Below are 57,671 nucleotides of genomic sequence, written 5' to 3'. Positions count from 1 at the left end.
GGTCGTAGGGGTCCTCGGCGGGGCCGGTGGCCGGCGCGCCGCTGGGGGTGTCGCTGAGGAAGTATGGCTGGAGGTAGCCGTCGTAGATCCCGCATCGGATGTTGGAGTACTCGGCGTTGTAGGTCTTGAGGAAGAGCTTGCCCTGGGTGGCGGACCACCTGCGCGGGTCGGCCAGGACCATGGTCACCTCGCGGCGGACGATGGTGCGCTCCACGTGGTCGCCGGCACCGTGGGCCTGCACCAGCGGGTAGACGAAGGTGTAGTCCGCGTGCACCTGCACCTCACCGGGCCGCCCGGCGGTGAACGTCATGCGGCCGCGCACCTTGATCACCTTGCCGGTCAGGCGCACCTCGTCCGGGTTGAAACGGGTGACGACGTCCACGGGGTCGTGCTCGCGGTCCGGATCGCGCAGCGACCGCCGCAGCCGCGCCGACACGTCCGGCCCCTTCGGGTCGAGGACGGCCAGCGCCCGGGTGGGCTGCCCGCCGCGCAGGACGGCCGGGTCCAGGTTGGTGGCGACCAGGTACTCCTTGGTGCGGCGCAGCGCGAGCGCCACGTCGTCCTTGCTCATCCCGCCGATGGCCTTGGCGTGCGGCAGTTCGATGGCGTCCGCGCCCTCGGCCCACGCCTGGGCCGGTGATCCGAGGAACGGGTGGTCGCGCGTCGGTGCCGCGGCCTGGGCGACATCGCCGGGGGCGCCGGAGGGCGAAGCCGTCTCGGCGGGCAGCGGTGACGGGGAGGCCGCGGGACCGGAGGCCGCCGAGTCGTGGCCGGGGAGGCGGTCCAGCAGCAGCGAGGGACGTACGGCGACCACGGCGACCGCCACGGCCAGCACCACACCGAGGGCCGACCACACCCGGCGTCGGCGGCGTGCGCTGCCGTTGATCTCCCGCCACGCGGGTCCGGTGTGCCAGCCGGCCGGGGTCCAGGGCTGCGGGGCCGGCGCCTCCTTGCGCCGCCGGACACGCGGTCGCCACCGGCGGCGGTCACGGCCGTTGGACTCCGCCGCGTCCGCCTCCCGCAGCCGCCGGGTCACCATCCGGGCCCGCGCCGATGGCTCCTTCGGTGCGGGAGCACCGCCGCCCTCCGCGGTCTCACGGAGGAACGTCTCCCACTGATCGTCGGATATGGAGGACGTCTCGTCGGGCTGTTCGGGAGGCGGGACGGTGCTCACGGGCTCACTCTCGTCGGACGGTGCAGGACACGGCGCCCGCGCCCGGCCACGGTCCTCCCCCGGGTCGGCGAGCTCCGGTGGACACGGCCCGGACGCCCGCGCGTGATCATTCCTAGACGGTGTGTCCACTGTGCACAAGCGCTGCACAAGGGCGGTGCGAATGCCGTGATCGAACCGGTACCGGTCCGAGTCGCCTTCGCGGCGAGACGCGTGCCCAGGTGTCACATCGACGGCGTACCAGCCGGTTCTTTGTCCACTTGTACGAGAACCGGGCCGACCGCCACCCCCTACGGTTTGCCGAAACCCAATGGGTTTTCGCAAACGGGTTCCCGGCAGCACAGTCCCCCAGTTCGGGCCCGGTCGGCACCGGTGCGTCGCCAGGTCGGCGGGTCGGCGGAAAGGATCACCCCATGGCGCAGGTTCAAGCGCTGCAGTCTGTCCTCAGCAGCGTCCGCTTCCAGGCGCAGGGCGCGGAAGAGGGCGTCCTCGGGCAGACGGAAGACAAGATCAATTCTCTGTTCGAGCCGCTCGCCAAGGGGCTCGGCAACTTCGTGTTCGCCGACGTCACCGTCTTCGGGATCACCTTCCCGTGGATCGTCGCCTGGCTGGTGGTCGCCGGTGCGGTCTTCACCCTCTATTTCGGGTTCATTCAGTTCCGCAGCATCAAGCTGTCCCTGAACCTGCTGCGCGGCCGCTACAGCAGGGACGACGACCCGGGCGAGATCACCCACTTCCAGGCGCTGTCCTCGGCGCTGTCGGGCACGGTCGGCCTCGGCAACATCGCGGGCGTCGGCGTGGCGATCACCATCGGCGGGGCCGGTGCCACGTTCTGGATGGTGCTGTGCGGGCTGCTCGGCATGGCGTCGAAGTTCGTGGAGTGCACGCTCGGTGTGCGCTACCGCGACCAGCACGCGGACGGGTCCTTCTCCGGCGGTCCCATGAAGTACCTGAGCAAGGGGCTCGCGGAGCGGCTGCCCGGTTCGGGCGGCCGGATCCTCGGCAAGGTCATGGCCGCGCTCGCCGCTGTCATGATCCTGCTGTTCGGCATCGGCGGCGGCAACATGTTCCAGGCCAACCAGACCGTCACCCAGATCCGCAACATCACCGGCGGCGACGACGGCGCGCTCGGCGGCAGCGGATCCGCCCTGATCATGGGGATCATCCTGGCGGTCGTCGTCGGCGCCGTGATCCTCGGAGGCATCAAGTCGATCGGCAAGGTGGCCGGCCGTCTGGTGCCGGCCATGGCCATCATCTACGTCGGCGCCTGCCTGATCGTCATCCTGGCCAACGCCACGGCGGTTCCGGCGGCGTTCGGCTCGATCTTCCACGAGGCGTTCACCGGTGAGGGAGTCGTCGGCGGTGTCGTCGGCGCGCTGATCGTCGGTTTCACCCGCGCCGCCTTCTCCAACGAGGCCGGCCTGGGCTCCGCGCCCATCGCGCACTCCGCGGTGAAGACCCGGTACCCGGTGACCGAGGGCCTGGTCGCGCTGATCGGGCCGTTCATCGACACCGTCGTCATCTGCACCATGACCGCGCTGACGATCGTCATCGCCGACAGCGGGTTCTGGAACGACGCCAAGGCGCAGTACGCGGCGGACGGCACCAAGGCGGACGGCGTCACGGTCACCTCCTCGGCCTTCGAGACCGTGCTCCCGTGGTTCCCGAAGGTGCTCACCGTGGCCGTCGTGCTCTTCGCCGTCTCGACCATGATCACCTGGTCGTACTACGGCCAGAAGGCGTGGACCCACCTGTTCGGCAAGACCCGCACCAGTGAGCGCGTCTACCAGCTGATCTTCTGCCTGTTCATCGTGATCGGCGCGGTGCTCACCTTCGGCAGCGTGCTCGACTTCACCGACGCGGTGCTGTTCCTGCTGGCGCTGGTCAACATCGTGGGCCTCTACCTGCTCGCCCCGTTCGTCAAGCAGGAGCTGGCCCGCTTCCACGCGGCGCTGCGCTCCGGCGACGTGGGGTCGAAGCGGGAGCAGCCGGTGGCGGCCGTGGAGGAGGTCGGGTAACGCGCCCGTACAGGCCGTACGGCTTGGCTCAGGCGCAGGCTCTCAATGCCCGTGCTGCACGTGCGACGCGTGCGGCACGGGCATCGCGCCTGTCTCCAGCAGCAGCTGGAGATGCGAGAACAGGCACTGGTGCGGATCGGTGAGGTCGATCCCGCTGATCGTCTCCGCCCGCCTCAGCCGGTAACGGAGGGTGTTCGTGTGCACGTGCAGCAGCCGGGCCGCCGCCCGCATGTTGCACTGCTCGGCGAAGTACGCGAGCACGGACGGCACGAGAGGGGTGTCGTGCTCCGCGTCGTAGGCGAGGAGCGCGGTGATCCGGGGGTCCCGCAGGCGCGGATGCTGCTCCAGCAGGGCGAGGGTGTCGCCGAGGAGCACCTCCGAGCGGACGTCGTCGATGGTGGCGACGCGCCGCTCCGCCCGGTCCGCGATGATGTCGAGCACCCGGTCGGCCTCGGCCTTCGACTCGGCGATCGAGTCCAGCCCGTCGACCACCGAGCCGACGGCCGCGCACACGTCGAGTCGCAGGCGCTGGCCGGCCGCCCGCACGATGTCGTGCGCCAGTCCGGCGACGAGGCTCTCGCCGGACCGCTCCGGCAGTCCTGGCAGCCCTGGCAGCAGCATGTACACCCGGGCACCGGTGCCGGCCACCAGGGCGCGGCGCCGGAACGCGGCCGCGTGCACGGAGACCAGGCTGGTCATGGCCGCCCGGCGCAGTTCGAAGACGGGGCGGTCGGCGTCAGCGCCGGTCGTGGCGTCGCGCAGCGCGAACCCCACCACCGCCGCCGGTTTGGTCAGGTCGGCCCCGATGCGGGCGGCGAGCGTGCGCGGGTCGATGTGCCCTTCGAGCATCCGGCTGAGCAGCGCGTCCTCCAGCCGAAGGTCCGAGGACACGCCTGTGCGGTGCCGTACGAGCAGCAGGGCCGCGGTCCGGGCCGCGCCGATCAGCGCGCTCTCCGCGGTGTCGGACAGCTCGTCCCGGCCTTCCTGGACCCAGATCGAGCCGAGCATCTGCTCGTCGACACGGATGCCGATCGCCAGCCGTCGTCTGATGCCGCGCTCCGGCCGCTCCTCGACGTGCACCACCTCGTCACCGGCCCGCAGCCGCTCGTACACACCCCACTGGCGCAGCAGCGCGAGGTAGTGGGCGGGGCCCTCCCGGCCCAGGATCGAACGCCGCCGCAGCTCGTCGACCTCGTCGTCGGAGCGGGAGTAGGCCAGGACGCGGTTGGCGCTGTCCTCGATGCTGACGATGCCGCCGGTGAGGGCGGCGACGGTCTCCGCGAGGGCGAACAGGTCGGCCGGCTGACCGGCCTCCGGAGCCGCCCCGGCCACGCGGGCGTCCGCGACCACCTCCCTGACCAGGGAGTCCAGGCGCGCCCAGCGGATCTCGGGGCGGATACCGAGGACGACGACGCCCGCGTCCTCGGCAAGATTCTTCAGGGCCTGGCGGTCGTCGCCGGGATCCACCTTGACCGCCACCGCGGCCGCGCCCCGGTGAGCCGCGGCCCGGGCCAGGCGCAGCGCCCGGCGGCCCCGTGCGCCGATGAGCAGGACCAGGTCCGCGTGGTACGTCTCCGGCTCCTCGTCGGCGTCCAGGATCGCCACGTCACTGATCTCGACGTCGCTGATCCCGTCGTCCAGTCCGGCGGGCGCGGCGACCAGGTCGATGACCGGCTCGCCGAGTGCCAGCAGCAGCTGTCGTACACCCGCACCGGCGGGCGCCGCGTCGTTCACGATGAACACCCGTCCTGCCCCGCGGCCTTTTCCCTACGGCCTGCCGTGAATGCCCCTGAACACCTGGGCGCCCAGGCGAGCCCTGACGCACGGTCGTACCCATTTGTTGACAGGACGAACATACGAAACCCGACCGGCGCTGGCCAGTCCCCGCCGTGCTGTCTTCAGTCGAATTCGAGCGTCGGCGAAGCCCGGGGGAAGTCCGGGGGGGGAGGCCGTCCGGGGGAACCGTTCCGGTCAGGAGACCGGAGAGGTACTCGGTGAGTGTGCCCCGGTACTCGCACCAGTCGTCGTTGTGCCCGCTGACGAGGATCGTCCAGGAGTTCGGATGGCTCCCAGCCGTGCGCCAGTAGAACGTGTCGCCGTCGCACGAGTCGCCCCAGGGGATCAGCCCGCCCGGTTCCGGATACGGCACATGGCCGTGGGACATTCCCGAGTCCCGCAGGTCCGACAATTCCCCGAGCGTCTCCCGGACACCCCTTCCGAAATAGCGCTCCTCGCCCGGTTCCGGAATGTGCAGCGACAGGAAGTCGTCGAGGACGAAGGGCGGGTACGCCTCGGCCAGTTCGACGAAATCGGCCGGCAGTGCGGTACCCCGCTCCGCCGCCACGTACGCCCAGTCGATGCCACGTCCCCCCTGGACACGGTGGTCGCGCAGGGGCGGCAGCGCCTGTTCCAGTCGTTCGAGCCTCAGCACGTCACCTGGCTTCCGGGACGTTCTCCGCGAGGACCCCACTGCCTGCGGACCGCTCGGGGCGGGACAGTGCCGGAGGGCTCGTTCGTGGGATCGTAACGTGCCAAGCGCATGCCCTCATCGCATCCGACGGAGGCGGTACCCTCGTGCCCGATTCCAGCCTCGGCGCATCCGTCCCAGGTGACGAGGAACGGCAGCCAGCCGCCCGGCCCGGGGAACAACGGCACAGTCGCAGGTGGCCGCTGGTCCCCGGCATTCCAGGAACGATAATCCTCCCCCTCCGTGCGCATATTGGCCACGAACTCGATGTTCGAGTTCTCGACGCCGGGGACACTCACGAAGAAGTAGTCACCGAAGCGCCCCGGGCCGAACCAGTAGACGTGCTCCTTGAAGTCCGCCGGCAGGCGCGTACCGACGGCGGCCTCAGCGCGGTCCCAGTCCACCTGGTAGCGACGAGGGACCGTCAGCCCCGCGTCACGGGCCAACTGCTCGATGCTCATGGTGTGCCTCCAAGTGCGGGATGCCGCGTCCGGGTGAGCCGTGGTGGACGGCTCCACCACCGACTGGTCCCCAACCCCGCCTGAACGCACGAGGCAGCCGGAGCCCGTAACCAGCACCGCGAGCACGGAGCAGACCGCCGCCTGCCCTCAACTACCGGGATTTTCCGGCCAGGTGCCTTGCTGGTTGGGCCTGTTGGAAGCGTGAGAACTCCCATCATCCCAGGTCAGCAGGCACCTCTTCTCGTCTCCCTCTTCAAAGGGCAACCGTCACGCGGTGGATCGAGGCTGAAGCAACGACGCCAAAAGACTCAGTCCCTCGGGAACGATCGCAAGGCAACCAGCATCTCACCACTGAAGTCGTCACAAATGTCCACCAGCTCACGCCCCGGCACGGAGGTGAACAGATCACCAGCATGAGAAGCAGCCAAAATTGCTTCATGACACGCGCGGGCCTGAAGCGGTGCGCACGCGGGAGGCGTCCTCGGCGTAGAGCGTGTCCCGTAGGAAGTGCAGCACCTCCAGCTGCCACTGGCCCGAGCACAAGCGCGCGAGTTCGCCGGCCCCGGCCCGCTCGGCACTGGCGCTGGTGACGCCCAGGACCGCTACCGCGCTCACCAGCTTCCCGTCCAGGTCACTCACGTAGCGTTCACACAGGAAGACCTGGCTGACGTGCGGGAACGGCAGACCGTCCGGGGCTGATCTGCACCTGCCCGGGCACCAGTTGACGGTCGTGCTCCATGAACGCCAACAGCCGCACGGCCTTCCCGTCCTGGTCCTTCGCGCCCCGAAGCGCCTTGCCGTCCGCCGCCCACGCCGTCAGCCCGGGCCCATCGCCCTTCTGGGCGACCTGCACCGCCACGACTCCCGCCTGCTGCTCGCCGAGCGCGACGTGCGCCGTCTGGCCCCGGCCGTCGCCACCTGGCTGGAGCGCGGCGCCGACCCCGAAGCCGTACAGCGCACGCTGACCGCGTGCCTCCCCCATGAGCCGCTCCGCCACCCGGCCGCGCTCCTGGCCCACCGCCTGACAGAGCTACTCCCGCCCCCCTGCCGTCCAGCCCCAGCCCGCCCGCACCCCTTCCAGACCTGCGACACCTGCGACCGCGCTTTCAGATCCCCTGAACCGGGCCACTGCCGCGACTGCCGCACCGACCCCGACGTCATGGAGGCCGCCTAGCATGAACGTGACGACCCTTGCCCCTGGGCAGAGACGACGAGGAGCGCACGCCATGAGCATCGCCCCGGACGACGCGCGGCGGGACACCCACCACCTGTACCGGACGATGCGGGAGTTCGTTCAGTCGATGGACGACACCCTTCCCGGCAAGTTCGAGATCACCAAGGAAGGGATCGTCCACGACATGATGTCGCCCGTGAAGCAGCACGAACTCACCGCGCTGCGCCTCCGGAAACGCCTCGAGAAGGTCATGCCGGAGGACCTCGTGGCTCACACGGGCACCCCGGACGTGGAGAACGTACCCGAGGGCATCATGCGTCACCCCGATGTGATGCTGATCGCCGAGGCCGACATGGAGGGGGACGGCTCCTTCGACCCGCGCACGCTCATCGCCGCCGTCGAAGTCGTCTCCCGGTCCAATCCGGACAACGACTGGGTGAGCAAAGTACGGGACTACCCGCTGCTGGGTATCCCGCTGTACGTGATCTTCGATCCACGCACGGGCTCGGGCGCAGTGCTGTCGGACATCCACGAGACACCGACCGGCCCGCGCTACGCGACCCGCAAGGACTTCGTGTACGGCGAGGACGTCACCATCGCCGACTGGACCATCTCGACCACGGACCTGCCGCGCTACCCGGAGGGCTGAGACCCAGCGAAAAGATCCGTCTGGAGCACTCCCCCGCGACACCGAACCGGGAGCGCCCGAAGGTGGACCCATGGCAGAAGACACCACCACTCTCGCCGAGCAGACCCCTCCCCCCGTACGGGACTGGCCCGACGCAGGAGTGCAGGGGACCGAGTTCGACCCGGTGCTCGCGGAGCTGATGGAGGAAGGGCCGCTGACGCGGATCCGGCTGCCGCACGGGGAGGAGGAGTGGGCGTGGCTGGCGACGCGCTACGACGACGTGAAGATGATCACGAACGATCCGCGGTTCAGCCGCAGGGAGGCGTCCGTGCGGCAGTTCACGCGGCTGGCGCCGCACTTCGCGCCCAGGCCCGGGGCGCTGGCCTGGGCCGACCAGCCCGACCACAACCGGCTGCGCCGGGCCGCCTCGACCGCGTACACGGTGGGCGCGGTGAAGCGGTTGCGCCCCCGCGTCCAGGAGATGCTCGACGAACTGGTCGACGCCATGGTGCAGGACGGGCCGCCCGCCGATCTGGTGGAGCGGGTCCTCGAACCCCTCCCCATCTCCGTCGTCTGCGAGGTCATGGGCGTTCCCGCGGACGAGCGGCAGAAGGTGCACGACTGGACGCGGGAGATCATCTCCACGGCGGGCGGCGCCGAGGCCTCCGAGCGCGCCAAGAAAGGCCTGTTCGGATGGATCGCGCAGGCCATCCGGGACCGGCAGGACAGCGACGGCGACGACGTCCTGTCGTTGCTCGGCGGTGCGGTGCGCAGCGGTGAGCTCAAGGAGGAGGAGGCGATCAGCGTCGCCGGCCCGCTCCAGATCGGCGGCGAGGCGCTCACCAACAACAGCGGCCAGATGTTCTACCTCCTGATGACCCGGCCCGAGCTGATGGACCGCATGCGCAACGACCCCGCATGCCGCCCCGCCGCCATCGACGAACTGCTCCGCTACATCCCGCACCGCGCCGCCGTCGGCCTCCCCCGCGTCGCCCTGGAGGACGTCGTCATCCAGGGCGTCCGCATCCGGGCGGGCGACCCCGTCTACGTCTCCTACCTGGCCGCCAACCGCGACCCCGACGTCTTCCCCGACCCCGACCGGATCGACGTCGACCGGGACGCCGGAGCGCACATGGCGTTCGGCAACGGACCGCACTACTGCACCGGCGCCGTCCTCTGCCGTATGCAGATCGAGCTGCTGATCGACACCCTGCTGGAGCGCTGCCCGGACCTCCGGCTCGCCATGCCCGCCGAGGAGGTCCCCTTCCGGCAGCAGACGATGATCCGCGGTCCCATCTCCCTGCCGATCGCCTGGTGAACCCGGGTGCCGGAAAACTCGGCGTCCGGACGCCAGGCCCTCCCGCACCGCCGCGTACGCCGGCTTCGTCACGAAGTTCTTGTCCATCAGCGCCGCCGCGCCCTGGCCCGAGAAGACTCCCGGCACCCATGAGTACTTGTCGGTGTAGCCCCACACGGTGAAGGACATGCAGCTGCGCGAGCCGAGGCAGGCATCCAACAGGCCGCGGAAGTAGGTGGCCTGGGTCGCCTGCTTCTCGATCGAAGACCTCGTTCACCACGTCCCACTGGTAGATCCTGCCCTTGAAGTGCTTCACCTCGGTGGTGATGTGGTCGTGGAGGATGCCCCTCAACTCGGCCGCGTCTATCGATCCGTCCGCGACACCCGTCGTCAGCCAGCCCGGCAGCTGGTTGTGCCGGAGCAGTGTGTGACCCCGTACCGCCTGGCCGTGGTCCCGCGCGAAGCGCACCAACGCGTCCGCCTTCGACCAGTCGTAGGTCCCGCGCGTGGGCTCGACGGACTCCCACTTGGCTCGTGTCGCCGTTCCCTCGCATGCCCAGCGTGACGACGCCCTCGAAGTCCTCCTCGACCATCCGCCGGATGCCCTCGCGCCAGTACGCCTTGATCGCGTCCGCGTTGCGCCGGAACGACCACTCCCCCGTACCGCCATACGGGTCATGCCCGGGCGTCACGACGGCTCCGCTGCTGTCGCGCACGGCGGACACGGCGTGCCGGTTTCGTCGGCGTCGAATAGTTTCGGAGCGCGCCCGGAGGCGGCGATGCCCCCGGATACAGCAAAAGGGCCCGTACGACCGAAGTCGTACGGGCCCCTTCAGGAGCTCTGAGGAGCTACCAGGCGATCAAGCCGACAAGACCTACTTGTTGATCTTGGTGACCTGGCCGGCGCCCACGGTCCGGCCACCCTCACGGATGGCGAACTTCAGGCCCTCTTCCATGGCGACGGGCTGGATGAGCTCGACCTTCATCTCAGTGTTGTCGCCCGGCATGACCATCTCCGTGCCCTCGGGGAGGGTCACAACACCGGTCACGTCAGTCGTACGGAAGTAGAACTGCGGACGGTAGTTGTTGAAGAACGGCGTGTGGCGGCCACCCTCGTCCTTGGACAGGATGTAGGCCTGGGCCTCGAACTCGGTGTGCGGCGTGACCGAACCGGGCTTGATGATGACCTGGCCGCGCTCGACGTCCTCACGCTTGATGCCACGGAGGAGCAGACCGACGTTCTCACCGGCCTGGCCCTCGTCGAGCAGCTTGCGGAACATCTCGATGCCGGTGACCGTGGTGGTGGTCTTCTCCGGCTTGATGCCGATGATGTCGACGGTCTCGTTGACCTTCAGGACACCACGCTCGATACGGCCGGTGACGACCGTACCGCGACCGGTGATCGTGAAGACGTCCTCGACGGGCATGAGGAACGGCTTGTCGACGTCACGCTCGGGGGTCGGGATCGCCTCGTCGACGGCGGCCATCAGGTCCAGGACCGACTGGCCCCACTCCTTGTCGCCCTCGAGCGCCTTGAGCGCCGAGACCTTGACGACCGGAACGTCGTCGCCCGGGAACTCGTACTCGGAGAGGAGCTCACGGACCTCGAGCTCGACGAGCTCCAGGATCTCCTCGTCGTCCACCATGTCGGCCTTGTTCAGGGCGACAACGATGTAGGGAACGCCGACCTGGCGGGCCAGGAGCACGTGCTCCTTGGTCTGCGGCATCGGGCCGTCGGTGGCGGCAACCACGAGGATGGCGCCGTCCATCTGCGCCGCACCCGTGATCATGTTCTTGATGTAGTCAGCGTGACCCGGGCAGTCGACGTGGGCGTAGTGACGGCCCTCCGTCTGGTACTCGACGTGCGCGATGGAGATCGTGATACCGCGCTGGCGCTCCTCGGGAGCCTTGTCGATCTGGTCGAAGGCCGAGGCCTCGTTCAGGTCCGGGTACGCGTCGTGCAGCACCTTGGTAATGGCGGCCGTGAGGGTCGTCTTACCGTGGTCGATGTGACCGATGGTGCCGATGTTGACGTGCGGCTTAGTCCGCTCGAACTTCGCCTTCGCCACTGGGTCCTCCTGTGGAGTGGTTCTGGTACGCCTTACTCATCGGCGCCAGGTGATCTTTGCTGGGATGCCGCCCGCCGGGGTTCTCCCCTGCCGGGTGAGCCCCGGCGGTCGGTGTCAAGCCTAAAGCGTGTAAACGGGGTGTGTTACTCGCCCTTGGCCTTCGCGATGATCTCCTCGGCGACGTTCCGGGGAACCTCGGCGTAGGAGTCGAACTGCATCGAGTAGCTTGCGCGACCCGAGGTCTTGCTGCGGAGGTCGCCGACGTAGCCGAACATCTCCGAGAGGGGCACGAGGCCCTTCACGACGCGGGCGCCGCTGCGCTCCTCCATGGCCTGGATCTGGCCACGGCGGGAGTTGAGGTCGCCGATGACATCGCCCATCGACTCCTCGGGCGTGGTGACCTCGACGGCCATCATCGGCTCGAGCAGCACAGGGCTGGCCTTGCGCGCGGCCTCCTTGAAGGCCTGCGAACCGGCGATCTTGAACGCGAGCTCGGAGGAGTCGACCTCGTGGTAGCCACCGTCGAGAAGAATGACGCGGACGCCCGTCATCTCGTAGCCGGCCAGGATGCCGAACTGCATGGCCTCCTGCGCACCGGCGTCCACCGACGGGATGTACTCCCGCGGGATACGGCCACCGGTGACCTTGTTCACGAACTCGTACGCCGGACCATCGGTCTCGGTGATGGGCTCGATCGCGATCTGCACCTTGGCGAACTGACCGGTACCACCGGTCTGCTTCTTGTGCGTGTAGTCGTGACGCTCGACGCCCTTGCGGATCGTCTCGCGGTACGCGACCTGCGGCTTGCCGACGTTGGCCTCGACCTTGAACTCACGGCGCATACGGTCGACCAGCACCTCGAGGTGCAGCTCGCCCATACCACCGATGATGGTCTGGCCGGTCTCCTCGTCCGAGTGAACCTGGAAGGAGGGGTCCTCCTCCGCGAGACGCTGGATGGCGACACCCAGCTTCTCCTGGTCACCCTTGGACTTGGGCTCGATGGCGACCTGAATGACCGGCGCCGGGAAGTCCATGGACTCCAGGATGACCGGGTTCTTGTCGTCCGAAAGCGTCTCACCGGTGGTGGTCTGCTTCAGGCCCATCACGGCGACGATGTCGCCGGCGCCCACCGCATCGATCTCCTCACGCTTGTTCGCGTGCATGCGGTAGATCTTGCCGATGCGCTCCTTCTTGCCCTTGACGGAGTTCAGCACCGCGGTGCCGGACTCCAGGCGGCCCGAGTAGACCCGGACGAAGGTGAGCTTGCCCAGGTGCGGGTCGCTCATGATCTTGAACGCGAGCGCGGAGAGGGGCTCCTCCTCCGACGGCTTGCGCTTGATGACCAGCTCCGGGTCCTTCACGTCGTGGCCCTCGATGGCCTCGACGTCCAGGGGAGTCGGCAGGTAGCGCACGACCGCGTCGAGCAGGGGCTGAACGCCCTTGTTCTTGAACGCGGTGCCACAGAACACCGGGGTGACCGTGACGCCGTCACCCTTGCCGGACGCGATGGTGATGCGACGGATCGCGGCGTACAGCTGCTCCTCGGTGGGCTCCTGGCCCTCCAGGAACAGCTCCATGATCTCGTCGTCGTTCTCCGCGACGGTCTCGACCAGCTTGCCGCGGTACTCCTCGGCAGCCTCGGCGTGCGTGGCGGGGATGTCGACGACGTCGTACATCTCGCCCTTGGCCGCCTCGGCGGACCACACGAGCGCCTTCATGCGGACCAGGTCCACAACGCCCTTGAAGTCCATCTCGGCACCGATCGGCAGCTGCATGATGATCGGAACGGCGCCAAGCCGGTCCTTGATCATGTCCACGCAGCGGTGGAACTCGGCGCCGGTACGGTCCAGCTTGTTCACGAAGCAGATGCGCGGCACGCCGTAACGGTCGGCCTGACGCCACACCGTCTCGGACTGCGGCTCGACACCGGCGACACCGTCGAACACCGTGACGGCACCGTCGAGGACGCGCAGCGAGCGCTCCACCTCGACCGTGAAGTCGACGTGGCCCGGGGTGTCGATGATGTTGATCGTGTAGTCGTTGTCCTCAAGCGGCCAGTGACAGGTGGTGGCAGCAGAGGTGATCGTGATGCCACGCTCCTGCTCCTGCTCCATCCAGTCCATGGTGGCAGCGCCGTCGTGGACTTCACCGATCTTGTAGCTGACGCCGGTGTAGAAGAGGATCCGCTCGGTGGTGGTCGTCTTGCCCGCGTCGATGTGGGCCATGATCCCGATGTTGCGGACCCTGGCCAGGTCAAGTGAAGTGGTAGCCATAAGGCTTCAGTCTTCTCTCGGTCTCGATGTGGGTTGCGACTACCAGCGGTAGTGCGCGAAGGCCTTGTTGGACTCGGCCATCTTGTGGGTGTCCTCGCGCTTCTTCACAGCGGCACCGAGGCCGTTGGAGGCGTCGAGAAGCTCGTTGAGCAGACGCTCGGTCATGGTCTTCTCGCGACGGGCGCGGGAGTAACCGACGAGCCAGCGCAGCGCGAGCGTGTTGGCGCGACCGGGCTTGACCTCGATCGGAACCTGGTACGTCGCACCACCGACACGGCGGGACTTGACCTCGAGGGTCGGCTTGATGTTCTCCAGCGCGCGCTTCAGCGTGATGATCGGGTCGTTGCCCGTCTTCTCACGCAGACCCTCCATGGCGCCGTAGACGATGCGCTCGGCGGTGGAGCGCTTGCCGTTGAGCAGCACCTTGTTGATGAGGGAGGTCACCAGAGGGGAACCGTAGACCGGGTCGATGATGACCGGGCGCTTCGGGGCGGGGCCCTTACGAGGCATTTCTACTTCTCCTTCTTGGCGCCGTAGCGGCTGCGGGCCTGCTTGCGGTTCTTGACACCCTGGGTGTCGAGCGAACCACGGATGATCTTGTAGCGAACACCCGGCAGGTCCTTCACACGGCCGCCGCGCACGAGCACGATGGAGTGCTCCTGCAGGTTGTGTCCCTCACCCGGAATGTAAGCGGTGACCTCGATCCCGCTGGTCAGACGCACACGCGCGACCTTACGCAGGGCCGAGTTCGGCTTCTTCGGGGTGGTCGTGAACACACGCGTGCAGACGCCGCGCCGCTGGGGCGAACCCTCGAGTGCGGGCGTCTTGTTCTTCTCGACCTTGTCCTGCCGGCCCTTCCGGACCAGCTGCTGGATCGTAGGCACTACTTCTCCGGTTTCTGTGTGCCGAATGGTGAAGCTAACCTGGAACATCGCCGACCCACGCGGTCGGGTGTGTCGAAACTGCAGACTCTCGCCGCGAGGCGAAAAGGGCGCAGATTGCAGTGGCCGGTTACGGCTCCCCTAGTGCGGTTGAAGGCACGCACGAGAGCCAGGGCACACCCCAGGCACAAGGTCTGAGCGTACCTACCTCACGGACTTCGGTCAAAACAAATGCCTTGGGGCCCGACACGCCGGACTTGTCATGCTTCTTCTGGGGGCGCGTCAAGGCGCCTCGGGCGCTCGGTACGGCGCTCGGCGTCGACAATCTGTGAATGTCGGTGATTCTCCGCGATTTCTCGATGGTTCGGCGCGCATGGCAATCACCGGATGAGTACGTTGATCGGTCGCTGTGCATCGGCCATGGCGCCGATCGGGGGACGGGAGACTCATGACGGCCACGCATTTACCCGGTGACGAGGGGCTGGACGACCGGGTGCCGTTCCTGGCCCGGCTGGAGAGCGCGGACCGCTCCGCGCTGCTGTCCCTCGGCCACGAACTGTCCTTCACCCCCCGCACGGTGCTCCTGCACCAGAGCGAGCCGTCCTCGCACGTCCTGATCGTCACGCACGGCTGGACGAAGGTGACCGCGGCCGCCGCCAATGGCTACGAGGCGCTGCTCGCGCTGCGCGGGCCCGGCGACATCATCGGCGAGTCGGCGGCGCTGACCGGGCGTCCGCGCTCGGCCACGGTCACCGCCCTCGAGCCGGTCCGCACCGTCGCCGTCGTGCGCGAGCACTTCACTGGTTTCCTCGCCCGCTCCCCCGCCGTCTCCTTCGCCCTCCTCGGCCTCACCTCCGACCGCACCCGCGCGGCCGACCGGCGCCGCCTGGAATTCGCCTCCCTGAGTGTCCGCGAACGCTTCGCGGCGCTTCTCCTCGATCTCGCCCGCACCAATGGCCACCGTACGGAGGAGGGCATCGAGCTGTCGGTCCCCCTGAGCAAGCAGGAACTTGCCGGCTCCGTCGGCGCGTCGCGGGAGATGGTCCAGCGACTGCTGAAGGAGCTCCGCGAGCGCGGGGCCGTGGTGACGGGGCGGCGGACGATGGTGATCGTCCGGATGGACGTCCTGCGCCAGATCGCACGACGGTGAGTTCTTCGCGCAGTTCCCCGCGCCCCTGAAGTGGCGCGGGGAACTGCGCGACAAGCCCCCACCGGCCCGCAAAGAGAACAACGCAAGGGGGCCGGGGGCGCAGCCCCCAGATACGGGACGGGTAGGGGCGGCGGGGGCGAAATCCGTCTTCTGTGCACACGGTCACAGTTGAAGTGGGTCATCCGCCCTCACAGCCCGGCCGCCGGGACCGCCAACCTGCTTGCCAGGCAAGGCCTCCACCGAAAGGCGACCAGGCGACCATGACCGACCCCGTGAGCCGGACCATCCTCCTGCTCGACATCGAGAAGTACAGCGACCGGGACGACATCGAGCAGGCCTATCTGCGGCGCATGTTGTACGACATCACCGATCGCACACTGGAAGCCGCCGGCATCGACGAGCGCCTGCGCCTACGCGCCGACCGCGGCGACTCCGTGATGGAACTGATCGACGCCAACGCCTCGGTCACCGCACTCCTGCGCGCCCTGCTCACCGAGGTCCCCGCCCAGCTCCGGGCGGTCAACCGCATGGCCTCCAGCTCCGCCCAGATCCGGCTGCGAGGCGTGGTCGCCACCGGATACGTCGCCGTGGACGAGCACGACGGCTGGGTCGGCTCGGACCTGAACCACGCCTGCCGCCTCCTCGACGCCCAGCTCCTGCGCGCGGCCCTGCGCGAGCGGCCGAACGACTTCGCCCTGTGCGTCTCGGAGGGCGTGCACACGGGGATCGTCCGCCACAGCCACCCCGGCATCCCGGCGGAGGACTTCCACTCGGTGACGGTGGACAGCAAGAACGGACCCCTGCGGGCCTGGCTGCACGGCCCGGTACCGCAGGACACCGAAGACCACAGCGACCCGGTACCGCAGGACACCGAGGACCACAGTGAAAAGGGGGGAACCCCGGCGCCGGGCGACTCGGGGGAGAGCCCGGCGCCGGGGGCGGCGGCAGCGGCGGGGCCGGGCAGGACCGCCGGCCCCGCCGCCCCTGCCCGGCCCGCCACCCCTCCCGGCGGCGTCGTCTTCCACTTCAACGGCTCCCCCAGCTTCGGCGGCAGTCTCGTCGCCGGAGACCAGCACGGCGTCTCCGGCGGCCAGGTCACCGGAGACGTCCACCAGGGCGGGTCCGGGGGTGAGTCGGCGTGACGGTGCCTCCACCCGCGGAGCCGACCCCCGACGACGTACCGCGGCAGGAACCGCACCGGGCCGCCGAGGACGAGGAGCAGGAGCGGACCCAGGAGGCCCGGGCCGCACAGCGCGAACTCGTCGCGCACACCCCGGGATTCATCTTCAGCGAGGCCGCGTCGTTCGGCGGCAGCCTGGTCGGCGGCGCCCAGCACGGCGTCTCCGGCGGCGTGGCCCGTGATGTGTTCATGGGCGGCAAGACGGAGATCCACCACCACACAATGGCGGCGGCCTCGGCGGCGTACGCCTCCGGGGAGATCCCGCAGGCGGACCTCGACGCGCTGTCCGCGGTCTTCGTCGAGAGCCCCGCCTTCGCGTCCGCCCTGGCGCGCCTGCGCGAGGAACGCGTCCTCGTTCTCGCCGGCGCCCACGCCACCGGCCGCAACGCCGCGGCGCTGATGCTCCTGCACCGCCTCGGCGTCCCCGCCGTGCACGCCCTCTCCTCGGAGACGAGCCCCGCGGCCCTCGCCGCCCAGCTCGCCGCACCCGGTGGCCATGTCCTGCGCGACCTGCCGCTGAGCCGCAACCGGCCACTGCGCGATCCCCACCTGCACGCGGCCCGCGACCAGCTCAAGAAGGTCGACGGGTATCTGGTGGTGACCATCGAGAACTCCCCGTTCCTGCTGGGGGCCACTCCTTCGCGGTGGGAGCCGCCGGAGCCGGCCGCCGTGCTGCGCGCGCATCTGGCCGACCACCGACGCGGCGAGGACATCGAGGGCCTCCTCTCCCTCGGCCCCGTTCGGGACTTCCTCTCCCGCGGCGCCCACCGGCCCGCAGAGGCCGCCCGGTTCGCCGCGGAAGTGGCCGGCTACGACGGCAGCGAGGAAGCTGCGGCGCGCCTCGCGGACTTCGGGCAGGCCGCCGTGGAGCAACAGTGCCGGGAGTGGCTGAGCGACCCCGAAGCCACCTTGCGGGACAAGGCGTTCCTCATCTCGCTCGCCGTCTTCGACCAGGCGCCGTACGTTCTCGCCGCCGAGCTCGCCGACAAGCTGTACGTGCACTTCCAGCGGCTTCAGCACCCCGAACGGCCTCCGGAGATCCCGGTGTTCGGACTCGCCGCCGAGACCCGTCTGGAACGGGCGCGGGCCGAGGGCGAGGTCCGGGACGAGGCGACCGAGTGGGGTTCGGTGCCGCAGTTCACGGCGTACTTCCGCAGGGAGAACACCCCGAGCGCCCTGCTCACCGAGGTCTGGACGGGCCATCCGTCGGCCCGGCCCGCGCTGGTCGCCTGGCTGAAGGAGCTGGCCCGCGACGGCCGCCCGGTCGTACGCACCCGGGCCGCCGCGGCCACCGCGCTGCTCGCGCGCGCCGACCTGCCCTCGGCGGTGGCGCTGCTGATCAGTGGCTGGGCCGTCTCGAAGTCGTTCGGCCCCCGGGTCACGGCCGCGAACACGCTCACGCTCGCCCAGCTCCTCGACGCCCCTGTCGTGCTGCGCCTGCTCACCCAGTGGTGCACGGACTCCCACTGGGCCCGCCGCTGGACCGCGATCCGCGCCTTCGGGCTGCTCACACCGCTCCGCCCCGACCTGGCGGGCCCCGCGCTGAGCGCGCTCTCCGCCCGCGCCCGTGCCGGGGGCAGCAGCCCGGCCGAGGCGAACAACCTGATCGAGTCCACGGCCCTGCTGCTCTCGGTCGGGGCCCGGCGCGGCGAGATGCTCTCCGAGCTGGTGCGTCTGCTCCATCACGACACACCGTCCGTCCGCGCGCTGGCGCTGGCCGGGTTCGTCCGTGCCTGCGACAACGACGAGGAGAACGCGCTCGTCGAGTGGTACGCCACCACGGGCATGTACGAGCCGGACACGGCCCGCGATCTCGCCACCCTCTGGCGCACCGCGCTCGGCGACCGCGCGCACACCCGCGGCGCCCTGGAGGCCCTGCACACCTGGGTGTACGTGGCCGAGCACCGCGCGGAGTCGGCGCGTGCGCTGGAGTATCTGCTCCCCGCGCTGGTCGTGACGGCCGACGACCACAAGCGCCTCCGTCACGAGCTGCTCAATCTGCGCGCCCCCGACGGCGGCCCGCGCCCACCGATCGCCGACCGGCTGATCGGCGTACTGACCCCCTCCACCGCAGAGCCATCGAGGAGTTGAACCATGGCGGAGTTCCGCCGTCAGCCGGAGTGGCAGCAGGACGCCAACCGGCACAGCACACTGATCGACCCGGTGCTCACCGTGCGGCCGATCGCCCGCTTCGACTACACCGCCAGACGGCCGGTCACCGCGATCGACCACGCGCTGGTCTTCGTCACCGCCAAGGGCTCGTACGACGTCTACATCCCGCCGCACCGGCCGACCCGCTCGGACGCGGCGACCCGCCGCTACACCTCCGTGTACGAGGTGGACATGGGCAGCCATCCGGTGCAGCTGGACCTGGAGCTGCCCAGCGACGACGACGCGTTCTCCTTCGGCGCCACCGCCGATCTGACCTGGCGGGTCGCCGATCCGATCGGGTACGTGGCGAGCGGTGAGCGTGATGTGCCCACCCGGCTGACCCGTGAACTCCACCAGTTCGCACGGCCGGTCAGCCGGCGCTTCCCCATCGAGGACAGCCCATCGGCCGAGCGCGCGGTCCAACAGGCCGTGGAGACGGGCGGTTTCGCGACGGGCATCGGCCTCTCCGTGACGTGTGTCGTACGACTTCGCCTCGACGACGACGCGATCGCGCACCGGCGGCGGCAGCGGAGCCTGCGCTACGAGTCCGAAATGCTCGACCCCGAGCACGAGTTCAGGCTGCGCCAGGCCCGGCAGCAGCACGAACTGGAAGTCCTGCGCCAGCAGCAGCACCACCAGTTGATGGCCGAGAAGATCAACTTCTACCAGTACCACCTCCAGCACGGCGGTGTCGGCGCCTGGGCGATGCATCTCGCCCAGCATCCCGAGGACACCCAGTTGGTCGTCGGCTCCATCCAGAAGGATCAACTTTCCTTCATCAAGAGCGAGCTGGAACTGATCGCCGGTGACTCGCTGGAGGACTTCCAGAAGGCGGAGTCCGCCCGCTCCATGCTGCCGAAGATCAACGACCTGATCCAGCAGCAGGCGGCGCCGGAGCAGAGCGCGCTGCCCCCGGGTGCGGCGCCCGGACAGCCGTACGTACCGCCGCAGCTGCCGTACCCCGGCCAGACCCCGCCACCACCGTCGGCCCAGCCACCGTACGGCTCCGCACCGCAGTACCAGCCACCGGCGCCGTACGCGGCCACTCCCTACGGTCAGCCGCAGCCGCCGGGCGGGCCGTACACCCAGCCGCCCGCCCCGCAGACGCCGAGCGCCTCCTACGGGCCCCCTTCGCCGCAGGCGCCGGCCGCCCCGTACGCCCAGCCGGCACCGCCCTACGCGGCCACGGGCCCCGCTCCCGCCGTACCCCCGGCTCCGGGTGTCGACGAGCCCGCCGGGCCCGGCGTACCGCCGCAGGACTCCCCCGAGGCGGGCCCCGCGTGACCACCACCCCGGACACCCACGCGGGCGCCCGAACCGCCGAGCGGCTGCTCACCGAACTGCGGGGCGAGATCGCCCGGGCCGACAGCAAGGCGTCCGTGCTGGTGGCGGCGCTCGGGATGACGGCGGGGGTGCTCAGCGGACTGCTGGCCGGGCGGGGCTGGACGCCGAGGGAACTGTCCTGGGCCGGCACCGCCCTGTGGTGGGCCGGTGCCGCCGCCCTGGCGCTCTCCCTGTTCGCGCTGCTCCTCGCCGTACTCCCCCGCTACCGCATCGGCTCCTGGGCCCCAGGGCAGCCGCTGTGCTACTTCGGCGACATCCAACAGGCCGTACGCGAAGGCCGGTTGGCCGCCGCGCTCGCCGACACCGACCACGACCCCGCCGCCGGACTCACGGCGGCCCTCACCGAGACCAGCCGTATCGCCGCCCGCAAGCACCAGTGGATCCGCACCGGTCTGATCGCCTTCTGCACCGGCACGGCGCTGCTGCCCACCGCGCTGCTCATCGGCTGACGTCCCCATCCGAAGGAGCCCCAGATGTCCCAGCCACCAGGCCCCGCTTATCCGGAGCCCCAGTACCCGGGCGCGGCCCCGCCTCCGCCGCAATACCCGGGCCCCGCCGCCCCCACACCGCCGCAATACCCCGGCGCCACCACTCCCCCGCCGCCGCAATACCCAGGCGCCGCCGCCCCCACACCGCCGCAATACCCCGGCGCCACCACTCCCCCGCCGCCGCAATACCCAGGCGCCGCCGCCCCCACACCGCCGCAATACCCCGGCGCCACCACTCCCCCGCCGCAATACCCGGAGCCGCAGTACCCGGGGACCGCCGCCGCGCCTCCCTCCTACCCGCAGGCCGCCCCCGCCCAGCCCCAGTACCCGACGGCCCCGCCCGCCCACCCCGGCCCGGCCCCGCAGTACCCCGGAGCCGCGGCCCCGTACCCGGGCACCGCCCCGCAGTACCCGGCTCAGCACCCGCAGCAGGCCCCCTTCGTGCCGCAGCAGCCCGTCGCCCCCGACGACCTCGACTACCGCCATCAGGGCCGCCGCATGCATGTGGCGGCCCATCAGCGCGGCGCGGACGCCACCGCCATAGGGCAGCTGGCGACCCAGGTCCCGAGCTTCCTGGTGAGCCTCGCGGTGGTCGCGGCGTTCGCCGTGGCGATGTTCGGCACGGCCGTGGGCTGGCTGGTCGTCCTGGCCTGGCTGGCCTCCGGGGCCCTCGTCTTCCACCGGCCCGCCGAGCTGCTCTTCGCCCGGCGCGCCTTCAAGCTGCGGGCACCGCTGGCGGCGGAGCGGGCCCGTCTGGAGCCGATCTGGCGCGAGGTCACCGCTCGCGCGGGCATCGAGGCGGACACCTACGAACTGATGGTGGAGAACAGCGACGACCTGAACGCGTCCGCGGTGGCCGGGCACGTCGTCGGGGTCACCACGTACGCGCTCAACAAGATCCCGAGCAGCAACCTCGCCGCCGTACTCGCCCATGAACTCGGCCACCACGTCGGCGGTCACGCCTGGGCGGGCCTGCTCGGTTACTGGTACTCGCTGCCCGGCCGGATCGCCTGGGCCCTGACCCGGGGACTCGCCAGAATCGCGATCGCCGTCGCCAGTGTCTTCTCGGCGGCCGCGACGGGGATTCTCGTCCTCTTCATGGGGATGTTCGTGGTGATGGGCTTCCTCGTCGCCTGGTACATCACCGTCCCCCTCGTGATCGCGCCCTATCTGCTCGCCTACGCGGGCCGCCAGGGCGAGCTGCGCGCCGACCAGCAGGCCGCCGCCCTCGGTTTCGCGACCGAGATGGTCCAGGTGCTGCACCACTTCCAGGCGGAGGAGGACGCCATGAAGGCGTACGCCGCCGCGCGCGGCAAGAGGCTCAAGGAGCCGGGCGGCCTGGCCAAGCTCCTGACCACCCACCCCGACAACATCACCCGCATCCGCGCCCTGGAGCCGTACCTCCCACTGCCGCGCTGACAAACGCCGAAGGGCGGTCACCCCGAACCCGGGGTGACCGCCCTTCAGTTACTGCGAAGCGACTCGCTTACTGGTTGTACGGACCGTAGTCGTAGTCCTCCAGCGGGACGGCCTGGCCGGAGCCGGTGCCGAACGGCGAGTAGTCGATGTCGTCGTAGCCGACGGCCGAGTACATCGCGGCCTTGGCCTCCTCGGTCGGCTCGACCCGGATGTTGCGGTAGCGGGACAGACCCGTACCGGCCGGGATGAGCTTACCGATGATGACGTTCTCCTTGAGGCCGATCAGGGAGTCGGACTTGGCGTTGATCGCCGCGTCCGTCAGAACCCTGGTCGTCTCCTGGAAGGACGCCGCCGACAGCCACGACTCGGTCGCCAGCGAGGCCTTGGTGATACCCATCAGCTGCGGACGGCCGGAGGCCGGGTGGCCGCCTTCCTGGACCACACGACGGTTCTCGGTCTCGAACTTCGAGCGCTCGACCAGCTCGCCGGGCAGCAGCTCCGCGTCGCCCGACTCGATGATCGTCACCCGGCGCAGCATCTGCCGGATGATGATCTCGATGTGCTTGTCGTGGATCGACACACCCTGCGAGTTGTAGACCTTCTGGACCTCGCCGACCAGGTGGACCTGGACGGCACGCTGACCCAGGATGCGCAGCACGTCGTGCGGGTTGGTGGCACCCACGGTGAGCTTCTGGCCCACCTCGACGTGCTCGCCCTCGGACACCAGCAGACGGGCGCGCTTCGAGATCGGGAACGCCGTCTCGTCGCTGCCGTCGTCCGGGGTGACGACGAGCTTCTTGGTCTTCTCGGTCTCCTCGATCCGCACGCGGCCGGAGGCCTCGGAGATCGGGGCGACACCCTTGGGCGTACGGGCCTCGAAGAGCTCGACGACACGGGGCAGACCCTGGGTGATGTCGTCACCGGCCACACCACCGGTGTGGAAGGTACGCATCGTCAGCTGGGTACCGGGCTCACCGATGGACTGGGCGGCGATGATGCCGACCGCCTCACCGATGTCGACCAGCTTGCCGGTGGCCAGCGAACGGCCGTAGCACATGGCGCAGGTGCCGACGGCGGACTCACAGGTCAGGACCGAACGGGTCTTGACCTCCTCGATGCCGTGCTTGACCAGCTCGTCGATGAGGACGTCGCCGAGGTCGGTGTTGGCCGGGGCCAGCACCTTGCCGTCGACGGTGATGTCCTCGGCCAGCGCACGTGCGTACACGCTGGTCTCGACGTTCTCCGCCTTGCGCAGGACACCGTCCGCGCCGCGCTCCGCGATGTGCAGCTTGAGGCCACGGTCGGTGCCGCAGTCCTCCTCGCGGATGATGACGTCCTGGGAGACGTCGACCAGACGACGGGTGAGGTAACCCGAGTCGGCGGTACGCAGGGCCGTGTCCGCCAGACCCTTACGAGCACCGTGAGTCGAGATGAAGTACTCCAGCACCGACAGGCCCTCACGGAAGGAGGCCTTGATCGGACGCGGGATCGTCTCGTTCTTGGCGTTCGACACCAGACCACGCATACCGGCGATCTGACGCATCTGCATCATGTTTCCTCGGGCACCCGAGTCAACCATCATGAAGATGGGGTTCGTCTTCGGGAAGTTCGCGTTCATCGCCTCGGCAACCTCGTTGGTCGCCTTGGTCCAGATCGCGATGAGCTCCTGCGTGCGCTCGTCCTTGGTGATCAGACCGCGCTCGTACTGCTTCTGGACCTTCTCGTCCTGCGCCTCGTAGCCCTTGACGATCTCCTTCTTCGCCTCGGGAACGACGATGTCGGAGATGGCCACGGTGACGCCGGAGCGGGTCGCCCAGTAGAAGCCCGCCGCCTTCAGGTTGTCGAGCGTCGCCGCCACGATGACCTTGGGGTAGCGCTCGGCGAGGTCGTTGACGATCTCGGAGAGCTGCTTCTTGCCGACCTCGTAGTCGACGAACGGGTAGTCCTCGGGCAGCAGCTCGTTGAAGAGCGCGCGGCCCAGCGTGGTCTTCAGGCGGAAGGTGTCACCCTGCTGCCACTCCGGCTCGCCCTCCTCCTGCGCCGGCGGGGTCCAGCCGCGCGGCGGGATGGTGCCCACCGGGAAGCGGATGTCCACGCGCGACTGCAGCGAGAGCTCGCCGGCGTCGAACGCCATGATCGCCTCGGCCGCGGAGCCGAAGGACCGGTCCTCGCCCTTGACGTTGCGCAGCGCGCCGTCGGTGGTCAGGAAGAACAGACCGAGGACCATGTCCTGGGTCGGCATCGTGACCGGACGGCCGTCAGCGGGCTTGAGGATGTTGTTCGAGGACAGCATCAGGATGCGGGCCTCGGCCTGCGCCTCCGCGGAGAGCGGCAGGTGGACGGCCATCTGGTCACCGTCGAAGTCCGCGTTGAACGCGGTGCAGACGAGCGGGTGGATCTGGATGGCCTTGCCCTCGACCAGCTGCGGCTCGAAGGCCTGGATGCCGAGGCGGTGCAGCGTGGGCGCACGGTTCAGCAGAACCGGGTGCTCCGCGATGACCTCTTCCAGGACGTCGTACACGACCGTGCGGCCGCGCTCGACCATCCGCTTGGCGCTCTTGATGTTCTGCGCGTGGTTCAGGTCGACCAGGCGCTTCATCACGAACGGCTTGAAGAGCTCCAGCGCCATGGCCTTGGGCAGACCGCACTGGTGCAGCTTCAGCTGCGGACCGACGACGATCACGGAACGCGCGGAGTAGTCCACACGCTTGCCGAGCAGGTTCTGACGGAATCGGCCCTGCTTACCCTTCAGCATGTCGCTGAGGGACTTCAGCGGACGGTTGCCGGGGCCCGTGACCGGGCGACCACGACGGCCGTTGTCGAAGAGCGCGTCGACGGCCTCCTGAAGCATGCGCTTCTCGTTGTTCACGATGATCTCGGGAGCACCGAGGTCAAGGAGTCGCTTCAGACGGTTGTTGCGGTTGATCACACGGCGGTACAGGTCGTTCAGGTCGGAGGTCGCGAAGCGGCCACCGTCCAGCTGCACCATCGGACGCAGGTCCGGCGGGATGACCGGCACGCAGTCGAGCACCATGCCCTTGGGGCTGTTGCTGGTCTGCAGGAACGCGGAGACGACCTTGAGGCGCTTGAGCGCACGGGTCTTCTTCTGGCCCTTGCCGGTGCGGATGATCTCGCGGAGGCGCTCGGCCTCCTCCTCGAGGTCGAAGGACTCGAGGCGCTTCTGCAGCGCCGCGGCACCCATCGAACCGTCGAAGTACGTGCCGAAGCGGTCACGCAGCTCGCGGTAGAGGAGCTCGTCGCCCTCGAGGTCCTGGACCTTGAGGTTCTTGAAGCGGGTCCACACCTCGTCGAGACGGTCGATCTCGCGCTGCGCACGGTCGCGCAGCTGCTTCATCTCACGCTCGGCACCTTCGCGCACCTTGCGGCGCACGTCGGCCTTGGCGCCCTCGGCCTCCAGCTCGGCCAGGTCGGTCTCGAGCTTCTTGGCGCGAGCTTCCAGGTCGGCGTCGCGACGGTTCTCGACCTGCTGACGCTCGACGGAGACGTGGGCCTCCAGCGAGGGCAGGTCGCGGGTGCGGCGCTCCTCGTCGACGTACGTGATCATGTACGCCGCGAAGTAGATGACCTTCTCCAGGTCCTTCGGGGCGAGGTCGAGCAGGTAGCCCAGACGCGACGGAACGCCCTTGAAGTACCAGATGTGGGTGACGGGAGCGGCCAGCTCGATGTGGCCCATCCGCTCACGACGCACCTTGGCGCGAGTGACCTCGACGCCGCAGCGCTCACAGATGATGCCCTTGAAGCGGACACGCTTGTACTTACCGCAGTAGCACTCCCAGTCCCGGGTCGGACCGAAGATCTTCTCGCAGAAGAGTCCGTCCTTTTCGGGCTTGAGGGTGCGGTAGTTGATGGTCTCGGGCTTCTTGACCTCGCCGTGGCTCCACTGACGGATGTCGTCAGCGGTGGCCAGACCGATCCGGAGCTCATCGAAGAAGTTGACGTCGAGCACTATGCGTCAATCCCTCTCAGGGTTGTAAGTCTTAGGGGTCTGATACGGGGGTCCTGGGGCCGGCGGGCCTTGTTCACCTGTTCCAAAGGCGTTCAAGGCCCACCGAACTCCCGTCAGACCTCTTCGACGCTGCTCGGCTCGCGCCGGGACAGGTCGATGCCGAGCTCCTCCGCCGCGCGGAAGACGTCCTCGTCGGTGTCACGCATTTCGATGGACATACCGTCGCTGGACAGCACCTCCACATTGAGGCAGAGAGACTGCATCTCCTTGATGAGCACCTTGAAGGACTCGGGGATGCCGGGCTCGGGGATGTTCTCGCCCTTGACGATGGCCTCGTAGACCTTCACACGGCCGGTGACGTCGTCGGACTTGATGGTCAGCAGCTCCTGGAGGGCGTACGCGGCGCCGTATGCCTCCAGCGCCCACACCTCCATCTCACCGAAGCGCTGGCCACCGAACTGGGCCTTACCACCCAGCGGCTGCTGGGTGATCATCGAGTACGGACCGGTCGAGCGGGCGTGCAGCTTGTCGTCGACCAGGTGGTGGAGCTTCAGGATGTACATGTAGCCGACCGAGATCGGCTCCGGGAACGGCTCACCGGAGCGGCCGTCGAACAGCGGCGCCTTACCGGTCGGGAGCACCATGCGCTCGCCGTCGCGGTTCGGGATCGTGTGCTGCAGCAGACCCGCGAGCTCGTCCTCACGCGCACCGTCGAAGACGGGGGTGGCGACGTTCGTGCCCGGCGCGACCACGTCGGCCTCGATGGCCTGCAGGCGCTGCGCCCAGTCGTCCGCGAGGCCGGAGACGTCCCATCCGCGGCTGGCGAGCCAGCCGAGGTGGATCTCCAGGACCTGTCCCGGGTTCATTCGGGACGGGACACCCAGCGGGTTGAGGATGATGTCGACCGGGGTGCCGTCCTCGAGGAACGGCATGTCCTCGATGGGCAGGATCTTCGAGATGACGCCCTTGTTGCCGTGACGACCGGCGAGCTTGTCACCGTCCGTGATCTTGCGCTTCTGCGCCACGTAGACACGAACCAGCTGGTTCACGCCCGGCGGCAGCTCGTCGCCCTCTTCACGGTCGAAGACGCGGACGCCGATGACCTTGCCGATCTCACCGTGCGGCACCTTCAGCGAGGTGTCGCGCACCTCGCGCGCCTTCTCACCGAAGATCGCGCGGAGCAGACGCTCCTCGGGGGTCAGCTCGGTCTCACCCTTGGGCGTGACCTTGCCGACGAGGATGTCACCGGCGACGACCTCGGCACCGATACGGATGATGCCGCGCTCGTCGAGGTCGGCGAGGACCTCCTCGGAGACGTTCGGGATGTCCCGGGTGATCTCCTCGGGGCCGAGCTTGGTGTCACGGGCGTCGACCTCGTGCTCCTCGATGTGGATCGAGGAGAGGACGTCGTCCTGCACGAGGCGCTGCGACAGGATGATCGCGTCCTCGTAGTTGTGACCCTCCCACGGCATGAACGCCACGAGCAGGTTCTTGCCGAGCGCCATCTCGCCGTTCTCGGTCGCCGGACCGTCGGCCAGAACCTGGCCGGCGATGACCCGGGCGCCCTCGTCCACGACGACCTTCTGGTTCACAGAGGTGCCCTGGTTCGAGCGGGAGAACTTCGCGAGGCGGTACGTGGTGTACGTACCGTCGTCGTTGGCGGTGGTGATGTAGTCCGCGGAGACCTCCTGGACCACACCGTCCTTCTCCGACTTCAGGACGTCACCGGCGTCGACCGCGCAGCGGTACTCCATGCCGGTGCCGACCAGCGGCGCCTCGGACTTGATCAGCGGCACGGCCTGACGCATCATGTTCGCGCCCATGAGGGCACGGTTGGCGTCGTCGTGCTCGAGGAACGGGATCATGGCGGTCGCGACCGACACCATCTGGCGCGGGGAGACGTCCATGTAGTCGACGTCGTCACCGGGGACGTAGTCGACCTCGCCGCCACGGCGGCGAACCAGGACGCGGGACTCCTCGAAGCGGAGCTCGTCCGTCAGCGGCGCGTTGGCCTGCGCGATGACGAATCGGTCCTCTTCGTCGGCCGTCAGGTAGTCGACCTCGTCGGTGACGACGCCACCGGTGACCTTGCGGTACGGGGTCTCGACGAAACCGAACGCGTTGACCCGGCCGTAGGAGGCGAGCGAGCCGATCAGACCGATGTTCGGGCCTTCAGGGGTCTCGATCGGGCACATGCGGCCGTAGTGCGACGGGTGCACGTCACGGACCTCGAAGCCGGCCCGCTCACGGGAGAGACCACCCGGGCCAAGAGCCGACAGACGGCGCTTGTGGGTGAGACCCGACAGCGGGTTGTTCTGGTCCATGAACTGCGACAGCTGGCTGGTGCCGAAGAACTCCTTGATGGAGGCGACGACCGGCCGGATGTTGATCAGGGTCTGCGGCGTGATCGCCTCGACGTCCTGAGTCGTCATGCGCTCGCGGACGACGCGCTCCATACGAGCCAGACCCGTGCGGACCTGGTTCTGGATGAGCTCGCCGACGTTGCGCAGACGACGGTTGCCGAAGTGGTCGATGTCGTCGGTCTCGACGACGATCTGCGTGCCGTTGTCACCGACGGTCTCGGTCTCACCGGCGTGCAGCTTCACCAGGTACTTGATCGACGAGATGATGTCCTCGACGGTCAGGATGCCGGCGTCGAGCGGGGCGTCGCCGCCCAGCTTCTTGTTGACCTTGTAGCGGCCGACCTTCGCGAGGTCGTAGCGCTTGGGGTTGAAGTAGAGGTTCTCGAGCAGCGTCTGCGCGGCCTCACGGGTCGGGGGCTCGCCCGGACGCAGCTTGCGGTAGATGTCGAGCAGCGCGTCGTCCTGGCCCTGGGTGTGGTCCTTCTCCAGGGTGGCGCGCATCGACTCGTACTCGCCGAACTCCTCGAGGATCTGCTCGGTCGTCCAACCGAGGGCCTTCAGGAGAACGGTGACGGACTGCTTGCGCTTGCGGTCGATGCGGACACCGACCATGTCGCGCTTGTCGATCTCCATCTCCAGCCAGGCACCCCGGGACGGGATGACCTTCGCGGAGAAGATGTCCTTGTCGGACGTCTTGTCGATGGAGGAGTCGAAGTAGACACCCGGCGAGCGGACGAGCTGCGACACCACGACACGCTCGGTGCCGTTGATGACGAAGGTGCCCTTGTTGGTCATGAGCGGGAAGTCGCCCATGAAGACCGTCTGGGACTTGATCTCGCCGGTCTCGTTGTTGGTGAACTCGGCGGTGACGAAGAGCGGCGCGGAGTACGTGAAGTCGCGCTCCTTGCACTCGTCGATGGAGTTCTTCGGAGGCTCGAAGCGGTGGTCGCGGAAGGTCAGCGACATCGACCCGGAGAAGTCCTCGATCGGGGAGATCTCCTCGAAGATCTCCTCCAGACCGGACTTCGTGGGGACGTCCTGTCCGCTGTCCAGAGCCGCCTCGACACGAGCCTTCCACGCGGCATTGCCGAGCAGCCAGTCGAAGCTCTCGGTCTGCAGCGCAAGAAGGTTCGGAACCTCGAGGGGCTCCTTGATCTTTGCAAAGGAGATGCGCAGCGGGGCGGTGCTGGCGCCGTTGTTCGTATTCGCGGTCGAGGCAGTGCGCGAGGCGGCCAAGAGGGGGTCCTTCCGAGGGCTCGGACTCACTACGCGCGTACCGGTCCCATGTCGGACACAGAGAGAGGCCGTTCCCGATTTGGCCGAAGAAGGCCAGGTCAGGGACGATTCAATCGTCGGTGCTCAAGCATGGGCATGCCCCTGGTGACGGGCAGGAGGCAGCTAACAGGCAGCGCAAAGGGTCAGTGTAGCCACTCGGCCCACTGATGTCCAGTCCCGGTTTTTTGAGACCCTCGTTGTTCTCAACACCTGCGGCAAGCCACGCCCTCAATGCACATCGATACTGCCCTCTTCGTCGTCGATCCATGCCTCGGATCCGGATCGTTGTGACGACGCGTCCTGAGAATTGCGCGCTGCGTGCGGTTCGTCAAGGCCCCCCATGCCCAAAGCAAGTGCCGCGAACGTCACGTGCAACCTGTCTTGCAGCCCGTCTTGCAGCCCGTCACGGGCTCGGCCGGAGACAACAACGAAGATCACCATACTCGCCGCCACCGACAGTGCAAGGCAGCCGCCGCCGGACCCCCTGGAACGCCGAAGAGCGACCACCCAGATGGGTGATCGCTCTTCGGTGCGTCAGCGTTACAGCGCTACGAGAGCGGCTGTATCAGCTCGCGAGCAGTCCGTAGGGACCGCGAGGTGTTACTTGACCTCGACGGCCGCACCGGCGCCCTTGAGGGCCTCGGCGGCCTTCTCGGCGGCGTCCTTGGCGACCTTCTCGAGGACGGGCTTCGGGGCGCCGTCGACGAGGTCCTTGGCCTCCTTCAGACCCAGGGAGGTCAGCTCACGCACGACCTTGATGACCTGGATCTTCTTGTCGCCGGCACCGGTGAGGATGACGTCGAACTCGTCCTGCTCCTCGGCGGCCTCGGCAACGGCGGCCGGGCCGGCGGGGCCGGCAACGGCGACCGCGGCGGCGGCGGTGACGTCGAACTTCTCCTCGAAGGCCTTCACGAACTCGGAGAGCTCGATGAGGGTCATCTCCTCGAACTGCGCGAGCAGGTCTTCCTGGCTGAGCTTCGCCATGGTGGGCGATCCTTCCACTAATTCGGCTGGTGCCGGATGTACATGTTTGGCGGGCGTACGTTGGCCCGCTACGACCACGGCCTCAGGCGGCTGCGGTCATTTCGCGAGCCGAATTACTCGGCACCGCCCTGCTCGTCCTGCTTGGCGCGAAGAGCGTCCACGGTGCGGACGAGCTTCGAGGGAAGCGCCTGGAAGAGCTGAGCAGCCTGGGACTGCTTGCCCTTGAAGGCACCCGCCAGCTTGGAGAGCAGAACCTCGCGGGACTCGAGGTCCGCAAGCTTCTTGATCTCGTCGGCGGACAGCGCCTTGCCGTCAAGGACACCGCCCTTGATGACGAGGTTCGGGTTGTCCTTGGCGAAGTCACGAAGACCCTTCGCCGACTCCACCGGGTCACCGGTGACGAAGGCAACTGCCGTCGGACCGTTGAACAGGTCGTCGAGCGTCGAGATCCCGGCCTCGTTGGCCGCAATCTTGGTCAGCGTGTTCTTCACCACGGCGTACTGGGCGTTCTCACCGAGCGAACGGCGCAGCGTCTTGAGCTGCGCCACGGTGAGACCCCGGTACTCGGTCAGCACAGCGGCGTTCGAGCTGCGGAACTGCTCCGCGAGCTCGGCTACCGCGGCAGCCTTGTCGGGCCTTGCCATAGAGCGTCGGCCTCCTTCCGGGTGATGACGACCGCTCGGAAGGGGCTGGGGAAAACGAAACGCCCCGGCGCAGGCGCACGGGGCGTAGCTCGACCGGTATATCCGCAAGCGGGGCAAGCGAACTCCGGGAGCACATCCACAGTCACCTACGCGGGTCGTCCGCAGTTTCAGCGGATCCTTCGGCCGCCCTGCCCTCTTGCGAGCACAAGGCAACGACCAGCGGTCTTTGGCTTCTGGGGAAGAGTACGTGAATGGGTCACTGTCAAGCAAATCCGCTCTGCGGCGCCTCAGGCCCGACGGTGACCGGGCTCAGCCCTGCTGCGCTTCCTTCATCATCTGGGCGAGGTCGGCGGTGTCCTTGGCGGGCGGGGCCTTGACCGTCACCGGCTTGTTGAAGTCGAGGAAGGTGATGGTCATGTCGAGCTTGCCCTTGTCGGCGTCGCCCCGCATGCGGAACTGCTTGGTGTGGTCGTCACCGTCGATCCACATGTCCATCGTGAGCGCGTCGATGCCCATCTTCTCGTACTGGTCGAGGCTCTTCTCCCGCTTCTCACGGGTGGCCTTGTCCTTGCCCTTGAGGGAGTCGCGGAACTCCTCGAGGGTGACCGTCCCCTTGTAGTGCGTGGTCTTCACGCCGTCGACGGTCTCGGTTCCGACCTTCTTCACGTCCTTGGAGCCGGTGAGGAAAGTGGACTCGGTGGCCGGATTCTTGTCGGCCTGTCCGGCGCCCAGCTGGTCGGCGTTCATCTGCTTGTCCGCCCCCAGCGCGGACATGTCGAACTTGATCCAGCTCTTTCCGTCCATCTCCTTGGCGACCTGTGCGCCCCCGCCGATGTACATCGCCTTGTCGACGAGCCGGATCTCCACCTGGCCGTCGGTGGCCTGGTCCTCGGCCGTCATCTTCATGCTCATGGCCAGCGGCTTCATGCTCATCGCCGCCTCACCGCTGACACGGCCCTCCTCCGGGACCCGGCCGGTCATCCGGTAACGGAGGGACGTGATGTCCTCCGTCTTCTTCGCCGCCTTGGCCACGGCCGCGGCGGGCGTCATCTCCGGCGATTCCTCCGCGTCGCTCTTCGTACAGGCGACGGCACCCCCACCGAGGACCAGGGCGGCGAGCGTCGCGCCCGCCGCTCTGCGCCGAACGGTTCCACGTACAGAAAACTCCATGATTCCCCCCAGGGAACAGATGATCGATGCACAGCAAGGCTGCAGTTCACAGCACGGCCGCGAGCGTATCCCAGGGGGTTTCAGTGGTCTCCTGAATTCACATGGGACTCAGGAGGTGGTGCCGCCCGTGTTGCCCTGCGACTTCAGCAGGTCCTTGAAGTCGGCGGTGTCGCCCGCCGGAGGCTCCGTGGCGGAGACCTTCACCCCGTAGTCGCTGTAGTACGCGGTCGAGGACATGGTGCCGGTCGACAGCTCGCCCTTCTCGACCTTCTTGACCAGCAGGTCATCGCCGTTGACCCAGATGTCGACCTTCTCGGTGCTGACGCCGGCCGCCGTGAGCTGCTTCTTCAGGTCGGCCAGCTGGCTCGCGCTGAGATTTGAGGTCTTGGTCGCCAGGTCCGCGACGTCCACCGTGCCCGAGTAGTGCGTGGCCTTCTCGCCGCGCACCGTCTCCTCGCCGACCTTCGTCACGTCGCCGGAGGCCAGCAGGAGCTTCACCGACTGGTTCGGCGTCGTGTTCTGCATCTGGTCCTTCAGATACGCGCCCGAGCCGCCACCCAGCTTCGCCAGGTCGTCGTAGGCGTACTTGATCCAGTGCTTGCCGCCCGACTGCTGGGCGAACTTGTCGCCCATCCTCGCGTAGTAGGCGTCGCGCAGATAGCGCGCCTGCATCGACGTGCTGCCCGTCTGACGCATCGTGTCGGCCATCGTGCCGCCGGTGTACGTGATCGTCATGGTGCCGGTGAGACCGTCGGCCCAGCCCATGACGCCGTCCGCCTTCATGGACATCATCGTGCCCATGGTCGTCGTGGACTCGACCTTGGCGGAGTCGGCGTTGTCCGTGGACTTCTCGGCGGAACGCAGGGCGGCTATGGGGCTGACGTGCGTCGTGCCCTTGTGCCCCGCCTTGTCATCCTTCCCGGAGCCTCCGGAGGAGTCCGAGGAATTGCAGGCGGCCACCCCCGCCAGCGCGGTCACCAGCGCGATCGAAAGGGTCACGCGGCGCACGGTCGTGCTCTTCATTCGTCCCCACCCCTATGAGAATCCTGTGCTCTGCACGCTAGCGCAGCCCACTGACACCCGTATCCGGATTCGGTGTCCGCAGACAAGGACGGGCCCCGCACCTCGAAAGGTTGCGGGGCCCGTGTCAAAAACGCGTGCGCGACGCGGTCACCGGGATGAGCGGGAGGCTCAGACGGCGGCCGGGTCCTCCTCGACGAGGAGGTTGCGGGTGCGGTTCGGGTCGACCGGAATGCCGGGGCCGATCGTGGTGCTGATCGCGGCCTTCTTGATGTAGCGACCCTTGGCGGCCGACGGCTTCAGACGAAGGATCTCGTCCAGCGCGGCGCCGTAGTTCTCCACCAGCTGGGAGTCGTCGAAGGACGCCTTGCCGATGATGAAGTGCAGGTTCGAGTGCTTGTCGACGCGGAACTCGATCTTGCCGCCCTTGATCTCGGTCACGGCCTTGGCCACGTCCGGGGTCACGGTGCCGGTCTTCGGGTTCGGCATCAGACCACGCGGACCGAGGACACGGCCGAGGCGGCCGACCTTGCCCATGAGGTCCGGGGTGGCGACGACGGCGTCGAAGTCCAGGCGGCCCTTCGCCACCTCGTCGATGAGCTCGTCGGAGCCGACGATGTCGGCGCCCGCGGCAGTCGCGGCCTCGGCACGGTCACCGGTCGCGAAGACCAGGACCCGGGCGGTCTTACCGGTGCCGTGCGGGAGGTTCACGGTGCCACGGACCATCTGGTCGGCCTTGCGCGGGTCTACACCCAGGCGGAAGGCGACCTCGACGGTGCCGTCGAACTTGCTCGTGGAGGTCTCCTTGGCGAGACGGACGGCCTCGAGCGGGGCGTACAGCTTCTCCCGGTCGACCTTGGCGTCCGCAGCGCGGAGAGACTTGCTGCGCTTGCTCACTACTGCTCCTGTATGTGTTCTGAGGAGTCGTGGTGCGGGCCGAGCAGGCCCTTCCACGGATTTCCTGAAGGTGGGTGTCAGCCCTCGACCGTGATGCCCATGGAACGGGCGGTGCCGGCGATGATCTTCGCGGCGGCGTCCAGGTCGTTGGCGTTGAGGTCGGGCATCTTGGTGGTGGCGATCTCGCGGACCTGCGCCTGGGTGATCTTGGCGACCTTGGTCTTGTGCGGCTCGCCGGAGCCCTTCTCGACACCCGCGGCCTTGAGGATCATCTTGGCGGCCGGCGGCGTCTTGGTGATGAAGGTGAAGGAGCGGTCCTCGTAGACCGTGATCTCCACCGGGATGACCCAACCGCGCTGCGACTCGGTCGCGGCGTTGTAGGCCTTGCAGAACTCCATGATGTTGACGCCGTGCTGGCCCAGCGCGGGGCCGACCGGCGGAGCCGGGTTGGCGGCGCCGGCCTGGATCTGGAGCTTGATAAGCCCCGTGACCTTCTTCTTCTTGGGAGGCATGTGCTCTCTCCGGGTCCTAGTGAGAGTTTTCAGCTTCCGCCCGGTTCATCCGGATGGAGGCATACCGCACAACGATAACGGGTATCCATGCGCGGCCAAAAACCGAGCAGGTCAGACGGGCTTTTGACAGCCCGTCTGACCTGCTCGGAAGCGGTGAGTCCAGAAGGAGCTAGTTCTTCTGGATCTGGTCGAAGGAGAGCTCGACCGGGGTCTCGCGGCCGAAGATCTCGACGAGGCCCTTGACCTTCTTCGAGTCGGCGTTGATCTCGTTGATGGTCGCCTGCAGCGTGGCGAACGGGCCGTCGGTGACGGTGACCGAGTCGCCGACCTCGAAGTCCAGCACCTGGACCTCGACCTTGCGCTGCGGAGCGGGCTTGCCCTCGGCCTCGGCGGCCTCGCGGGCGGCCTTCTCCTCGGCCTCGGGGGCGAGCATCTTGACGATCTCGTCCAGGGTCAGCGGGTACGGGTCGTAGGCGTTGCCCACGAAGCCGGTGACGCCGGGGGTGTTGCGGACGACGCCCCAGGACTCGTTCGTCAGGTCCATGCGGACCAGGACGTAGCCCGGGAGCTTGTTCTGCTTGATCGTCTTGCGCTCGCCGTTCTTGATCTGCGCGACCTCTTCCTGCGGCACCTCGGCCTGGAAGATGAAGTCCTCGACGTTCAGCGAGACGGCACGCTGCTCGAGGTTGGTCTTCACGCGGTTCTCGTAACCGGCGTACGTGTGGATGACGTACCACTCGCCGGGGAGGGTGCGAAGCTCCTCGCGCAGGGCGGTGACGGGGTCGACCGGCTCGGCCTCTTCGGCCTCCGCCTCGTCGGCGATCTCGGCCTCGTCGGCGAGGGCCTCCTCGGAGACGTCCTCGGCCTCGACGTCGTCACCGGACTCGTCCTCGACGTGCAGGGCCGCTTCTTCGGCGGGCTCGCCGGCGTCGGCGTCGGCAGCCTCGACCTCGTCCTCGACGTCCGCGCCCTCGACGATGTCGAGCTCGTCGTCAACGGACTCGACCGACTCGCTGGCGTCGTTCAGGTTCGGGTCAGACACGGTGGCTGCTTCTTCCTGGATACATGGGGGTGGAACACGCGAAAGGGGCGCCGGTGACGGCGCCCTTCGCTCTCGGCTCAGCCGAAGACGTACTTGGCGGCGTGGTTGAGCCCATAGTCAATCACGGTCACCAGGGCGATCATGATGACGACGAAGACAATTACCACTGTGGTGTACGTCGTCAGCTGATTGCGAGTAGGCCAGACGACTTTGCGGAGCTCCGCGACGATCTGGCGATAGAAGGTGGCAAGGCGCTTCAGCGGGCCCTTCTTGGCACGCTTACCGCCCTTGCGGGCCTTCTTCTTGGACTCGGGCGCCTCGGCATCAGGCATGTCGATGGAGCCCACGGCGTCCGTCACTCGTCCTCACCTGATTCCGGGTCGTGGCCGTGCCGCGCCCGGTTGAGCCGCACGGCGGTGCATTGCAGTACGTACATGCGCACACATCCTGGCGAAAGGTGTGTGTAGCAGGGCCGGAGGGACTTGAACCCCCAACCGCTGGTTTTGGAGACCAGTGCTCTACCAATTGAGCTACGACCCTTTGATTTCCCCCAACGTACCGCATCCGCCCAAGTGCTCGGTGTGCACCGGGTGAGTGCGGCCGGTGAAGGCCAACGAGGTGAGAGTGTACGTGGTCCTGAGCCGGTCGTCGAACAGAAAGTGTCCGTACGGGCCTTGTCCACCGAAGATCGACTGGTGAGCCGCCCGGATCCGGACGGATGTTCTGCCGATGTTCAGTCTGTGAAACCCGCGTGCCGGGGGCGTTTCCAGTCTGAAACGATGGGTCCCATGAGCGCTGCAATCCCTCCCACCGAGCGCCGGGTCTCCGCCCGAGTCGGCGCGATCTCCGAGTCCGCCACCCTCGCCGTGGACGCCAAGGCCAAGGCCCTCAAGGCCGCCGGGCGTCCGGTGATCGGCTTCGGCGCGGGCGAGCCCGACTTCCCGACCCCGGACTACATCGTCGAGGCCGCCATCGAGGCGTGCAAGAACCCGAAGTACCACCGCTACACCCCGGCCGGCGGCCTGCCCGAGCTGAAGGCGGCGATCGCCGCGAAGACCCTGCGCGACTCCGGCTATGAGGTGGAGGCCGCCCGGGTCCTGGTCACCAACGGCGGCAAGCAGGCCATCTACGAGGCCTTCGCCGCGATCCTCGACCCGGGCGACGAGGTCATCGTCCCGGCGCCGTACTGGACGACGTACCCGGAGTCGATCCGTCTCGCCGGCGGTGTCCCCGTGGACGTCGTCGCGGACGAGACCACCGGCTACCGCGTCTCGGTCGAGCAGCTGGAGGCGGCCCGTACCGAGAACACCAAGGTGCTGCTGTTCGTCTCCCCGTCCAACCCGACGGGCGCGGTCTACACCCGCGAGCAGATCGAGGAGATCGGCCGCTGGGCCGCCGAGAAGGGCCTGTGGGTCCTGACCGACGAGATCTACGAGCACCTCGTCTACGGGGACGCGGAGTTCCACTCCCTGCCCGTGGTGGTGCCCGAGCTGCGCGAGAAGTGCATCGTCGTCAACGGCGTGGCCAAGACCTACGCCATGACCGGCTGGCGTGTGGGCTGGGTCATCGGCCCCAAGGACGTCATCAAGGCCGCGACCAACCTGCAGTCGCACGCCACCTCGAACGTGTCGAACGTGGCCCAGGTCGCCGCGCTCGCCGCCGTCTCGGGCGACCTGACGGCCGTCGCCAAGATGCGCGAGGCCTTCGACCGCCGCCGCAAGACCATCGTGCGCATGCTGAACGAGATCGATGGCGTGCTCTGCCCGGAGCCCGAGGGCGCCTTCTACGCCTATCCCTCGGTGAAGGCCCTCATCGGCAAGGAGATCCGCGGCAAGCGCCCCCAGGACACGGTCGAGCTGGCCGCGCTCATCCTGGAGGAGGCCGAGGTCGCGGTCGTCCCGGGCGAGGCCTTCGGCACGCCGGGCTACCTGCGTCTGTCGTACGCCCTTGGTGACGAGGACCTCGTCGAGGGCGTCAGCCGGATCCAGAAGCTGCTGGCGGAAGCCCGCGACTGACGTTTCCGCGCTCCACGCGCGTGTGCGGGCCGTTTCCCTTCGGGGAGACGGCCCGCTTCTTCGTGCGAGCAAGACCACTAACGGGGAAAGCGCTACCGGGACGGCAGGAACGTGCGGCAGGATCCTGGAATGGAGCGCGTACGTGATCTCTCTGAACTGCCGAAGGCCCATCTGCACCTGCACTTCACCGGTTCGATGCGGCACACCACCCTGCTGGAACTGGCCGACAAGCACGGGATCCATCTGCCCGACGCGCTGACCGGCGCGGAGCCGCCGAAGCTGCGGGCGACGGACGAGCGGGGCTGGTTCCGCTTCCAGCGGCTGTACGACGCGGCGCGGTCGTGCCTCAGAGACCCCGATGACATTCGGCGACTGGTGCGCGAGGCCGCCGAGGAGGACCTCAAGGACGGCTCGGGGTGGCTGGAGATCCAGGTCGACCCGACGTCGTACGCGCCTCGTCTGGGCGGTCTGATCCCGGCTCTGGAGATCATCCTGGACGCGGTGGACACGACCGCACGGGAGACCGGCCTCGGGATGCGCGTCCTGGTGGCCGCGAACCGCATGAAGCATCCGCTGGACGCCCGCACGCTGGCTCGCCTGGCGGTGCGGTACGCGGACCGGGGCATCGTCGGCTTCGGGCTCTCGAACGACGAGCGGCGGGGCATGGCACGGGATTTCGACCGGGCGTTCGCGATCGCGCGGGAGGGCGGCCTGCTGTCCGCGCCGCACGGCGGCGAGCTGACCGGGCCGGCCTCCGTCCGCGACTGCCTGGACGACCTGGGCGCCTCGCGGATCGGTCACGGGGTGCGCGCCGCCGAGGACCCGCGGCTGCTCAAGCGCCTCGCGGACCGGGGGGTGACCTGCGAGGTCTGTCCCGCTTCGAACGTCGCCCTGGGGGTCTACGAGAAGCCGGAGGACGTCCCCCTGCGCACGCTCTTCGAGGCCGGTGTCCCGTTGGCCCTCGGCGCCGACGACCCGCTGCTCTTCGGCTCCCGCCTGGCCGCCCAGTACGAGATCGCCCGCCACCACCACGGCTTCACGGACGCCGAACTGGCCGAGCTGGCCCGGCAGTCCATCCGCGGCTCGGCCGCCCCGGAGGACGTCCGCGCGAAGCTGCTGGGCGGGGTCGACGACTGGCTCAGGGGCCCGGCCGCTTGAAGTGGGCATACGGCGGATACGGCTGGAAACCGATGACGACCTCGGGGCTGCGCCGGGTGCCCGATTCCTCCTGCAGCTCGCCGGAGATCGAGGTCATGAAGGCCGTCTTCCCCTTGACCACACCCCTCTGGCGCGGTCCCCAGCCCGCCGCGTACGAGAAGGCCGTGGCCGCCGAGGCGAAGACGTCACGGCTGCCTATCAGGAAGAACGTCCGCGCATGGCTGCTGTGCCGGAGCAGGTCCCGCAGGTCCGTGCGGTGGCGCCGCCGCTGCCAGGCCTCCGCGTCGCGCGCGGTGCGGGCCTCGTCGGTGCGGACGGTGAGCGGGGTGCTGTGCGTCAGCCTGCGGCGCAGTTCCGGCCATTTGCTCGGGCGCAGGCCCGCCGAGTGATGGACCAGGACGAGGTCGACGAGGTCGGGGCAGCCCACGTAGGGCGGGGGACCCTCCCGTAGGGGCACATGCACGATCGTGTGCCTGGAGTAGGCGGCGAACGAGAACAGGCCGGCGAGCCGGTTCAGCCCGTCGTGGTCACCCATCAGCATGCCGAGCGAGACCTCGGGGTCACGGAGCGAGGTGTGGCGCAGCGGTGTCCAGGGCTGCACGACACGGTGCTCGTGCGGGCCGCGGTGCGAGGTCTGAACTGGCGGAGCCTCAACCGCATTCGGGATGCCTCATGACCCCAGGGTGATCTTCAGGCCGGGCCACCGGCAAGCGAAATACCGCGCAGGAGCGTGCGGGCGATGGCCGGGGCGAAGGTGTCCACGGGAGGCGGCTTGCCCTCCGCCGTCGCGTCGTAGGCGAAGGCGCGCTGTGCGCAGGCACCCATGAGCAGCGACGCGGCCGCGAAAGTGTCGGCATAGGGGTGGACGCGCCCCGCCTGCTGTTCCGCGCGCAGATAGGCGGCGACACCCCGGATCGGCATGTGGGCACCCGCACCCATCTGCCGCATGGCCTCGTCGTGGCGGCGCTTGAGCTGTGTCTCCGCGTACAAGGAGGCGGCGATCGGAAAGCTCTGCTCATAGAAAAGGGCCGCCTGTCGGGCGATCTCCGTGAGGTTCTCCTCGACGGTGTGCTTCTCCGGCTCGGACATGAGCCTGTCCAGGAGGGGGCCCAGCGTGGGCAGCCGCTCCTTCAGGACACGGATGAACAGCTCTTCCTTGCTCGCGAAGTACTTGTAGAGCGCCGCCTCCGAGCAGCCTGCCGCCTTGGCGATCTCTTTCGTGGTGGCGCGGGCGAGGCCGACGGTGAGCATGAGCTCGTACGCCGCGTCGACGATGCGGATCCGGGCCGGTTTCTGCTGCATGGGCGCAAGGATTCCATGGCCGGTCCCATCGGGCTTGACGGGTGGGTGAGTACTTACTCACTCTAGGAGCAAGCAAGGGTGAGTGAATACTCACCCACTCGAGGGGAGCACACCATGAAACTCACCGTTTTCGGCGCCACCGGAGGCATCGGCCAGGAGATCGTCCGGCAGGCGTTGAAGTCGGGCCACCAGGTCACAGCCGTCGTACGGGATCCGACGCGCCTGACCGTGACGGGCGGGGGCCTGGAAATCTTCCGCGCGGACGTCACGGACCCCGAGGCGCTGCGCGCGGCGGTCGCGGGCCGGGACGCGGTCCTCTCCGGGCTCGGCGCCCGCAGCCGCAAGGACGCCGGGGTCGCAGCCCGGCTGACCCGTACGGTGCTGGACGCCATGGAGGCCGAGGGGGTGCGGCGGCTGCTGGTGGTGAGCGCGGGCCCGGTCGGTCCCGACCCGGAGGGCGCCGCACTCGTCGACCGCACCATGCGCGGCCTGATCTCGGGGATTCTGAAGGACGTCTACGCCGATCTCAAGGAGATGGAGGACGAGCTCGCCCGAAGCACGACCGACTGGACGGTCGTACGTCCGCCGCGGCTGCAGAACAAGCCGGTGACCGGCTCGTACCGCACGGTCGTCGGGGGTTTCCCGCTCAAGGGCCGGTTCATCGCGCGCGCCGATGTGGCGCACGCGATGCTGGCGATGATCGACGACCCCAGGACGGTGAAGCAGGGCGTGGGCGTCGCCTACTAGGCGCCGTTTTCGAAAGGCGCCCCTCTGCAGAGCCCCCTCAGAGGCTGACGCCCACCGTCACAGGCTCGTTGACCAGCGTGATCCCGAAGGCATCGCGGACGCCGGCGACCACCTCACGGGCCAGCGCGAGGAGGTCCTCGGTGGTCGCCTCGCCACGGTTGGTGAGAGCCAGCGTGTGCTTGGTGGAGATCCGGGCGGGCCCGCCGCCGTAGCCCTTGGTGAAACCCGACTTGTCGATCAGCCAGGCCGCGGAGGTCTTGGTGTGGCCGTCGCCCGCCGGGTACGCGGGCGGCACGGCGTCGGCGCCGAGCCGATCCTGCACGCGCGCGTGGAACGCGGCGAACTCTTCGTCCGTGAGGATCGGATTGGTGAAGAACGATCCGGCGGACCAGGTGTCGTGGTCCTCGGGGTCGAGCACCATGCCCTTGCCGGAACGCAGCTTGAGAACCGTCTCGCGAGCCGCATCCAACGGCACCCGGTCGCCGGGCTCCACACCCAGCGCGCGAGCCGTCTCCGCGTACTTGATCGGCGCCGACAGTCCCTCCGCGTCCTCCAGCTCGAAGCGGACGCGCAGCACGACATGACGCTCGGGGTCGGCCTTGAAGCGGCTGTGGCGGTACGAGAAGGCGCACTCGGTGTTCGTCAGCGTGACCGTCTCGCGCGTCTTCCGGTCGTACGCGATCACTTCGGTGATCGTCGAAGACACTTCCTGCCCGTACGCGCCCACGTTCTGGATCGGGGTCGCGCCCGCGGAGCCCGGGATCCCGGCGAGGCACTCGATACCGGCGAGCCCGGCTTCGACGGTGCGGGCGACCGCGTCGGTCCACACCTCCCCGGCCGCCAGCTCCAGCCTCGTACCGTCGAGCGCGAAGCCGCTCGTCGCGATGCGCAGTGCGGTCCCGGCGAAACCCTTGTCGCCGATGACCAGGTTCGATCCGCCGCCGATGAGCAGCAGCGGCGTGCCGGCGTCGTCGGCCTCGCGCACGGCGGCGATCACCTCGGCGTCGGTCGTGGCGTTGATCAGCCGGGTGGCCGGGCCCCCGAGCCGGAAGGTGGTCAGCGGGGCGAGCGGGGCGTCGTGGAGTTCCTGCACGGGCTCAAGAGTACGAGAAGGCACGGGGCCGCCCGGCCACCGGTGGGTACGTGGTCCGGGATTCCGCCCGACCCGCCGGTGGGCACGCGCTACGGGATCGCGCCCCGCCACCCGTGCGGGCGAGGCATGAGAACGGCCCCGCCCGTAGGGGCGGGGCCGTTCCTGGTCGGGTCCTGGTCGGGTCCTGGTCGGGTCCTGGTCGGGTCCTTGCGGATGCTGTTCGACGAAGCGCCGCGGCACCTGCGCCCGGTCGAGGGGCAGTCCTTCGGCGGACGCCGTCGGGGCAGGACTTACCTCAGCGCGTTCTCCAGAACCCGGGTCTCGGCCGAGGACGCCACGGGAGTCCCGGTCACCGGTCGGCGGCGGGGCAGCAGCGCCGCGGCCGCCGCTCCCGCGCCGACCACCGCCGCGCCCACCCACAGCGCGGGCGAGAGCCCGTCCACGAAACGCTGCGCGGACTCGTAGCCGCCCTGGGCCGAGAAGACCGAGGCCAGGATCGCGATGCCGAGGGCGCCGCCGACCTCGCGGAGCGCGTTGTTGGCGCCGGAGGCGATGCCCTGCTCGGACGGGCGGACGCTGGACATCACGAGGTTCGCGGCCGGGGCGAAGTACAGGGCCATGCCGATCCCGCTGATGATCAGGGCGGGGAGCTGGGCGGCGTACGACACATCGGGGGCGACGATCAGGGCGAACCAGCCGAGCCCGACGGACTGCAGGGCCAGGCCGACCGTGATGACCGGGCGGCCGCCGATCCGGTCCGAGAGATACCCCGCTATGGGGGCGACGATCATCGGCATACCGGTCCAGGGGAGCATCCGCAGGCCTGCCTCGGTGGGCGAGTAGCCGACGACGCCCTGCAGGAACTGGCTGAGCAGGAAGATCGATCCGAACATCCCCACGAACATCAGCAGGCTCGCGGCGTTGATCGCGGAGAAGGCGCGGCTGCGGAAGAGGCGCATCGGCAGCATCGGGTTCTTGTGATGGATGCCGTGGTGGACGAAGCCGGCGAGGAGCGCACCGCCCGCGATCAGGCCGGTGAGCACGGGGCCGCTGGTCCAGCCGTCGATGTTGCCGCGGATCAGGGCGTAGACGATGCCGAAGAGACCGCCGCTGGCGAGCAGGGTGCCGGGGATGTCCAGAGGTGCGCCGGTGCCGTAGGACTCGGCGAGCCGCAGCCGGGCGAGCGGCAGCACGGCCAGGCCCAGCGGGACGTTCAACCAGAAGATCCACTGCCAGGACACGTGTTCGGTGAGGCTTCCCCCGATGAGTGGCCCGGAGGCGACGGCGAGTCCGTTCACAGCGCCCCAAATCCCGTACGCCAGCCCGCGCTTGGCGACCGGGACGGCGGCCGTCAGCAGGGTCAGTGTCAGCGGCATCATGATCGCCGCGCCGACGCCCTGGACCGCGCGGGCCGCGATCAGGGAGCCGATGCCGGGCGCCATGGCCGCGGCGGCGGACGCGCCGGTGAAGACGGCGAGTCCGCCGAGGAAGAGCCGTCGGCGGCCGAACCGGTCGCCCAGCGCCGCGCCGAACATCAGCAGCACGGCAAAGGTGAGCGTGTACGCGCTCACGGTCCACTCCAGGTCGCCCAGCGCTCCCCCGAGGTCCTTTCGGATGGAGGGCAGTGCGGTGGTGACGACGAGGTTGTCGAGGGCCGCCATGAATCCGGCGACGCTGGTGATGACGAGGGCCCAGGCGGCTCCTCCGCGACGTGCTGTCTGTGGTGACATCGCTCCACCAGGAGTGATCGTTATCAATGGTTAGTTATTGCTGACTAACTTTCGCGCCCATGAAAAGGCGCCGATCTTCGCCTTCCCTGTACCTACTTCTCCAGCCGGCCTGTGGCCCGCGCCGACGGGTAGAGCCCCTCCCAGACCCGGTGCTCGGGCGGAAAGCCCATGGCCACCAGGCAGTTGATGAGCATTCCGTACGCCATGAAGGTCGCAGTTTCGTCCACGTCCGCCCCGAGCGGCACATGCACCGCGTCCCAGAGCCGCATCCAGCCGGCCCGCACCACCTCGCCGAACTCGCGGTCACCCGCTTCCTCGGCCGCCGCCACCGCCGCATACGTCTGCATCTGCATGAGCAGCCGCTCCGGCTCATCCTCGATGACCTTGACGTACGCGTTACCCATGGCGTGCAGGGCCTCTTCGCCCTCCAGCCCCTCCGAGGCCTCCTCGAAGGTGCGCCGGAAGAGCTCCATGCAGCGCTCGGTCGCCGCAAGGAAGATCGCCTTCTTACCCGGGAAGAGCCGGAAGAGGTACGGCTGCGAGACACCTACACGCTTGGCGATCGCCTCGGTGGACGTGCCGTGATAGCCGCCCCGGGCGAACTCGCTCATCGCCGCGCGGATGACGCTCTCGCGCCTCTCTTCTGCGCTCATCCTGACCATGGGGAGTAAGTTAGTACTCAATCACTAAGTACGTCAAGAGGGTGTCGGAGTCGGCCGGAACGGCGCGGTGCGCGGACGCCGGGACGGTACACAGACGCCGGGACGGCGCACAGACTCCGGGACCGCGCACAGACTCCAGCGCGGTGCGCAGACTCCGGAACGGCGCACAGACTCCAGCGCGGTGCGCAGACTCCGGAACGGCGCACAGACTCCAGCGCGGTGCGCAGACTCCGGAACGGCGCACAGACTCCAGCGCGGTGCGCAGACTCCGGAACGGCGCACAGACTCCGGAACGGCGCACAAGTGTCGGAGTGCGCGCAGAGGCCGGAACGCCACCCGAGTGCCGGAGCGCGGCGCAGGACGTCGGAACGCCGCCCAAGTGCCGGAACACGACGCAGACGCCGGAACGCCCCCCCAAGCAAAGAACGTTGTCGCAAGTAGGGGGATTCACGCCAGTAAGGGGCGCCCCACAATGGAGAACGCCCCTTACTTCACACGCTGAGCACCACTTCGCGCACTGCTCACTACGCACTACGCACTACGCACTACGCACTACGCACTACGCACTCAGGCCAGTCGTACGACCGCCCGCGACATGCCCAGGACCTTCTGGCCGGCGCTGGTCGCGGTGAGGTCGACGCGGACGGTGTTGTCGTCGAGCTTGGCGCCGATCTTGGCGCTGACCTCGATGGTCGCGCCTTTCTCGTCGTTCGGGACGACGACAGGCTTCGTGAAGCGGACGCCGTACTCGACGACCGCGCCCGGGTCGCCGACCCAGTCGGTGACGACACGGATCGCCTCGGCCATGGTGAACATGCCGTGCGCGATGACGTCGGGCAGACCGACCTCGACCGCGAACTTCTCGTTCCAGTGGATCGGGTTGAAGTCCCCGGAGGCACCGGCGTACTGCACGAGCGTGGCACGGGTCACGGAAAAGGTCTGGGCCGGCAGCTCGGTGCCGACCTCGACATCCGCGTAAGAGATCTTCGCCGTCATGTCAGCCCTCCTCCGCCGCGCGCGCCACGAGCTTGGTGACGGCCGTCACGACATGCTCGCCCGCCTCGTCGTGAACCTCACCCCGGATATCCAGAATGTCGTTGCCCGCCAGGGACTTGATCGACTCGATGGTCGAGGTGACCGTGAGCCGGTCACCCGCGCGCACCGGGCGGGTGTAGGCGAACTTCTGGTCGCCGTGCACCACGCGGCTGTAGTCGAGGCCCAATTGCGGGTCCTGGACGACCTGGCCCGCGGCCTTGAAGGTGATCGCGAACACAAAGGTCGGCGGGGCGATCACATCCGGGTGCCCGAGCGCCTTGGCGGCCTCCGGGTCCGTGTACACAGGGTTACTGTCCCCCACGGCCTCCGCGAACTCGCGGATCTTCTCCCGGCCGACCTCATAGGGGTCGGTGGGCGGGTAGGACCGCCCCACGAAGGACTGGTCGAGCGCCATGGGCTCAGCACCTCCTGGTTGTCTTCGCCGGACTGGCAGTCACCGCTGGACTGGCAGTCACGGCTGGACCGGTTGTCACAGCTGGACTGAACCGTCTTAGCCGGACGGACTGTCTTTGCTCTATAACGACGCGAGGCCGCCCCCCGCAAAGGGGACGGCCTCGTGTACGAGCCTGATTTATCGCGTTTCGCGGTGCGCGGTGTGCGCGTTGCAACGCGGGCAGTGCTTCTTCATCTCCAGTCGGTCCGGGTCGTTACGCCGGTTCTTCTTGGTGATGTAGTTCCGCTCCTTGCACTCCACGCAGGCCAGCGTGATCTTCGGGCGGACGTCGGTGGCAGCCACAGGAGTGCTCCTTGACGAACGGATGGGACGATTAACGCATAGAAGAGTAGCCGATCGAAGGACCGACCCCACAATCGGCTACTGTCAGTAGCGGTGACCGGACTTGAACCGGTGACACAGCGATTATGAGCCGCTTGCTCTACCGACTGAGCTACACCGCTGTGATGCGATCGGGCCCCGCCTTGCGACGGGAACCTCTCACACCAGAGCCCCAATACGGAATCGAACCGTAGACCTTCTCCTTACCATGGAGACGCTCTGCCGACTGAGCTATTGGGGCGAGCGATGAAGACATTACACGGTCGGCCGCCGATCGCCCAAATCCGTTTCGCGGCACCCGCCCCGGCCTGTTCCCCGCCGTTTCCCCGGGCGTTCCCGTAGCCGCTCATGAGCCCCGCGCGCACCACGGGTTCACAGCCGGACCCGTCCGTGCCGGGCCCCTCCTCACCTGCCGGACCACGCGGGTGGGAGCTCCTGGATCACACAGGTGGGAGCTGCCGGACCACACGGGTGGGAGCCCGTCAGGCCGTACGGGTAGGAGCCCGTCAGGCCGTACGGGTAGGAGCCCCTCAGGCCGTACGGGTGGGAGTCACCGGACCACACCAATACGGCTGCGGACCACACCGGTACGACTATTGCGCTCCTCCCCGACGCGGACGGATCGCCACCCTAGGCTCGACTCACCCTGCGTGATCTTGTGCCGTCACTCTCCGCAGTCGTCCCTCCCGCAGCCGCCCCCGAGCCCCAGGAGCGCGATGCCCGACAGTCAGCCGCAGCCGCCCCACTCCTGGTCGGGACAGACCGACACGGCGGCCCTCCTGCTGTGCGGGGCACGGCTCACCGACGGCCGGACCGTGGACGTGCGGCTGGGCGGCGGGCGCATCGAGGCGGTCGGCACCGCCGGGAGCCTGGCGACGGGCGGCTCCGGGGTCCTCGCCGCCAAGGTGGACCTCGACGGCTACCTCCTCCTGCCGGCCCCGGCCGAGCCGCACGCGCACGGCGACACGGCCCTGACGGCCGACGGCGACAGCCCCCTGACATACGACGCCCAGGAGGTCCAGCGCCGGGCCACCGAGGCCGCGTTGCTGCAACTCGGCCACGGAGCCACCGCGCTGCGCTCACACGTCCGCGTGGGCGACGTACAGGGGCTGGACGCGCTGACGGCGGTCCTCCAGGCGCGCCGGTCGCTGCGCGGGCTCGCCGAGCTGACGGCGGTGGCGATGCCCCGGGTGCTGACGGGGGTGGCCGGGGCCGACGGGCTCGCGATGCTGCGGGACGCCGTGAAGATGGGCGCCTCCGTGCTGGGCGGCTGCCCGGACGTCGACCCCGATCCGACGGGGTACGCGGAGGCGATCCTGGAACTCGCCTCCGAGCACGGCTGTCCGGTCGACCTGCACACGGACGGCGACGACCCCGCCCGGCTCGCCCGGCTCGCGGCGATGGCCGGTGGACTGCGGCACGGGGTGACGCTCGGCCCGTGCGGCGCGCTCGGCCGGCTGCCCGTCGCGACGGCCGCCCGGGCCGCCGACCGACTCGCCGCGGCGGGCGTGTCCGTGGTGTGCCTGCCGCAGGGCGGCTGCGGTGCCGTGGAACAGCGCGGGATCGCACCCGTACGGCTGTTGCGGGCGGCCGGAGTACGGGTCGCGGCGGGCAGCGGCGCCCTGCGCGACATGTCGAACCCGGTGGGGCGCGGGGACCCGCTGGAGGCCGCGTATCTGCTGGCCTCGCGCTACGGGATGCGGCCCGACGACGCCTACGGCGCGGTGAGTTGCGCCGCCCGGGCCGCCCTCGGGTTGCCCGAGGTGCGCGTGGAGGCGGGATTTCCGGCCGAATTGCTCGCCGTACGCGGGAACCGGCTCGCGGGAGCGCTGTCGTTGGCGTACAGCCGGATCGTGGTGCATCGGGGGCGCGTGGTGGCGCGGACCAGCGCGGTGCGGGAGTACTGCAACTCGGCGGCCGCAGCGGGGTTGGACCTGCCTCGGCAGGGGCGGGGGGAACCGTCGTAAGCCGCCCCGCCCGCCGGGGTGTCTGTGGCCGTCACGCGCGTGGAGGTCCGTGCCCGCGACGCGCGCGTGGGTGCTTTCGTATGTCCACGCGCGCGTGGGTGCTTTGTACGTCCACGTTTTGTATGGCCACGCGCGCGTGCGCGGCGACTATGACGACTACGGCGACTACTGGGAGTCGCCAGCGGTCTTGACGCTCAGAGCTCGCCGCCGCCCAACAGGCCACCGGCGAGCGGGCTGCCGCCGGGCATCTTGTCGGCGGGAATCTCCGTGGCCCCCGACGGCGCGCTGACGTCGCCCGCCTCGGAGAACTTCAGGACCAGCGGCAGTTTGGGGGTCTTCGGGTCGTCGGCGAGGACGGAGAGGTCGACCTTGACCTGGGTGAGGTCGCCGTTCTTCAGCGTGAAGTCGACCGCGACCCTCTTGTTGGGAGCTTCCTTGAGGTCCTTGTCCGAGGGGAGGTCTGTACCCGGCGGAAGGTCGCCCTCCAGCGGCCGGAGCTTGTCGAAGATTCCCCTGATCAGTTCCCGGAAGTTGGCCTTGGCGACGACCCGTTCGGTGTCGCCGCTGCCGCCCTCGGCCCGGAAAGTGACGTCGTGCGCGATGACACCGCGTACGGCTGCCACGATCTTCCGCTGGGTCTTGGCGTCGATGTCGCCGGCGCCGTCCGCCCCCTTGGAGGACTTCGAGAACCCCGAGGACTCCTGCGCCTTGGCGAGATCCTGGGTATTCATCTTCACCCAGTCTCCCTCCAGGACCTTCCTCAACTCCTTCTCGCTCTCCGGGATGTCGTCGGCCGACGGCATGGGGAAGCCCATCGCCTTGCCGAGGGCCTTCATGTCGGCGCGGTAGTACGTGAAGTCGCCGACGACCCGGTACTCGACCAGGACGCCTTCGGCCCCCGTGATCTTCATACTCGTACCGATGAGGTCCTTCTCGCCCGAATCCGCCAGCGCCTTCTTCGACTTGACGGCGACATCCACGCGCAGCCCGCTGAGGAGCTTCGCGAACTCCGGCGGGAGGGCCTCTTCGGAGCCGGCGTCACCCGCCAGCGCGGTGAGCGCGTCGGAGTCGGCGTCGAGGTCCAACTGGAAGGCGAGCGACTTCTGTTCGCCGAGCCGGTCGACGGCGTGATCCACCTTCTGCCCCGCGGTGAGGTTCTGGACCGTGCCGCAGGCGGCCGCCGTGGCGAGGACGGCGGCGGCGCAGCCGGCCGCGGTGACGGTCTTGCGTATGGCGTTGATGGTGTTCTCCTCTACGACGCCGCGCGGTGCCGCACGGCATCCCCTCGTTCTTTCGTTCTTGCGTTGTTTCTCGTTCGGAGTGATCAACCATGTGACACGTGAGTTGTCCACAGGGTTGTGCGGCGAAGGCGTCCATCCGGGCGTACGGTCGGAAACATGCGCATTGTCATCGCTGGAGGTCATGGTCAGATCGCGCTGCGGCTGGAGCGGCTGCTCTCCGCGCGCGGTGATGAGGTCGCGGGGATCGTCCGCCGCGCCGAACAGAACGACGATCTACGAGCGGCCGGCGCCGAGCCGGTCCTGTGCGATCTGGAGTCGGCCACGGTGGAGGAGGTCGCCGCGCATCTGCAGGGTGCGGATGCGGCCGTCTTCGCGGCCGGCGCGGGCCCGGGCAGCGGGTCGGCCCGCAAGGAAACGGTGGACAAGGGCGCCGCGATCCTGTTCGCGAAAGCGGCTGAGCGCGCGGGCGTGCGCCGTCACGTGGTCGTCTCCTCGATGGGTGCGGACCCGGCGCACCAGGGCGATGACGTCTTCGACGCGTATCTGCGCGCGAAGGGCGAGGCCGACGAGTACGTACGCAGTCGTACGGGCCTGGACTGGACGATCCTGCGCCCCGGCAGCCTCATCGACGACGCCGGCACCGGCCTCGTACGTCTGGAGGCCTCCACCGGCCGCGGCATGATCCCGCGCGACGACGTTGCCGCGGTTCTCGCGGAACTGGTGGACACCCCGGCGACGACGGGCCTGACGCTGGAACTGATCAGCGGCTCGACACCGATCTCGGTGGCGGTCAAGTCGGTGGCGGGGAACTGAAACCTGACCTCCGGATCACGCCGGTCTCGCCCTGAAACGCCGCTTCCGGCGACGAAGGTTGCCCAGTTGGCCATACGGAGAGAATCCCAACCGCTCGCGGGGCGCCGACAACGGAGTTTGGCCCCGTATACGAAGAAACCCCCTCCGAACTGCTCGATCGCAGTTCGGAGGGGGTCTCCCTCAGCGTGGCGGCGCCAGGATTCGAACCTGGGAAGGCTGAGCCGGCAGATTTACAGCGGGCTCCGTCCGCCATGCGTGGCCTGCGGTTCTTCCTGCGTCTGCCGCTGCTGGGGGACACCTGGGGGAATCCGGGCCTCCTACCCGACACGTCAAAATCCGCCGTCACGACCCCTCGTCCCGAAGCCTCGGCCCGGCAGCCATTGGGGGCTGATGATTTGGTCAGTCGACCACACGGGACTGTTGAAGGTAAGCGAGTGCGTGCCGGGTGGTGAGGGTGTTTGGGTGGATGTCGCCGAGAGTGTAGCGCCGGTGGGCAAGGACGGCCTCGAACTCGCTGCGCGCCCGGCCGTACAGGCCTCTGATCCGCGAGTATCGGGCTACGCGGCCAGCCGCGCCCGCCGCGTCTGGGAGTGTTTGACCGGGCAGTGCAGTGGCTGTGGCCCGATGGAAGAGGTCCAGGGCATGGGGTTGCAGGAGCCGCCAGTAAAGCCGGCCGCGTCCGGCAGTTCGTCCAGCGACTGCAAGCCTGCGTCAGTGCAGAACCACCGCCTCGCCGGATATCCGAGCCGAGTTCCCGGCTCAGGACACTGGCCTGAAAGGGCACCGCCCGCAGCTGGGAAGGAAAGCCGGCCCCGAGCGGATGAGCCGGCTTCCTGAGGTCCAGCTGCGGCGGAACGGCGTAGCACCTCCGCATTGCTGAACGGAAGTTACGCCGCTCGTCGGCGTGCGCGGCTTTGAGCAGTCAGCCGCCCTGGGCGACTCAGTTGGTGCAGTCCGGCACGGTACCGGCGCAGTTTGTCGGAGTGTTGCCACGGACACGGCTGTCCGTGAGGGTGACGGATGCGGGGGGCTGGTTGAGGATGCCGCCTGCGCCGATGCCGTCGGTGGCCGTGTTGTCGTTGACGTTCGAGCTCTGCACGATCGCGGTTCCGGCGTTTGAACCGATCGTAAGGTTGGCGATTCCGCCACCATCAGACGCCACGTTTCCGTTCACGTTGCTGTCCCGCACCGTGAGGCTTCCGTCGTTGGCGATTCCGCCGCCGAACCCGGTGGCAGAGTTGTTGTTGAAGCGGCTCCTGACGATCGTCATTGACCCGTCGTTGGCGGCGCCGCCACCGTTGTGCGTCGTGGTGTTGCCCGAAACGGTGGTGCGCACGATCATGGCAGTTGCCACATTTCCGATGCCGCCGGAGAAGTCGGCAGTGTTGTTTCTGATCCGGCTGTCCACGACATCGAGGAATCCGAAGTTGGCGATGCCTCCGCCGAAGTTGTCCGGGAAGCTTCCCGTAGCCACTCCGTTTGACACGGTCGCTTGTTGCAAGGTCAGGTGACCATTGGCGGCGACGGTGAAGATGCGAAAGTTCTGCGCGCTGCTGGACCGCGTGATGGTGTCGCCGTTCGCGTCGATGGTGATGTTCCCCGTGATGGCCGGAAGTGGGCTGCTCAGGGTGTACACGCAGTTCGGGGCAAGGGACAGCACACCGCTTCCCTGCTGGTTGGCGGTGGCGATGGCCGCCGACAGCTGGCCGGGGTCGCAGGGAACGAACGTTGCTTGTGCCGCCGCCGCCGGGGTGGCTGTCGCGCTCATCGCCAGTACGGCGCCGAGGCCGAGGCTTTGAGCGACGCGCGCTACGATGAATTTGGGGAACATCTTTGCTCCTTAGCGTCACAGGGGGCCGACCCGCCCATTACGAATCACGCGAATGACGGGTCTCCCGTAAATCTTGACGAGCGTTTACTGTGTAATCCGTCGATCTCTTTGCGTTGCCATCGCATTTCACCCGATCAGCTCAGAGCGTGTGCGCGGCCTGACGAGTACGGCACAGTCTCGGTCGGGAACGGCAACGCCATCCGTTTCCGAGACCGAGCGCGCGCGTGCGACAAAGCCGGCCGCCGGGCTTGGCGGCCCACCCACGGCCCACGGCCCCTCACTGGGACACCTTGCTGTGCGAAATCGCAGCCAGATGCCCTATCGGGCCGTGGGGTCTACTTCTCCGAGCTGAAGAAGACAGCCAAGAAGACGGCGAAGAAGGCGCCCGCGAAGAGGACGGCACGGAAGCCGCGACGCGGCGCCTAGTCGAGTACGCCGAAATCGGTGTCGGGCCGGCAGTGCGGGCAGGCATCGATGCCGTCGACGGTGAGGGCCCGCCACGCCTGCTCCCTGCTGGCGCCCTTGCTGCGTTTGTCTGCCATGTGGCAGCCGCCGACGTGGGAGTTGCCCGGGCTGGACCTAGCTGGACCGACGACGGAACGGCGCATGAGATGCGCCGGCTCAAGGCCCGCGCCAAGAAGGACTCCCATCCGGTGCCGATCCCCCCACACTTCGTCCGTCTGCTGCGGCAGCACATCGCCACGCACGGCGCGGCATCCGATGGCCGCCTCTTCCGGACGAACCGCGGTGGCCTGCTACAGGAGACCGGCTACGGGGAGGTGTGGGCCAAGGCTCGGAAGGACGTGCTCAACGAGGCGGAAACGGCTCGCCGCCCCTACGACCTTCGGCACGCCGGCGTCTCGTTCTGGCTCAGTTCCGGGGTGGACGCGATGGAGTGTGCGCGGCGCGCCGGGCACAGCATCGCGGTACTCCACAAGGTGTACGCCAAGGTGCTTGACCAGTCCCGGGAGCGGGCGAACAGCCGGATCGACGCAGCATTTCGGGAGTGGAACGAACCGGAGTGACCATGCTCACCCCCGGGGGACGTCTGGGGGACACGCACTGATTGACGGTGGGATATGGGCGAAACGAGATGAGACACGTCCACGCCCCGTCCACACCGAATGGAACAGGGGCGACCAACAAGAAAACCCCTCTAGCGAGTAGCCGGGAGGGATCTCACCTCCCGGCTACTCGCTAGGCATGGTGTCGGCGCCGCTGCGGGAGAGTTCGGGCGTCTGGTTCGGTCTCGGCGATGCGGAGTTGAGCGTGACGTCAGTGATGGCGCTGGTGGAGGAGCGGGAAGCGGCTGCCCGGGGGCGGGCGGAGGAGCTTCGCGCCGAGGCTGAGCGAGTTCTTGCTGAACTCGCCGAGGCAGAGGCGTTGTTGGAGCGGCGGGTGATCGCGACGGCCGAGCTCGCCGAGACCCTGGCCGGCCGGGACGCGATGCTGAAGGAGCCGGCCGCCCCGGTGAGTGAGGCGACGACCGCGACGGTGGCGGACACGGCGAGGGCCCCGGTCGCGGGTTCCATCGTGTCGCGCTGGCATGCGGGGGCGACGGTTCAGGCGCTCGCGGTGGACTACCGGCGGATCGTGGAACTGGTGGAGACCGGTCCGGACAACGGCGAGGGGATCTCGGCGAAGGAACTGGCCGGGCGGCTGGGCCTTGAGGCGGTGCCGGCGAAGATCGAGGGAGTGCGTTCGAAGGCGAAACGGCTGGCCGAGCGGGGCTGGCTGACCGCCTCGCCGACGGGGCGGTTCACGCCGCGCGAGCCCACCACGCCTGCTCACCTCGCGGGCGGGATGCCGTCCGGGCAAGGCGGCGGCTCATGAGCATGGCCATCGAGAAGTAGATGAACGTCTCGCTGGAGGCGGGCAGCGTCTCGAAGTCCCGCACCAGGCGCCGCGAGCGCATCAGCCACCCCAGTGTTCGCTCCACGCACCACCCTCTGGGCAGCACCACGAAGCCGCTCATGTCGTCACTGCGCTTGACGATCTCTAGCGTGAGCTGGAGTTTCTCCTTCGCCCAGGTGACCAGGCGGCCGCGGTAGCCGCCGTCCGCCCAGACGAGAGTGATCTTCCGGAACTTCTCCCGGAGCCTGGGCAGCATGACGCGGGCGGCCTGACGGTCGGTGACGTTCCCCGCGGTCACCAGGACCATCAGCAGCAGCCCGATACTGTCCGTGATGACGTGTCGGCGCCTCCCGTTGATCTTCTTGCCGCCGTCGTAGCCGCGTGAGGCGGCGGGCACCGACGCGGCGCCCTTGACCGACTGCGAGTCGATGATCGCGGCGGTCGGCTCCGCCTCCCGGCCTTCGGCCCGGCGGGCCCGTCCGCGCAGGCGGTCATGGAACTCGCGGGCCAGGCCCCTGTCACGCCACCGGCGGAAGAAGGCATACACCCGGTCCCACGCCGGAAAGTCGACGGGCATCGCCCTCCACTTGATCGCGTTGTCGGCGACGTACCGGATCGCGTCCAACATCTGCCGGTGGCAGTAGCCCTCCGGCTGGCCGCCCCGGCCCTCGAGCCAGGCCGGGACCGGCAGCGCGTCACGCACCACCGCCCACTCGGCGTCCGTCATGTCGGAGGGGTACTGCCGCACCCGGTCGGGACGGTCTGCCGCGTTCCCGAACCGGTGAGCGAGGCAATCGCACGCCGACACGCGGGAGTTGGACGGGAACAGTGTCGTCACGCAAGACTGGGACAACAGGGCCTCCTGGTGCACGAGTTGGCTTCGCAACCCTCGTGCTGCACCGGAGGTCCTGCTTTCATGAGCCCACCCGGTCAAGATCACCCGACCAGGGAACCCGTTCGATCAGAACCGCCCTCATGATCGATAGGAATACGGCTTCTCAGGACAGGCGGGATCACGGCCCGCGAGTTGGCCCAACCCGACGGGGATGGGTGATGATGGCGCAGCAGGCACGGTCTTCCGTTGTGGTGATCAGCGAACTCGACACTCCATGATCACCGGAAGCCGTGCCTGCAGGCGTATCCCCGCCCCTCGCGAACCGCCCACCACCGCCGACTTGGGGTATTGGGCCCATACCCGGTGCTCCGGACCAACCGCGAGAACGACGGAGCCCTGACCGGCGAACCCGTTCCCGAACAGGTCGAGATGGGCTCGATCCGTCGAGGTCGGCGCGGGCGAGCGGGACGGCCTGACCAGCAGCGAATGCGAAGAACCGGCCGCGCTGCGGCGGGAGAACCGCCGTCTGCGTGAGGGGCGGGAGGAATCACCCGGCGCATCATAGGGGTCGTTGACCGAGATACCGCACGTCTTGGTGCCGGGGCTCTGTTCAGTGACATGCCAACTACTGGGCGCTCGTCGGTGCGCTGCGCGCGCCGTGGCCAGAGATCGGCCGTGCCATCGAGGAGGAGATGGGCCTGTCGCCCCGGGTTCACCGTGGCCGGTCAACGCTTCCTCTACTTCGCTGAGTTGAGGCTTGGTTGTCTCGAACAGCGACGCTGAGTGGGTGGTCGGGTCCCAGGACTCGCTCGCAGTCGGCGAGCGTCTGCAGGTAAAGGTCGATCGCCTCGTCGAGGCGTCCCACCGACCGGTATGCCTCGGCCAGGCTGTTGCGGTTCGTCAGTGTGTGGGGGTGGTCCGGCCCGAGGACCCGCTCGCAGTCCGCGACCACCCCTTCGGCAAGCGGGATCGCCTCGTCATGGCGCCCGGCGGCCCGGTAGGCGGCGGCCAGGTTGTTGCGGGAGCCCAAGGTCTCGTGGTGATCGGGCCCGACGACCCGCTCACAGTCGGCGAGCACCGCTTCGATCAGTGGGATCGCCTCGTCGTGGCGCCCGGCGGCCCGGTAGGCGGCGGCCAGGTTGTTGCGGGAGCCCAAGGTGTCGGGGTGGTCGCGCCCGAGGACCCTCTCTCTGTCGGCGAGCACCGCTTCGATCAGTGGGATCGCCTCGTCGTGGCGCCCGGCCGTCCGGTAGGCGCCGGCCAGGTTGTTGCGGGAGCCCAAGGTGTCGGGGTGGTCGGGCCCGAGGACCCGCTCCCTGTCAATGACGGTCCTCCGGTGCAGGGCGATCGCCTCGTGGTGGCGCCCGGCGGCCCGGTAGGCGGCGGCCAGGTTGTTGCGGGAGGTCAGGCTGTCGGGATGGTCGGGTGCGAGGACCCGCTCCCTGTCGGCGAGGGTGCTCGCGAGTACCGGAATGGCACGGGTGAGGTCTCCCGTCTCGTACAGGGCTCTGCCGGCCCAGTCGCATTGGCTCAAGAGCAGGTGCGACGGGTCGTGGCTGTAGCCTCGCAGGCTCAGGACGTGGGCGACAAGCTCGTCGAGTTCGGCGCGGCGGTGGGCCACCTGGGTATACGGGAACTCGTCGGTGAGCGTGTGCAGCATCCGGGTCGCGGTGGTGATGGCGGTGGCGAGCGTCCTGCCTGGTGGTTTACCGGCCTGATGGCGAATCACCCGAGCGGTCAGACGGTGCATCGACACCACCACGCCGTCGCCGCCGTGCTGGTCCTGCGTGGTACCCCCGAGCGTGATCAGGGACCGGGTCGCGAGCACCTGCAGCGCGTGCCTCAGCCTGCCCTCGAGGCTCAAGGCGGTCTCCACCTGAGTCAGCAGGGTGCGGCTGATTCCGCTCGGGGACAACAGCGACAACACCGTCACGAGCCGAGCCGCATTGCCGCCGGCGGCGGTACGGCGCAATCCGGCGAGGCCGAGTTGCGTGGCCTTGAGCACCCCGGGGTGGTCGGTGCCGGCCTGGCGACGCAGCGTCTCATCCAGGTCCTGTTCCTCCAAGGCAGCGAGATACTGCCGATACGAGAGCCTGGCCTGAACCATGTACGCGGCAGCCTGCGCCAACCCCAGTGGTAGCCATCCCAACTGTTCACCCACCTCACGAGCATCATTCGTGGTAGGCAGGCCGGTCGCCTCACCGAGGAACGCCAGCCCCTGAGCAGGCGTGAACATGCCGACCGGCACCGCCGTAATACCCGGCAAGCTGGTGAACTCCCTGCGGTTACTGGTGATGATCACCTTTGAGGTGCCTGTCGTCGGCAGGAAATTGTTAAGCGCGTCTGGGTCGTCCACGTTGTCGAACACCACCAACCGCCGGGCCCGGTCGTCGCGTTCCAACACTCGTCGCATTGCAGCCGCCGCCACCTCGGGCGTCTGCTCCGCCTCGCTGAGACCCAGCTGATCGGCCAGCAGCGCCAGTCCGGTGACGGGCCCCGACTCGGTGTTGATCCACGCAACCAGGTCATAGCCGTCAGCCACGCACC

46 protein-coding genes, 3 tRNA genes and 5 pseudogenes (2 of these 54 cut by a window edge) are annotated in these 57,671 nt (G+C 68.6%); 16 read left to right on the top strand and 38 right to left on the bottom strand.

Going from position 1 to position 57,671, the window contains the following annotated elements; translation table 11 throughout:
- Nucleotides 1-1,174, bottom strand: the 5' portion of a protein-coding gene (locus tag OG390_RS31055) for a hypothetical protein (protein ID WP_406172730.1). The gene continues 68 nt to the left of window position 1, outside the view; 1,174 of the gene's 1,242 nt are visible here — the first part of the coding sequence; its start codon is at nt 1,172-1,174; the stop codon falls past the left edge of the window.
- Nucleotides 1,175-1,584: 410 nt separating this feature from the next.
- Between OG390_RS31055 and OG390_RS31050 the strand changes: the two genes are divergently transcribed.
- On the top strand, nt 1,585-3,189 hold the full coding sequence (locus tag OG390_RS31050) for an alanine/glycine:cation symporter family protein (protein WP_406172729.1): 1,605 nt from the start codon (nt 1,585-1,587) through the stop codon (nt 3,187-3,189).
- Nucleotides 3,190-3,231: 42 nt separating this feature from the next.
- On the opposite strand, the gene OG390_RS31045 is transcribed toward OG390_RS31050, so the two are convergent.
- The 4 genes from OG390_RS31045 to OG390_RS31030 form a co-directional block, all read right to left on the bottom strand.
- Nucleotides 3,232-4,923, bottom strand: coding sequence for a PucR family transcriptional regulator (locus OG390_RS31045; RefSeq protein ID WP_406172728.1), 1,692 nt, complete (start codon nt 4,921-4,923; stop codon nt 3,232-3,234).
- Nucleotides 4,924-5,613: 690 nt separating this feature from the next.
- Entirely contained in the window at nt 5,614-6,117 is a 504-nt protein-coding gene (locus OG390_RS31040) for an SMI1/KNR4 family protein (RefSeq protein WP_406172727.1), read from the bottom strand.
- A 435-nt stretch (nt 6,118-6,552) separates the two neighbouring features.
- A complete protein-coding gene (locus tag OG390_RS31035; protein ID WP_406172726.1) occupies nt 6,553-6,756 on the bottom strand; it encodes a hypothetical protein in 204 nt (67 codons plus the stop codon).
- A gap of 7 nt (nt 6,757-6,763) precedes the next feature.
- Complete coding sequence (locus OG390_RS31030) at nt 6,764-7,099, bottom strand: hypothetical protein (RefSeq protein ID WP_406172725.1); 336 nt, start codon at nt 7,097-7,099, stop codon at nt 6,764-6,766.
- A gap of 244 nt (nt 7,100-7,343) precedes the next feature.
- Here OG390_RS31030 and OG390_RS31025 point away from each other — a divergent pair, with 244 nt between their 5' ends.
- The gene (locus OG390_RS31025; protein WP_406172724.1) at nt 7,344-7,940 is read left to right on the top strand and encodes a Uma2 family endonuclease; all 597 of its coding nucleotides are present in this window, start codon (nt 7,344-7,346) and stop codon (nt 7,938-7,940) included.
- 70 nt (nt 7,941-8,010) lie between these two features.
- On the top strand, nt 8,011-9,237 hold the full coding sequence (locus OG390_RS31020; RefSeq protein WP_406172723.1) for a cytochrome P450: 1,227 nt from the start codon (nt 8,011-8,013) through the stop codon (nt 9,235-9,237).
- A gap of 102 nt (nt 9,238-9,339) precedes the next feature.
- Here OG390_RS31020 and OG390_RS31015 read toward each other — a convergent pair.
- The 7 genes and pseudogenes from OG390_RS31015 to rpsL all read right to left on the bottom strand — a co-directional run.
- Nucleotides 9,340-9,435 (bottom strand): annotated as a pseudogene (locus tag OG390_RS31015) (endo-1,4-beta-xylanase); the annotation flags it as partial.
- Nucleotides 9,436-9,534: 99 nt separating this feature from the next.
- Nucleotides 9,535-9,691, bottom strand: a pseudogene (locus OG390_RS31010) (endo-1,4-beta-xylanase); the annotation flags it as partial.
- Nucleotides 9,692-9,746: 55 nt separating this feature from the next.
- Nucleotides 9,747-9,953: pseudogene (locus tag OG390_RS31005) on the bottom strand (glycosyl hydrolase 115 family protein); the annotation flags it as partial.
- A gap of 138 nt (nt 9,954-10,091) precedes the next feature.
- Nucleotides 10,092-11,285 (bottom strand): elongation factor Tu, encoded by a 1,194-nt coding sequence (gene tuf / locus OG390_RS31000; RefSeq protein WP_406172722.1) that lies wholly within the window; start codon nt 11,283-11,285, stop codon nt 10,092-10,094.
- Between the two features lie 143 nt (nt 11,286-11,428).
- Complete coding sequence (gene fusA, locus OG390_RS30995; protein WP_406172721.1) at nt 11,429-13,558, bottom strand: elongation factor G; 2,130 nt, start codon at nt 13,556-13,558, stop codon at nt 11,429-11,431.
- Nucleotides 13,559-13,597: 39 nt separating this feature from the next.
- A complete protein-coding gene (rpsG, locus tag OG390_RS30990) occupies nt 13,598-14,068 on the bottom strand; it encodes a 30S ribosomal protein S7 (RefSeq protein ID WP_003992340.1) in 471 nt (156 codons plus the stop codon).
- A gap of 2 nt (nt 14,069-14,070) precedes the next feature.
- Entirely contained in the window at nt 14,071-14,442 is a 372-nt protein-coding gene (gene rpsL, locus OG390_RS30985; protein ID WP_003948652.1) for a 30S ribosomal protein S12, read from the bottom strand.
- A 445-nt stretch (nt 14,443-14,887) separates the two neighbouring features.
- On the opposite strand from rpsL, the gene OG390_RS30980 reads away from it, so the two are divergent.
- The 6 genes from OG390_RS30980 to OG390_RS30955 all read left to right on the top strand — a co-directional run bounded on the left by OG390_RS30980 (nt 14,888) and on the right by OG390_RS30955 (nt 22,171).
- Nucleotides 14,888-15,589 carry a Crp/Fnr family transcriptional regulator gene (locus OG390_RS30980; protein WP_399077232.1) on the top strand — a complete coding sequence of 234 codons (702 nt, stop codon included), beginning with the start codon at nt 14,888-14,890 and terminating at the stop codon, nt 15,587-15,589.
- 260 nt (nt 15,590-15,849) lie between these two features.
- On the top strand, nt 15,850-16,731 hold the full coding sequence (locus tag OG390_RS30975; RefSeq protein WP_406172720.1) for a hypothetical protein: 882 nt from the start codon (nt 15,850-15,852) through the stop codon (nt 16,729-16,731).
- Nucleotides 16,728-18,860, top strand: a complete 2,133-nt coding sequence (locus OG390_RS30970; protein WP_406172719.1) for a hypothetical protein — start codon at nt 16,728-16,730, stop codon at nt 18,858-18,860. Before OG390_RS30975 ends, OG390_RS30970 begins: the two co-directional genes overlap by 4 nt.
- A 3-nt stretch (nt 18,861-18,863) precedes the next feature.
- Nucleotides 18,864-20,204: a PE-PGRS family protein gene (locus OG390_RS30965; RefSeq protein WP_406172718.1), complete on the top strand. Its 1,341-nt coding sequence runs from the start codon at nt 18,864-18,866 to the stop codon at nt 20,202-20,204.
- Entirely contained in the window at nt 20,201-20,713 is a 513-nt protein-coding gene (locus OG390_RS30960; protein WP_406172717.1) for a Pycsar system effector family protein, read from the top strand. Before OG390_RS30965 ends, OG390_RS30960 begins: the two co-directional genes overlap by 4 nt.
- Nucleotides 20,714-20,737: 24 nt before the next feature.
- Entirely contained in the window at nt 20,738-22,171 is a 1,434-nt protein-coding gene (locus OG390_RS30955; RefSeq protein ID WP_406172716.1) for a M48 family metalloprotease, read from the top strand.
- A 67-nt stretch (nt 22,172-22,238) separates the two neighbouring features.
- On the opposite strand, the gene OG390_RS30950 is transcribed toward OG390_RS30955, so the two are convergent.
- The 11 genes from OG390_RS30950 to OG390_RS30900 all read right to left on the bottom strand — a co-directional run bounded on the left by OG390_RS30950 (nt 22,239) and on the right by OG390_RS30900 (nt 36,585).
- Entirely contained in the window at nt 22,239-26,138 is a 3,900-nt protein-coding gene (locus OG390_RS30950; RefSeq protein WP_399077244.1) for a DNA-directed RNA polymerase subunit beta', read from the bottom strand.
- 113 nt (nt 26,139-26,251) lie between these two features.
- Nucleotides 26,252-29,737: a DNA-directed RNA polymerase subunit beta gene (gene rpoB, locus OG390_RS30945; RefSeq protein ID WP_406172715.1), complete on the bottom strand. Its 3,486-nt coding sequence runs from the start codon at nt 29,735-29,737 to the stop codon at nt 26,252-26,254.
- A gap of 639 nt (nt 29,738-30,376) precedes the next feature.
- Nucleotides 30,377-30,760, bottom strand: coding sequence for a 50S ribosomal protein L7/L12 (gene rplL, locus OG390_RS30940; RefSeq protein WP_399077248.1), 384 nt, complete (start codon nt 30,758-30,760; stop codon nt 30,377-30,379).
- A 113-nt stretch (nt 30,761-30,873) separates the two neighbouring features.
- Complete coding sequence (rplJ, locus tag OG390_RS30935) at nt 30,874-31,404, bottom strand: 50S ribosomal protein L10 (RefSeq protein WP_388362300.1); 531 nt, start codon at nt 31,402-31,404, stop codon at nt 30,874-30,876.
- 309 nt (nt 31,405-31,713) lie between these two features.
- On the bottom strand, nt 31,714-32,574 hold the full coding sequence (locus OG390_RS30930) for a DUF1396 domain-containing protein (protein WP_406172714.1): 861 nt from the start codon (nt 32,572-32,574) through the stop codon (nt 31,714-31,716).
- Nucleotides 32,575-32,682: 108 nt separating this feature from the next.
- Complete coding sequence (locus tag OG390_RS30925; protein ID WP_406172713.1) at nt 32,683-33,597, bottom strand: hypothetical protein; 915 nt, start codon at nt 33,595-33,597, stop codon at nt 32,683-32,685.
- Nucleotides 33,598-33,765: 168 nt separating this feature from the next.
- Nucleotides 33,766-34,491 (bottom strand): 50S ribosomal protein L1, encoded by a 726-nt coding sequence (gene rplA, locus OG390_RS30920; protein ID WP_399077255.1) that lies wholly within the window; start codon nt 34,489-34,491, stop codon nt 33,766-33,768.
- A 77-nt stretch (nt 34,492-34,568) separates the two neighbouring features.
- Entirely contained in the window at nt 34,569-35,003 is a 435-nt protein-coding gene (gene rplK / locus OG390_RS30915; protein WP_095748118.1) for a 50S ribosomal protein L11, read from the bottom strand.
- 169 nt (nt 35,004-35,172) lie between these two features.
- Nucleotides 35,173-36,045 (bottom strand): transcription termination/antitermination protein NusG, encoded by an 873-nt coding sequence (nusG, locus tag OG390_RS30910; protein ID WP_399077258.1) that lies wholly within the window; start codon nt 36,043-36,045, stop codon nt 35,173-35,175.
- Between the two features lie 77 nt (nt 36,046-36,122).
- A complete protein-coding gene (gene secE, locus OG390_RS30905) occupies nt 36,123-36,404 on the bottom strand; it encodes a preprotein translocase subunit SecE (protein WP_189190363.1) in 282 nt (93 codons plus the stop codon).
- 108 nt (nt 36,405-36,512) lie between these two features.
- A tRNA-Trp gene (locus tag OG390_RS30900) sits at nt 36,513-36,585 on the bottom strand.
- Between the two features lie 248 nt (nt 36,586-36,833).
- Between OG390_RS30900 and OG390_RS30895 the strand changes: the two genes are divergently transcribed.
- Both OG390_RS30895 and OG390_RS30890 read left to right on the top strand, forming a co-directional pair.
- Nucleotides 36,834-38,060, top strand: a complete 1,227-nt coding sequence (locus tag OG390_RS30895; RefSeq protein ID WP_406172712.1) for a pyridoxal phosphate-dependent aminotransferase — start codon at nt 36,834-36,836, stop codon at nt 38,058-38,060.
- Nucleotides 38,061-38,189: 129 nt separating this feature from the next.
- The gene (locus OG390_RS30890; RefSeq protein ID WP_406172711.1) at nt 38,190-39,218 is read left to right on the top strand and encodes an adenosine deaminase; all 1,029 of its coding nucleotides are present in this window, start codon (nt 38,190-38,192) and stop codon (nt 39,216-39,218) included.
- Here the strand turns inward: OG390_RS30890 and OG390_RS30885 are convergent.
- Nucleotides 39,199-39,878: pseudogene (locus OG390_RS30885) on the bottom strand (hypothetical protein). The gene OG390_RS30890 and the pseudogene OG390_RS30885 sit on opposite strands and share 20 nt — an antisense overlap.
- 30 nt (nt 39,879-39,908) lie before the next feature.
- The gene (locus OG390_RS30880; protein ID WP_406172710.1) at nt 39,909-40,520 is read right to left on the bottom strand and encodes a TetR/AcrR family transcriptional regulator; all 612 of its coding nucleotides are present in this window, start codon (nt 40,518-40,520) and stop codon (nt 39,909-39,911) included.
- Between the two features lie 114 nt (nt 40,521-40,634).
- On the opposite strand from OG390_RS30880, the gene OG390_RS30875 reads away from it, so the two are divergent.
- A complete protein-coding gene (locus OG390_RS30875; RefSeq protein WP_406172709.1) occupies nt 40,635-41,267 on the top strand; it encodes an NAD(P)-dependent oxidoreductase in 633 nt (210 codons plus the stop codon).
- Nucleotides 41,268-41,304: 37 nt separating this feature from the next.
- Here the strand turns inward: OG390_RS30875 and OG390_RS30870 are convergent, their stop codons facing one another.
- From OG390_RS30870 to OG390_RS30835, 8 genes are all read right to left on the bottom strand, one after another.
- Nucleotides 41,305-42,360 (bottom strand): UDP-N-acetylmuramate dehydrogenase, encoded by a 1,056-nt coding sequence (locus tag OG390_RS30870; RefSeq protein ID WP_406172708.1) that lies wholly within the window; start codon nt 42,358-42,360, stop codon nt 41,305-41,307.
- Nucleotides 42,361-42,650: 290 nt separating this feature from the next.
- Nucleotides 42,651-44,090, bottom strand: coding sequence for a DHA2 family efflux MFS transporter permease subunit (locus OG390_RS30865; protein ID WP_406172707.1), 1,440 nt, complete (start codon nt 44,088-44,090; stop codon nt 42,651-42,653).
- A 92-nt stretch (nt 44,091-44,182) separates the two neighbouring features.
- The gene (locus tag OG390_RS30860; RefSeq protein ID WP_406172706.1) at nt 44,183-44,752 is read right to left on the bottom strand and encodes a TetR/AcrR family transcriptional regulator; all 570 of its coding nucleotides are present in this window, start codon (nt 44,750-44,752) and stop codon (nt 44,183-44,185) included.
- Between the two features lie 567 nt (nt 44,753-45,319).
- A complete protein-coding gene (locus tag OG390_RS30855) occupies nt 45,320-45,748 on the bottom strand; it encodes a MaoC family dehydratase (protein WP_399077279.1) in 429 nt (142 codons plus the stop codon).
- Nucleotide 45,749: 1 nt separating this feature from the next.
- Nucleotides 45,750-46,202 (bottom strand): MaoC family dehydratase N-terminal domain-containing protein, encoded by a 453-nt coding sequence (locus tag OG390_RS30850; protein ID WP_406172705.1) that lies wholly within the window; start codon nt 46,200-46,202, stop codon nt 45,750-45,752.
- A 177-nt stretch (nt 46,203-46,379) separates the two neighbouring features.
- A complete protein-coding gene (rpmG, locus tag OG390_RS30845) occupies nt 46,380-46,544 on the bottom strand; it encodes a 50S ribosomal protein L33 (protein ID WP_004571794.1) in 165 nt (54 codons plus the stop codon).
- 88 nt (nt 46,545-46,632) lie between these two features.
- Nucleotides 46,633-46,705: transfer RNA gene (locus OG390_RS30840), tRNA-Met, on the bottom strand.
- A gap of 46 nt (nt 46,706-46,751) precedes the next feature.
- A tRNA-Thr gene (locus OG390_RS30835) sits at nt 46,752-46,824 on the bottom strand.
- A 475-nt stretch (nt 46,825-47,299) separates the two neighbouring features.
- On the opposite strand from OG390_RS30835, the gene OG390_RS30830 reads away from it, so the two are divergent.
- Complete coding sequence (locus OG390_RS30830) at nt 47,300-48,550, top strand: amidohydrolase family protein (RefSeq protein ID WP_406172704.1); 1,251 nt, start codon at nt 47,300-47,302, stop codon at nt 48,548-48,550.
- A gap of 194 nt (nt 48,551-48,744) precedes the next feature.
- On the opposite strand, the gene OG390_RS30825 is transcribed toward OG390_RS30830, so the two are convergent.
- Entirely contained in the window at nt 48,745-49,878 is a 1,134-nt protein-coding gene (locus tag OG390_RS30825; RefSeq protein ID WP_406172703.1) for a hypothetical protein, read from the bottom strand.
- A 69-nt stretch (nt 49,879-49,947) separates the two neighbouring features.
- On the opposite strand from OG390_RS30825, the gene OG390_RS30820 reads away from it, so the two are divergent.
- Nucleotides 49,948-50,604 (top strand): SDR family oxidoreductase, encoded by a 657-nt coding sequence (locus OG390_RS30820; RefSeq protein WP_406172702.1) that lies wholly within the window; start codon nt 49,948-49,950, stop codon nt 50,602-50,604.
- A gap of 940 nt (nt 50,605-51,544) precedes the next feature.
- Here OG390_RS30820 and OG390_RS30815 read toward each other — a convergent pair.
- Nucleotides 51,545-52,435 carry a hypothetical protein gene (locus OG390_RS30815; RefSeq protein ID WP_406172701.1) on the bottom strand — a complete coding sequence of 297 codons (891 nt, stop codon included), beginning with the start codon at nt 52,433-52,435 and terminating at the stop codon, nt 51,545-51,547.
- A gap of 422 nt (nt 52,436-52,857) precedes the next feature.
- Nucleotides 52,858-52,977 carry a DUF6233 domain-containing protein gene (locus tag OG390_RS30810; RefSeq protein WP_406172700.1) on the bottom strand — a complete coding sequence of 40 codons (120 nt, stop codon included), beginning with the start codon at nt 52,975-52,977 and terminating at the stop codon, nt 52,858-52,860.
- Between the two features lie 18 nt (nt 52,978-52,995).
- Between OG390_RS30810 and OG390_RS30805 the strand changes: the two are divergent.
- Nucleotides 52,996-53,460: pseudogene (locus OG390_RS30805) on the top strand (site-specific integrase); the annotation flags it as partial.
- A 178-nt stretch (nt 53,461-53,638) separates the two neighbouring features.
- Complete coding sequence (locus OG390_RS30800; protein ID WP_406172699.1) at nt 53,639-54,268, top strand: hypothetical protein; 630 nt, start codon at nt 53,639-53,641, stop codon at nt 54,266-54,268.
- On the opposite strand, the gene OG390_RS30795 is transcribed toward OG390_RS30800, so the two are convergent.
- Nucleotides 54,195-55,016 carry an IS5 family transposase gene (locus OG390_RS30795; RefSeq protein ID WP_406172698.1) on the bottom strand — a complete coding sequence of 274 codons (822 nt, stop codon included), beginning with the start codon at nt 55,014-55,016 and terminating at the stop codon, nt 54,195-54,197. The two genes, OG390_RS30800 and OG390_RS30795, sit on opposite strands and share 74 nt — an antisense overlap.
- A gap of 820 nt (nt 55,017-55,836) precedes the next feature.
- Nucleotides 55,837-57,671, bottom strand: the 3' portion of a protein-coding gene (locus OG390_RS30790) for a tetratricopeptide repeat protein (RefSeq protein ID WP_406172697.1). Its footprint extends 352 nt past the window's final position; 1,835 of the gene's 2,187 nt are visible here — the last part of the coding sequence; the start codon falls outside the window, past its right edge — the gene reads right to left on this strand; its stop codon occupies nt 55,837-55,839.

Source organism: Streptomyces sp. NBC_00996, assembly GCF_045162675.1.
Classification (GTDB): domain Bacteria; phylum Actinomycetota; class Actinomycetes; order Streptomycetales; family Streptomycetaceae; genus Streptomyces.
This window is presented reverse-complemented; position numbering and strand designations above follow the sequence as displayed.

What these genes read in the sequence shown, in the direction of transcription:
- OG390_RS31050 (WP_406172729.1), top strand. Translation starts at nt 1,585, where the DNA reads ATGGCGCAGGTTCAAGCGCTGCAGTCTGTCCTCAGCAGCGTCCGCTTC.
- OG390_RS31040 (WP_406172727.1), bottom strand. Translation starts at nt 6,117, where the DNA reads ATGAGCATCGAGCAGTTGGCCCGTGACGCGGGGCTGACGGTCCCTCGT.
- OG390_RS31030 (WP_406172725.1), bottom strand. Translation starts at nt 7,099, where the DNA reads ATGGGGGAGGCACGCGGTCAGCGTGCGCTGTACGGCTTCGGGGTCGGC.
- OG390_RS31025 (WP_406172724.1), top strand. Translation starts at nt 7,344, where the DNA reads ATGAGCATCGCCCCGGACGACGCGCGGCGGGACACCCACCACCTGTAC.
- OG390_RS31020 (WP_406172723.1), top strand. Translation starts at nt 8,011, where the DNA reads ATGGCAGAAGACACCACCACTCTCGCCGAGCAGACCCCTCCCCCCGTA.
- fusA (WP_406172721.1), bottom strand. Translation starts at nt 13,558, where the DNA reads ATGGCTACCACTTCACTTGACCTGGCCAGGGTCCGCAACATCGGGATC.
- rpsG (WP_003992340.1), bottom strand. Translation starts at nt 14,068, where the DNA reads ATGCCTCGTAAGGGCCCCGCCCCGAAGCGCCCGGTCATCATCGACCCG.
- OG390_RS30980 (WP_399077232.1), top strand. Translation starts at nt 14,888, where the DNA reads ATGACGGCCACGCATTTACCCGGTGACGAGGGGCTGGACGACCGGGTG.
- OG390_RS30975 (WP_406172720.1), top strand. Translation starts at nt 15,850, where the DNA reads ATGACCGACCCCGTGAGCCGGACCATCCTCCTGCTCGACATCGAGAAG.
- OG390_RS30965 (WP_406172718.1), top strand. Translation starts at nt 18,864, where the DNA reads ATGGCGGAGTTCCGCCGTCAGCCGGAGTGGCAGCAGGACGCCAACCGG.
- OG390_RS30955 (WP_406172716.1), top strand. Translation starts at nt 20,738, where the DNA reads ATGTCCCAGCCACCAGGCCCCGCTTATCCGGAGCCCCAGTACCCGGGC.
- rplL (WP_399077248.1), bottom strand. Translation starts at nt 30,760, where the DNA reads ATGGCGAAGCTCAGCCAGGAAGACCTGCTCGCGCAGTTCGAGGAGATG.
- rplJ (WP_388362300.1), bottom strand. Translation starts at nt 31,404, where the DNA reads ATGGCAAGGCCCGACAAGGCTGCCGCGGTAGCCGAGCTCGCGGAGCAG.
- OG390_RS30930 (WP_406172714.1), bottom strand. Translation starts at nt 32,574, where the DNA reads ATGGAGTTTTCTGTACGTGGAACCGTTCGGCGCAGAGCGGCGGGCGCG.
- OG390_RS30925 (WP_406172713.1), bottom strand. Translation starts at nt 33,597, where the DNA reads ATGAAGAGCACGACCGTGCGCCGCGTGACCCTTTCGATCGCGCTGGTG.
- rplK (WP_095748118.1), bottom strand. Translation starts at nt 35,003, where the DNA reads ATGCCTCCCAAGAAGAAGAAGGTCACGGGGCTTATCAAGCTCCAGATC.
- OG390_RS30895 (WP_406172712.1), top strand. Translation starts at nt 36,834, where the DNA reads ATGAGCGCTGCAATCCCTCCCACCGAGCGCCGGGTCTCCGCCCGAGTC.
- OG390_RS30890 (WP_406172711.1), top strand. Translation starts at nt 38,190, where the DNA reads ATGGAGCGCGTACGTGATCTCTCTGAACTGCCGAAGGCCCATCTGCAC.
- OG390_RS30880 (WP_406172710.1), bottom strand. Translation starts at nt 40,520, where the DNA reads ATGCAGCAGAAACCGGCCCGGATCCGCATCGTCGACGCGGCGTACGAG.
- OG390_RS30875 (WP_406172709.1), top strand. Translation starts at nt 40,635, where the DNA reads ATGAAACTCACCGTTTTCGGCGCCACCGGAGGCATCGGCCAGGAGATC.
- OG390_RS30865 (WP_406172707.1), bottom strand. Translation starts at nt 44,090, where the DNA reads ATGTCACCACAGACAGCACGTCGCGGAGGAGCCGCCTGGGCCCTCGTC.
- OG390_RS30860 (WP_406172706.1), bottom strand. Translation starts at nt 44,752, where the DNA reads ATGGTCAGGATGAGCGCAGAAGAGAGGCGCGAGAGCGTCATCCGCGCG.
- OG390_RS30855 (WP_399077279.1), bottom strand. Translation starts at nt 45,748, where the DNA reads ATGACGGCGAAGATCTCTTACGCGGATGTCGAGGTCGGCACCGAGCTG.
- OG390_RS30850 (WP_406172705.1), bottom strand. Translation starts at nt 46,202, where the DNA reads ATGGCGCTCGACCAGTCCTTCGTGGGGCGGTCCTACCCGCCCACCGAC.
- OG390_RS30830 (WP_406172704.1), top strand. Translation starts at nt 47,300, where the DNA reads ATGCCCGACAGTCAGCCGCAGCCGCCCCACTCCTGGTCGGGACAGACC.
- OG390_RS30820 (WP_406172702.1), top strand. Translation starts at nt 49,948, where the DNA reads ATGCGCATTGTCATCGCTGGAGGTCATGGTCAGATCGCGCTGCGGCTG.
- OG390_RS30815 (WP_406172701.1), bottom strand. Translation starts at nt 52,435, where the DNA reads ATGTTCCCCAAATTCATCGTAGCGCGCGTCGCTCAAAGCCTCGGCCTC.
- OG390_RS30810 (WP_406172700.1), bottom strand. Translation starts at nt 52,977, where the DNA reads ATGGCAGACAAACGCAGCAAGGGCGCCAGCAGGGAGCAGGCGTGGCGG.
- OG390_RS30800 (WP_406172699.1), top strand. Translation starts at nt 53,639, where the DNA reads ATGGTGTCGGCGCCGCTGCGGGAGAGTTCGGGCGTCTGGTTCGGTCTC.
- OG390_RS30795 (WP_406172698.1), bottom strand. Translation starts at nt 55,016, where the DNA reads ATGACGGACGCCGAGTGGGCGGTGGTGCGTGACGCGCTGCCGGTCCCG.